The sequence below is a fragment of the Paraburkholderia largidicola genome (assembly GCF_013426895.1).
Taxonomy (GTDB): Bacteria; Pseudomonadota; Gammaproteobacteria; order Burkholderiales; family Burkholderiaceae; genus Paraburkholderia; species Paraburkholderia largidicola.
Genome location: NZ_AP023174.1, coordinates 2758460 through 2815666 on the forward strand (window position 1 = coordinate 2758460; position 57207 = coordinate 2815666).

Genomic DNA, 57207 nt, shown 5'->3' on the forward strand with positions numbered 1-57207 from the left:
ATCTGCTCGAGTTGCGCGTTGCCCTGGCTCACCGAATCGACGCGCACGCCGTCGATCAGCACGAGCGATTGCGTCGCCGACGCGCCGCGCAAAAACAGACTCGAGGTCGCGCCCGGCCCGCCGTTGCGCACGACCTGCGCGCCGGGCGCGAACTGCAGCAGCCCCGGCAAGTCGCGCGCGCTGTTGTCCGCGATGTCCTGCGCGTCGAACAGCGTGGTCTGCGGAATCGCGTCGGCGAGTCGCTGCGCGCGGCGGTCCGCCGTGACGACGATGGGCGACAAAGTCGTGGGGATTGTCTTTGACGAAGTATCGGTCGGGCCATTGTCCGATCGATCCGTGGATGTGGCGGATGGGTTCGCCTCGTCGGCTGGCTGCGCACTTGCAGCGAACGGGACTGCAGCGAAGGCGATGACGGCAAGCGCGGCAAGCGGCGCGCGCCTGACATGCGGACACAGCAAACGCGGAAACACCGGACGCGAAAACGCCGGGTGGACAAACACGGAGGTGAGCATCGAAAGAGTCCTGTGGGCCTGTGCGCGGCCCGCTCCTCGTGGGCCGATGCCTGTACAAGGAGCGATACGCTCCTTGCCTCCGGCCGGTATCCGGGCTGACGACTGGCCGACCCGCCTTCCCACGCATCATGCGCAGTGGCGCTTCGCACGGCATCGGCTCTCATGGATGGCTCGACGCGTGCATGGGTCGACCTGCAGGAACTGCGGTCGTTGTACCGTTGCGAGGACAGCGCAGGTTGGCTCGTCCGGGCGGACTTCGCTCCCTGCTTCCCGTTTAACTGCGCGCGGCGCGATACCGCGCGCGGGCACCAGAGTGCCGCAAGTGTAGAAGTGGCGCACACACGCGTCAAGAACGCGAGGCATCGCATCGACTTCGATGACGGACTGTTAAAAAAGTCCCTGTTTTAAGGGTGAAAATGTGTGAATCGCGACGAGACACCTGGATAATGCGGCGTTAAAGCGCTACTGTTACGTCTCGAAACGAGACAAATGCCCGAGCGTGCGACATTCCGCGCTAGAATGCCATGTCTTTAGAGGACGCAGCACATGCTCACCGAACTCGAAACACTGTCACAGAACATCGGCCGGCTGATCGAGATCAGCCAGCGCTATAACGAAGCGCGCCTCGCACTCGAAGAACAGCTCGCACAAGCGCGCGCCGAATGCGAAGCCACCCGCGTAGAACTCGAACAGACTCGCGAAGAACGCGCCGCGTTGCAAGCGGAGCGCGATGCGCTGTCCGCGAAGATCGACGATGCCCAGGTACGTCTGAACGCCATCCTCGAGAAGTTGCCGCGCGCTCGCGGTCATGAGCCCGACAATCAACTCGATCTCCTCGCGCCCGAGCAGCAGGCGCAGGCCAATCACGACGCGAACAACGACGCGACCCGCCACGGAGAAAACGCATGACCACGAAGCAGATCGAAGTGTCGATCCTCGGCCAGCCCTATCGTCTCGCCTGCTCGCCGGAAACGGAAGCGGCGCTGCTCGAAGCGGTGGCGCGTGTCGACGCCGAGATGTCGAAGATCCGCGCCAACAGCAACGTGCGCGGTCAGGATCGTATCGCCGTGATGGCGGCATTGTCGCTGGCATCGGAACTGCTTAGGCTGCAAGCCAGCGTGCGACACGGAGAATCATTTCCCGCCGAAGAAATCCGGCGTACAATGCACCAGATGAATGAGCAGCTGGGCACTGTGATCCAACAGTACGGCAGCGTGCAGTAAAGAAAATTCTGGTGGGCTTGATTGGTTTGCGGTCGGGCCCATGTTGTAGAGCAAACGTTTTAAAGCTTCCCTGCCTGGTTCGCCAAGGTCATATATTCCTTGAACCAATGCTATGTGCACGGTTGCGGAAATTTGTAGCACGGGTGTGCGCGTCACTCTGTCTGATGTACCCGAAGTGCTGCTAACTGCGACCAATTCTGAACCTCAGGTTCAGGATGCCGGCCTAGCGGCTAAGGCGGGGACCTATACGAACGGCATCGGACTTTGTCCGATGCCGTTTTTCTTTGTGCGTGCGCTTTGCGGCCTGATGGCACGCGGCATGTTGCAAGACGTTTGAACCCGACTGTTCGACGAAGACTTCCTTCTATCTCACGTTCAATCCGACTCATGCGCTACTGGCTGATGAAGTCCGAACCGGACGAAGCGAGCATCGACGATCTCGCGAATGCCCCGCAACGCACGCTGCCCTGGACGGGCGTGCGCAATTACCAGGCGCGCAACTTCATGCGCGACATCATGAAGATCGGCGACGGCGTGTTGTTCTATCACTCCAGTTGCCCTGAGCCGGGCATTGCGGGCATCGCCGAAGTGTCGTCGACGCCCTACCCAGACCCGACCCAGTTCGATGCGAAGAGCCCGTACTACGACGAGAAGTCGTCGCAGGAAACGCCGCGCTGGACGCTCATCGATGTCGTGTTCAAGAAGAAGATCAAACTGATCCCGCTCGCCGCGTTGCGCGAGCATCCCGAGCTTGCCGACATGCGCGTGCTCGCGAAGGGCAACCGCCTGTCGATCACGCCCGTGACGGAGGCTGAATGGGCGTTCATCACGAAGCAGCTTGCGAAGCGTGCTGCGTGAGTACGCGAGTGCGTGCGTGATGAATACGCGAGTCCGCGTGACATTCGAGTATTCACTCGGGAACCAGACGACCCTTTCAGAAGCCTAACCGCCTCGCAAGCGTCATGCCACGCGCGCCGCGCCATTGCGCCTGGCGCCGTGGACCTCGACGCATGCACGCATAACCTGCTCAACGAAGGAGTCGAACAATGACCAAGAAATCTGCGCTCGTGTGGGCGCTCGCGGCCGGCGCATGCGCGGCGCCAGTTGCCCTCGCGCTCACGTCCGCCGCGGCCAATGCGCAAACCGTTGTGCAGCAGTATCAGCCGGCTGGTGTGCTGTCGCTGAACGCGCAGGCGAGTGCCGACGTGCCGCAAGACGTCGTCGATATCACGCTGTTCTATGAGCAGGAAGCGAGCGATCCGTCGTCGTTGACGGGCACGCTGAACCAGCATGCCGACCAGGCGCTGCAGAAGGCGAAGGGCGTGAGCGGTGTGACGGCGCGCACCGGTTCGTTCTCGATCTATCCGTCGACGGATCGCGACGGGCGTATTTCTGCATGGCGCGGCCGCACGGAGATCGTGCTGGAGTCGCACGACTTCGCGGCAGCATCGAAGCTCGCGGGACAGCTGTCTTCGATCATGCAGGTTGGGAATGTGCAGTTTTCACTGTCGCCGGAGGCTGAGCGCGCTGCCGGGCAGAAGCTGACGGGGCAGGCGATTGCATCGTTCAAGCAACAGGCTAGTTCGGCTGCGCAGGCTTTCGGGTATAGCGGCTATACCATTCGCGAAGTTAATGTCGGGCATAGTGGTGGCGTGCCGCCACGGCCTGTCATGATGATGAGCATGCGGTCGGATGTTAGTGCCAAGGCGGCGGCGCCTGTGCCGGTTGAAGGTGGCACGTCTACCGTGACGGTTAATGTTTCAGGGTCTGTGCAGATGAAGTGATTTTTTTGTCTGCGAGGCAGCGGGGGTTTTTTCGCCTTGGCGGCGTGGGCGTTTTTTGTGTTTTCGCCTTTGCGCTGGCGTCCACGTTTTGTTATTGGTTCGCATGCGTCGCCCCTGTGCGGGGCGGCACCTACTTTTCTTTGCCGCCGCAAAGAAAAGTAGGCAAAAGAAAGCGGCTCACACCGCCAATCCCTGTTCCTGCCTGAGGGCCCCCAAAGGTTCTTACACTTCACACGGCAGCCACGTGACTCATGCTCGTTGCCAGCGCTCTTGCGATGCGCCTCACCCGCTTCACCCTCCCGGGTTACAGCATGCCGCGCCACACAGTCCACCGCCGCCCAGGTGGCAAACTGTGTGTCGGCCCAAGTACTCCCCACGCCTCACTTCGGACCGATAGCACGCGCCCCACCCTGTAAGAGCCCCAGGCTATACGCCGCGACAACCTACACACAGTTTGCCACCTGGGCGGCAGCAACCATTCGCTGCCGCTGGTTCGTGTACGGGTGTGTGAAGTGGGTGAGGCGCACGTTCAGAGCGTTGGCAAAGCACGCAAACAAGGACGTTGCCGTGTGAAGTGTGGGGACGTTGGGGGCCCGTGGATAAACACACGTGCTGGCGGTGTGAGCCGCTTTCTTTTGCCTACTTTTCTTTGCGGCGGCAAAGAAAAGTAGGTGCCGCCCCGCACAGGGGCAACGCTTGCGAACCAGAAACAAAACGCGGATGCCAGCGACAACATAAGCAGACCACTCAAAGCGTCGCAGACAGAAAAAAACACCTCACCCTACATTAACAGCCCGCGCAGCCTCCCGCCCATTCCGCCGATACGCCCACACCAACATCAACACCCCGGCAATCACCATCGGCAACGACAGCCACTGTCCCATGGACAGCCCCAACGCGAGCAACCCAAGGAAATCATCCGGCTCACGCGCAAACTCGACAGTAAACCGAGCAAGCCCGTACCCAATGAGAAACACCGCAGAAGCAGCCCCAACAGGCCGCGGCTTACGCGTAAAAAACCACAACACAAGAAACAGCACCACACCCTCGAGTGCGATCTCATACAACTGCGAAGGATGCCGCGGCAGCATGTGATATTGCGCAAACACCTCACCGAGATGCCATTGCGCGGCCTGCGCCGGATGCGCCGCCAGCCAGCCGGCGTCCTCATTCGCGGCACCGGGAAACAGCATCGCCCAGGGCGCATCGGGCGACGTCACCCGCCCCCACAACTCGCCGTTGATAAAGTTACCAAGACGCCCAGCCGCCAACCCGGTCGGCACCATCGGCGCGACGAAATCGGTCACCTGCAGCCACGTGCGCTTGCGCTGCCACGCGAACAACACCATCGCGAGCGTCACGCCGAGAAAACCGCCATGGAACGACATGCCCCCTTCCCAGACCTTGAAGATGTCCAGAGGATGCGCGAAGTACCAGCTCGCCTTGTAAAACAGCACATAACCAAGACGCCCGCCGAGGATCGTGCCGAGCACGCCATAAAACAGCATGTCGTCGATGTCCTTCGGGGTCCAGCCTTGCGCGGCGACATGGGGCAAACGCAGCCGCAGCCGGCCCACGACGATCGCCATGACAAAGGCGACCAGGTACATCAGGCCGTACCAGCGGACGGCCAGCGGTCCCAGATGAATGGCGATGGGATCGAAATTCGGGTGAATGTGCATCGTATCGTTATAGGGGTTCGGTAATCTGGAAACTCAAGCGCATTGGACGCGCCGCGCCGCAAAGGGTTCGCAGCCGCTCAACCGGCAAGCACATCGGCATGCGCACGCACGATGTCGATGAAACCGGCCAGCACAGGGCTCACTTCCGCCGTGCGCCACACCAGCCCGGTGACGACGGCCGGCACGGCCTCACGCAACGGACGATACACGACGCCCGTGCGCCGCAGGTTACGCAATGATTGCGGCACCAGCGCGACACCCATGCCCGCGGACACCAGGCTCACGATCGTCTGCATCTGGATCGCTTCCTGGCCGATATGCGGCGTGAGACCGGCCGCGCCGTAGCAATCCATAATGATGTCATAAAAGCCTGGTGCCAGACGCCTTGGGAAAACGACCAGCGGCGCGTCGCCTGCTTGCGCGAGGCTCAACGGCTCGTCGCGCCATTCGGCCACGCCCGCCCCGCCCGGATCATCACCTTCCGCATTGCCTTCAACACGCGCCGCCATCTCCGTCGACATCGCGATCACCAGCGGCTCGCGCGCCAGCGGCAACCACGACAGCTGCGACGCATAACGCGGCGGCAGCGGCCCGATCACGAGCCCGGCATCGACACGCCCCGCGACCAGCTCGTCGATCTGCACGTCGCTGGTTGCTTCGAGCAGTTCGAGCCGCACACGCGGATGGCGCGCGCCGAACTCGCGCAGTAGCGGCGGCAACAGCCCGTAATCCGCCGTCGAGACGAACGCCAGCGAGAGCACCCCTGCCTCGCCGCGCGCAAGGCTCTGCGCCAGTGGCCGCAGCCCTTCGGCGGCCGCCAGCAGGCGCCGCACCTCGGGCAGCAGATCCGCGCCGACGGACGTCAGCTCGACGGAGCGCTTGGTGCGCGCGAACAGTTCGACGCCCAGCGTCTCTTCGAGCGCGCGGATCGCCTGCGACAGCGGCGGCTGCGTCATCGACAGCCGTGCCGCCGCGCGCCCGAAGTGCTTCTCTTCGGCGACGGTCACGAAATAGCGCAACTGGCGCAGATCAGGGACGGCAGGCAGGCTCATTGATACATTTTACGACCTAATCGGCGCTGAATAATATATTGGACATTCTTTTGCAGAAACTCCATTCTTGCCCAACGCGCCCGAACTAGACTAAAGAACCCGCGCTGGAACCGCCCAGGCCGTTGCGCCGCAAGCGGGAAGCGAGCCGATCGGCGCGCACATCAAAACAACTGGATGGAGCTCCCCATGCCGTACAACCGTCGTTCGAAGAACATCACGCAAGGCGTCGCGCGTTCGCCGAACCGCTCGATGTATTACGCGCTCGGCTACCAGAAGGAAGACTTCGACAAGCCGATGATCGGCGTCGCCAACGGCCACTCGACCATCACGCCGTGCAACGCCGGCCTGCAACGCCTCACCGATGCCGCCGTCGAAACCGTGAAGCGCTCCGACGCGAACCCGCAGACCTTCGGCACGCCGACCATCTCCGACGGCATGTCGATGGGCACGGAGGGCATGAAGTACTCGCTGGTGTCGCGCGAAGTGATCGCCGACTGCATCGAGACCTGTGTGCAAGGCCAGTGGATGGACGGCGTGGTCGTGATCGGCGGCTGCGACAAGAACATGCCGGGCGGCATGATCGGCCTCGCGCGAATGAACGTGCCGGGCATTTACGTGTACGGCGGCACCATCAAGCCGGGCAAATGGAAAGGCACCGACCTGACCATCGTGTCGTCGTTCGAAGCCGTCGGTGAGTTCACGGCGGGCCGCATGTCGCAGGAAGACTTCGAAGGGGTCGAACAGAATGCCTGCCCGACCACGGGCTCGTGCGGCGGCATGTACACCGCCAACACGATGAGTTCATCGTTCGAGGCACTTGGCATGTCGCTGATGTATTCGTCGACGATGGCGAACCCGGATCAGGAGAAAGTGGATTCGGCGGCCGAGTCGGCGCGCGTGCTGGTCGAGGCCGTCAAGCAGGATCTCAAGCCGCGCGACATCATCACGAAGAAATCGATCGAAAACGCCGTCGCGCTCATCATGGCAACGGGCGGCTCGACCAATGCCGTGCTGCACTATCTGGCCATCGCGCACGCGGCGGAAGTCGAGTGGACCATCGACGACTTCGAGCGGATGCGCAAGAAAGTGCCCGTGATCTGCGACCTGAAGCCGTCGGGCAAGTACGTCGCGACCGACCTCCACCAGGCGGGCGGCATCCCGCAGGTACTGAAGCTGCTGCTCGACGCGGGCCTGTTGCACGGCGACTGCGTGACCATTACGGGCAAGACGATCGCTGAAGAACTGAAGGACGTGCCGGCCAAGCCGCGCGCGGACCAGAAAGTGATTTATCCGATCGACAAGGCGCTCTACAGCGAAGGCCATCTGGCGATCCTCAAGGGCAACCTCGCGGAAGACGGCGCCGTCGCGAAGATCACCGGTCTGAAGAACCCGGTCATCACAGGCCCGGCGCGGGTGTTCGACGACGAGCAAAGCGCGATGGATGCAATCCTCGCCGACAAGATCAAAGCCGGCGATGTCGTCGTGCTGCGCTATCTCGGCCCGCAAGGCGGCCCGGGCATGCCGGAGATGCTCGCGCCGACGTCGGCCATCATCGGCAAGGGGCTTGGCGAATCGGTCGGCCTCATCACCGACGGGCGCTTCTCAGGCGGCACGTGGGGCATGGTCGTGGGTCACGTCGCGCCGGAAGCGTTCGTCGGCGGCACGATCGCGCTCGTGCAGGAAGGCGACTCGATCACCATCGACGCGCACAAGCTGCTGTTGCAGCTGAACGTCGACGACGCCGAGCTGCAACGCCGGCGCGGCGCATGGAAGCAGCCCGCGCCGCGCTACACGCGTGGTGTGCTGGCCAAGTTCGCGGCGCTCGTAAAGCCGGCGAACAAGGGCGCTGTCACGGACTGACGCGTCAGCCGTTCTGTGCCGCTTGACTGACGCGGCGCAGCATCGCACGTCGACGCCAGCAACGCTTCGATACGCAAAGGGGCACACGGATCGCCGTGTGCCCCTTTGCTCTTATAATGCGTCCACCACGAGCCGGGCTGAGTCACCGGCGGAGACCATAATGAAATCGAAGTCGTATGCGGCACTCGTGCTGGCAGGCACTTTGGCACTCACCAGCACGGCGCGCGCGCAGGCTCCAGGCCTTGCGCTGGCGCAGAAGCAGAATTGCATGAGCTGCCATTCTGTGACGCGGCAATTCATGGGACCTTCGCTGCACGATGTCGCGGCGAAATACGCGCCGCGCAGCGACGCCGTGGCCTACCTCACGCGCAAGATCATGGAAGGTAGCGCGGGCGTATGGGGACCCGTGCCGATGCCCGCCAACACACAGGTCACGCAGGACGAGGCGATGTCGCTGGCAAGCTGGATCCTGACGCTCAAGTAGCGTCCGCCGCGTGCGGTCTACTTGCTGGTCGTCGAGTTGCCGAGTTCCTCGCGGATCGCCTCGCGTACCCAGATGAGCATTTCCGTTTCCAGCGCGAGTGCCACCTCGCGCGTGATCTGATTGACGAGCCAGGTCGTGTGATCCTGGAACGCGTCGCGGCAACGCGCCTCGATCAGATTGCGGCCATCCCCTTTCAGATACGTCGAGAACCGCCCACGCAAGCGCTCAGCCAGCACGTCGGCGTCGTAGTCGGACCTCGTCGCGGGCGCAAGCACCGGCACGTGTTCCACCGGCGCCGTCAGCGAATCCGGCACGGGCGGCGCGACATACTGCTCGGCCGTCGACCCCGATGTGAACTCCGCTTCGCCCGGCACGAACTGCGCGGGCTCGCGGATCGGCGCACGCGGAGATTCGTAGATGGAATCGAGAACGGGCACGTCGTCGTCGGCATGGACGGACGGCGTTTGCGGCTCCGCATGTGTGTCCTGCGGAGCGTCGTGCACGTCATGCGTCGCCGCATGCTTGCCACGCGCGTGCGTACCTGCGTGCGTACCCTCATGACCATGCGAGCCGGAGCGCTTCGGCCGCTTGGCCTTCGCATGCGGCTCGTGGCCCGTCACCATCACGTCGGTCAGAAGGGGGATGTCTTGATCGGAAGAGTCGGAGGATTGGGACACGAAAACACTCCCTTTAAAGATCGGACGGACCGGTTCTGCGCGAATCGGACAAGACCACGCATCGAGCGGACAGAACGGTCAGGCGCCCTGCTTGTAGTTATTCAGAGCATAGCCGCGATCGCGGTAGAAGCGATAGCGCTCGCGACCCGCGGCCAGTTCGTCGGGCGCGTTGCCGACGATTTCCAGCAGGCGCTCGAAGCGCGCGAACTGCGACGGCACGGTCGCGCCCAGATTCAACAGTATCTGATGATGCGGCACGTCGTCGAGCGACGACGTGAGTACGACGGGCGTCTGCGCCGCGAGCGGACTACCCGCGAGGCAGTGTGGGATGAAGTCGAGCGGCGAGAAGGTCCACAACTGCTCGTCGAACGCGCGCAGGCGCGGCGGCTCGGCCAGCACGACGAGCGGCTGGCCGGCCTGATACGCCTTGCGCACGAGACGGCACGCATACTGCAGCGAATCGCCGACGTTCGAATGAAAGTCGATGCGGGTCATCGGCGATCCTGCTTCTCTGCGCTACATGCAATCGGACTACAACGCGTCATTGTGCAGCGCGGTCGATCAGGAACTGCGACAGGAGTGGCACAGGACGGCCCGTTGCGCCTTTCGCCGCGCCGCTCTTCCATGCGGTGCCCGCGATGTCGAGGTGCGCCCACGGATACGCTTCCGTGAAGCGCGACAGGAAGCACGCCGCCGTCACGCTGCCCGCCGGACGTCCACCGATGTTCGCGAGGTCGGCGAAGTTCGACTTCAGCTGATCCTGATACTCGTCGTCGAGCGGCAGACGCCATGCCGGGTCGGAGGCTTCCTTCGATGCGTCGAGCAGTTCGCCCGCGAGCGCGTCGTCCTTCGAGAACAGGCCGCTGTTGTGATGACCGAGCGCAATGATGCAGGCGCCCGTCAGCGTCGCGATGTCGATCACGGCAGCCGGTTTGAAGCGCTCGGCATACGTGAGCGCGTCGCACAGGATCAGGCGGCCTTCCGCGTCCGTGTTCAGCACTTCGATCGTCAGGCCCTTCATGCTGGTGACGATGTCGCCCGGCTTGGTCGCGTTGCCCGCGGGCATGTTCTCGCAGGTCGGAATGATGCCGACCACGTTCAGCTTCAGGCCCATTTCCGCGACGGCACGCAGCGTGCCGAGCACGGAGCCCGCGCCGCACATGTCGTACTTCATCTCGTCCATGCTGTCGCCCGGCTTGAGCGAAATGCCGCCCGTGTCGAACGTGATGCCCTTGCCGACCAGCACGACGGGCGCGGCCTTCGCGCTCCCACCCTGGTACTGGAGGACGATGAACTGCGGCGGCTCGACGGAACCTCTGGTGACCGACAGGAACGAGCCCATCTTGAGCGCTTCGAGCTGCTTCTGGCCGAGCACTTCGACCTTCAGCTTCCAGTCTTTCGCGAGCTTCTTCGCGGTCGTGGCCAGATAGGTCGGCGTGCAGACGTTGCCCGGCAGGTTGCCGAGGTCCTTGGTCAGATCCATGCCGTTCGACAGCGCGACGCCTTGCTTCAGCGCAACCTTCGCGAGCTTTTCGTCCGCCGCGTCGACGCTGAACACGATGCGCTTGAGCGCGCGCGTGCTGTTGTCCGGCTTGCTCTTCATCTGCGTGAACCGGTAGGTCAGCTCGCGCAGCGCGAGGATCGCGGCGCGCACGGCCCAATCCGACGAGCGCTCCTTGATGGGCGCCTGAGCCAGCGTGAAGGTGACCTGCGTGACCTTGGTGCCGAGGATCGCGCGCCACGCGGCGCGCACGGCATCGCCGTAGGCCTTCTGCGTGAAGGCGTCCTGCTTGCCGAGGCCGACCAGCAGCACGCGCGACGCGCCGATGCCCTGCACTTCATGCAGGAACACCGTGCTGCCCGTCTTGCCGTCCATGTCGCCGGCCTTGATGATGCGCGTGAGCAGACCCTTGGTGGCCGCGTCGATTTCCAGCGCCGCGCCCGACAGCGTCTGCGATTCGAACACGCCGATCACGATGCAATCCGATTTTCCGGTAAGGAACCCGTTGGTCGAGCCTTTGCTCCAATCACAGGCTTTTATGCTAAAGTCCATCGCGCTTGTCCTCGGATAAAATCTGGGCTTAGGATGAAAGCCGCAATTATCCGCTATTTTTCCCGCGGCGGCTGCACGAAGGCGTGACGGGGCTCAACCCCGCTGCCTGTCGGAGCGCGCCCTCTCCTCATCAACCATGATTTTTGAACGCTCTCTCCAGCGCGAACTGGCGTATACGGCTGGCGCCGTGTTCATGGTTCTGCTCACGCTGGTCCTGACGACGATGATGATCCGCATCGTCGGCTTCGCGGCGTCCGGTGAAATCGACCCGCGCGACGTGCTCGTGCTGATCGGCCTGACGGTCATCGGCTACCTCGCGATCATGCTGGTCGCGACGCTGTTCGTGTCGATCCTGTTCGTGCTCACGCGCTGGTACAAGGATTCCGAAATGGTCGTGTGGCTCGCCTCCGGTGTGAGCCTCACGCGTTTCATCAAGCCGATCGGCCTGTTCGCGACGCCCATCATCATTCTGATCGCCTTCTTCGTGTTCGTCGGCTGGCCGTGGTCGAACCAGCAGAGCAAGCTGATCCGCGCGCGCTTCCAGCAGCGCGACGAAGTCTCGCTGCTCGCGCCGGGCCAGTTCCGCGAATCGGCGACGAGCCATCGCGTGTTCTTCATCGAGAAGATGTCGCCCGATCAGGGCCACGTCGAGAACGTGTTCGTCACCAGCACCGAAGGCGGCAAGGTGAACGTGGTCGTGTCGAAGAACGGCCACACGGAAACGCAAAAGAACGGCGACCGCTTCGTCGTGCTCGAAAACGGCCGCCGCTACGACGGCGAGCCGGGCCATCCCGACTTCCGCATCATGGAGTTCGAACGCTATGGCGTGAAGATCCAGAGCCAGCCGGTCGTCAATACGCCCACCACGACGGGCACGCCGACGCTCGACCTGTTCCGCGACCCGACCCGCCAGAATCTGGCTGAATTCGCATGGCGCGCGGGCCTGCCCTTGATCGCGATCAACCTGATGCTGCTCGCCATCCCGCTCGCGCACCAGAATCCGCGCCGCAGCCGCACGATCAATCTCGTGATGGCCGTGTTGATCTATCTGACGTATTCGAACCTGCTGAACGTCGTGCAGTCATGGATCGAGCAAGGCAAGATGTCGTTCGGCGTGGGCCTCGTGGGGCTGCATATCGTCGTGGCGCTGGTCGTGGCGTTCATTTTCTGGCTGCGGGTGCGCAACCGGCCGCTCTTCACGCGTGCGACGTTCAGCCGGTCGAGCCGTCCGGCGCAGGGAGCGTGACCCATGCGCATCTATGAAAAGTATTTCGCGCGTCAGGTTTACCTCACGTTCATCTTCATTCTGTTCGCGTTTTCGGGTCTGTTCTTCTTCTTCGACCTGATCAACGAACTGAACTCAGTCGGTCACGGCAACTACAAGTTCCAGTACGCGGTGCTGCGCGTTGCGCTGCAGACGCCGTCGCGCTTCTACGAAATCATTCCTGTCGCCGCGTTGATCAGCGCGATCTACGTGTTCGCTCAGATGGCGGCGAATTCCGAGTACACGATTTTCCGCGTGTCCGGTCTCGCCACCAATCAGGCGCTGCGCTCGCTCCTGAAGATCGGCATTCCGCTCGTGTTCCTCACGTACCTCATCGGCGAAGTGGTCGGGCCGTACACGGACCAGTTGTCGGAGCGCGTGCGTCTGGAGGCGCTCGGCTCATCGGTCTCGAGCAATTTCGAGTCGGGTGTCTGGGTGAAGGACACGCTGACGGCGCGCGCCGACGGCGAGCAGGTGACGCGTTTCGTGAACGTCGGGCAGTTGCAGCCGGACGCGACCATCTCGAACGTGCGCATCTACGAGTTCGATTCGAAGTTCCGCCTGTCGAACGTGCGCATCGCGAAGTCGGGCAAGTATCAACCGCCTGGCCACTGGCTGTTGACGGACGTCACGGACACGCAACTGATCGATGTCGCGCAGGACGCCAGCAAGCCCGCCGATGCGTTGAACCCGGTGTATCGCGCGAAGCAGGTGACGTTGCCTGAGTACTCGCTGCGTTCGGAGTTGACGCCGCAGATTCTGTCGGTGCTGCTGGTCGCGCCGGAGAGGATGTCGATGTTCAATCTGTTCCGCTATATCCAGCACTTGACCGAGAACCATCAGGACACGCAACGGTATGAGATCGCGCTGTGGCGCAAGGTGCTGTATCCGTTTGCGGTGTTCGTGATGCTGGTGCTGTCGCTGCCGTTTGCTTATCTGCATACGCGGGCGGGCGTGGTTGGGGTGAAGGTGTTCGGCGGGATCATGCTGGGGATGAGCTTTCAGCTGTTCAATACGCTGTTCTCGCATATCGGTAATCTGAACACATGGCCAGCGCCGTTGACGGCGGCGACGCCGGGGTTGATCTATCTTGTGCTTGGGCTCGTCGGGCTCAAGTGGGTCGACAGGCATTAGGCACTTTTTCTCTGCGAGGCGGTATGGGATCTCATGGCGTGGTGCTGTTTGCGCATGGCGCGAGAGATCCTCGCTGGGCCGAGCCTTTTGAGCGGCTGCGCGCCCGGTTGCTCGAGTTGCGCGGGGCGGCCGCTGGACCGGTTTCGTTGGCTTTTCTTGAGCTTATGACGCCTGGTTTGCCTGAGGCTGTGGCTGCTCAGGTCGCAGCAGGAGCGTCTGTTGTCACCGTTGTGCCGGTTTTTTTCGGGCAAGGTGGGCATGTTCGGCGAGATCTGCCGGTGATTCTTGATCAGTGCCGCAGCGCGAATCCTTCTGCTGAGATTCGTTGTGCGACTGCTGTTGGCGAGGATGCCGAAGTTATTGAGGCGATGGCTGGGTATTGCCTGCGGCAGGCTTTGGTTTGAGGGTTTAGGGTTGTTTGTCTGCGACGCTTTGAGTGGTCTGCTTGTGTTGTCGCTGGCATCCGCGGTTTGTTAGCGTGCTTCACGCGTTGCCCCTGTGCGGGGCGGCACCTACTTTTCTTTGCCGCCGCAAAGAAAAGTAGGCAAAAGAAAGCGGCTCACACCGCCAGCCCGTGTATTTGCCTGAGGGCCCTCAACTGGTCTTATGCTCCACACGGCAACGTCTCTGTTGGCGCTCGTTGCCAACGCTTCGAATGAGCGCCTCCCCCACTTCAAATACCCGCACCAAGGCAAGCGTCAGCGGATGGTATGCGCCGCCCAGGTGGCAAACTGTGTGTAGGTTGTCGCGGCGTATAGCCTGGTGCTCCTACAGTGTGGGGCGCGTGCGCTATCGGTCCGATGTCAGGCATGGGGAGTACCTGGGCCTACACACAGTTTGCCACCTGGGCGGCCGTGGACTGTCTGGCACGGCATGCTGCAATTCGGGAGCATGAAGTGGGTGAGGCGCATTGCAAGAGCGCTGGCAACGAGCATGCGTCACGTGGCTGCCGTGTGAAGCGTAAGAACCTGTGGGGGCCCTCAGGCAAACACTAGAACTGGCGGTGTGAGCCGCTTTCTTTTGCCTACTTTTCTTTGCGGCGGCAAAGAAAAGTAGGTGCCGCCCCGCACAGGGGCAACGCCTGAAGCACGCTAACAAATCGCGGATGCCAGCAAAAACACAAGCAGACCACCCACAGCGTCGCAGACAAAAAAAATCACCTCATAGCATCAAACACGATCCTCGCAGCCTCAACCACGACCTCATCCTGCGGCAGCGTCTGCTTCGGCATCACGCCAGTGAAATAGACAGCGACAACAAAAGGCGCCGCCGAAGGCGGATACACAACCGCAACATCGTTAGCCGTCCCGTAATCCCCGCTCCCAGTCTTGTCGGCGACCAGCCAGCCAGAACCCGGCACGGCAGCCCGAATCCGAGCGGCACCCGTCGCGTTCCCCAGCATCCATGCCTTCAACTGCTCCCGCTGCTGCGGACCCAGCACATCATCGGCCAGCAGTAGCTTCTGCACATCGAGCATCATCGCCCGCGGCGTCGTCGTATCCCTCATATCGCCCGGCACGGACGCATTCACCTCGGGCTCCCCGCGCAGCAAATCAAACCACTCATCCCCAATCGAAACCGCGAACTGGTTCAACACCTCCGGCCCGCCGACAGCCGTCAGCAGCAGATTCGCCGCCGTGTTGTCGCTGTGCTGAAGCGCCGCAGCACTCAGTTCGCCGATCGTCATACCCTCCCCCACGTGCCGCTTCGTAACAGGCGAGTTCGCAACGAGATCAGCGTCACCGTATCGAACACGCTCATCGAGCAGACCACGTTCGGCCATGCTGCGCTTCAAAACCAGCGCAACGACAAGCAGCTTGAACGTGCTGCACATCGGAAACCGCTCCGACTCGCGATAGCCGACATACGACCCATCCGCCGTATTGAGCGCAGCCACACCAAGGCGCCCACCGCTCGACGCTTCAAGTTTTTCCAACCGCTCACGCGCGGCAAGATTGATCGAGACCGACGAAGCCGGCTGTGCGCGCACGCCGATCACAGGACCGGCCGCAAGCGCAATCAGTAAGGAACGACGCAAAGAAGAAAAAGGCATGAGTCCAGTTTGAATGCAAAGCGAAAGGAAATCTTAACGCAACGCACGTGCCTGGCTCGATGGCGCGCCGAAAAGACAATCGGCCGCATTCACTCTCGCGAATGCGGCCGATCAATACAAACAACAGCAATAGAAGTTTAAGCGACTCGCAACTCAGGCTGACCCTGCTCCGCAGCCGACTCCGGCTCGCTGCGCGTGACCCGTTCGGCGAACGCGTCGCCGATCATCAGCAGCGAAGGCTGCGACGCGTCGAGCCACAGTTGCGCATCGCCGGCAGCAAGTCCATCGAGTGTCAGCGTCAGCATGCGCTCGCGCGGCGTCGAGCATGCTTCGACGATCGCAACAGGCGTCGAGCCCGGGCGACCCGCGTCGATGAGTTGCTGCGCGATCTCGGGCGCGCTGTCGCGGCCCATGTAGAACACCAGCGAATCCGCGTTGACCTGCTCGCGAATCTCGGCAGAATCCGGCGCGCGGCTGTGCGTCGCGAGCGCCACACTGCGCGACACGCCACGCAGCGTCAGCGAACGACGCAGCGACGCTGCACTCGCCAATGCCGCCGTGATGCCCGGCACGACTTCATAGTCGATGCCCGCCGCTTCGAGCGCGCGCATTTCTTCATCGGCACGGCCGAACAGCATCGGATCGCCGCCCTTCAATCGCACCACAACGCCATGCTCGAGCGCGGCATCGACGATCTGCTTGTTGATGAAGTGCTGCGCCGTCGAGCGCTGCCCGCAACGCTTGCCCACCGCGATCTTGCGCGCGTGCGGCGCGTAGTCGAGCATCGCCGGCTCGACCAGCGCATCGTGCAGCACGACATCGGCGAGACCCAGCAGCCGTGCGCCGCGAACCGTGATCAGGTCCGCAGCGCCTGGCCCGGCGCCGATCAGATACACCTTACCCATTTGCTCCCGCTCCGTCCGCTCTCGACTTCAAGCGGAGAAAGAACGAATCATGCCGGCCGCGACCGTGTGATGCGTTGCTTCGTCGATCAGCACGAAAGCGCCCGTGCCCGGATGCGTGTCGTACTCGTCGGCGACGATCGGCTTTTGCAGCGTCAGCGACACGCGGCCAATATCGTTCATCGCCAGTTCGTGACGGTCCGTCGCGTGCGACAGCGTGTGCACGTCGAGCACCTGCTGGATGCCGCCGATGCGCGCGAACACCGTGCTCGTGGTTTGCTTCAACAGATACTTGCGGGCCGTCGACAGCGGCGCGTCGTCGAACCAGCACAGATCCGCTTCGAGCTTCTTCGCCGGTTGCACGACACCCGTTGCGAGCACGAACGTATCGCCGCGCGACACGTCGACGTCTTCCGCGAGGCGGATCGTCACCGTCTGGCCCGCGAACGCGCGATCCACTTGCGCCGTGCCGCCCGGCACGGGCGCGATGATCTCAGCAACGGTCGCCTGACGGTTCGCCGGCAACACGACGATCGAATCGCCGAGCTTCACTTCGCCCGATTCGACACGGCCCATGTAGCCGCGGAAATCGTCGGCCTGGCTGCCGTCCTGACGCGCGACCCATTGCACCGGGAAACGCAGTCCCTGATCCGTCGGCAGTTCGACGGGCAGCGCTTCGAGCACGTCGAGCAGCGGCTCACCTGCGTACCACGGCATGCGCTCGCTGGCCGTCACGATGTTGTCGCCCTTCAGTGCCGATACGGGCACGAAGCGCACATCGGCGAGACCGAGTTGACGCGCCAGCGTGACGTACGCGTCGCGAATTTCGTTGAAGCGCGCTTCGCTGTAGTCGACGAGGTCCATCTTGTTGATTGCGACGATCGCGTGCTGCAAGCCAAGCAGCTTGACGATCGCGCTGTGGCGCTTGGTCTGCGGCAACAGTTGCGCGACGCCGTCCTCGAACGTGACGCGCGTGGCGTCGACGAGAATGATCGCGGCGTGCGCGGTCGATGCGCCCGTCACCATGTTGCGCGTGTACTGCTCGTGGCCCGGCGTGTCGGCGATGATGAACTTGCGCTTCGCGGTTGCGAAGTAGCGGTACGCGACGTCGATCGTGATGCCCTGCTCGCGTTCGGCTTCGAGGCCGTCCGTCAGCAGCGACAGATCGATTTCGTCGCCGACCGTGCGCTTGTTCTTCGCGCGGGACAACGCCGACAACTGATCCGACAGCACAGCCTTGCTGTCGTACAACAGGCGGCCGATCAGCGTGCTCTTGCCGTCGTCGACGCTGCCTGCCGTGATGAAACGAAGCACGCCGAGGTCTTCAGGTTGATGAATGCTCATAATCTTCTTTGCCTCTGTCGACGGGAGTTCTCGCTTTAGCGCGTTACTCCCATCCCACTTAGAAATAACCTTGCTTCTTACGCGTTTCCATCGCCGCTTCCGACGTCTGGTCGTCCATGCGCGTCGCGCCACGTTCCGTGATTTCCGTCACGGCCGTTTCGGCGATGATCTTTTCCAGATCGTCCGCATCGCTTTCAACGGGGCATGTGCAGCTGATGTCGCCCACGGTACGGAAACGCACGACAGCTTCTTCGCTCGACTCGCCTTCGCGGATCGGCGTGAGCGGTGTCACGGGCACGAGCAGGCCGTTGCGGCGCACGATCTCGCGCTTGTGCGCGTAATAGATGGACGGCAGTTCAAGATTTTCGCGAGCGATGTATTGCCACACGTCGAGTTCCGTCCAGTTCGAAATCGGGAACACGCGCAGATGCTCGCCTTGATGCAGACGCGCGTTGAACAGGCTCCACAGTTCCGGGCGCTGTGCCTTCGGGTCCCACTGGCCGAACTCGTCGCGGAACGAGAAGATACGTTCTTTCGCGCGCGCCTTTTCTTCATCGCGACGCGCGCCGCCGATCATCGCCGTGTAACCGTATTGCTCGATCGTTTCCAGCAGCGTGACGGCTTGCGCGGCATTGCGCGAATCCGTTTCGCGGCGCAGACGCACCGTGCCTTTCTTGATCGAATCTTCGACATGACCGACCACCAGTTCCGCGCCGATTTCCTTCGCGCGGCGGTCGCGGAAATCGATCACTTCGTCGTAGTTGTGACCCGTGTCGATGTGCACCAGCGGGAACGGCAACTGCGTCTTGCGGTTCGCGCCGAGGCCGAACGCCTTCAACGCGAGCGCCAGCACGACGACGGAATCCTTGCCGCCCGAGAACAGCAGCGCGGGCTTGCTGCATTCGGCAACGAGTTCGCGCAGGATGTGGATCGACTCGGCCTCGAGCCAGTCGAGGTGGTCCATCCGGTTCGCCGTGACGTTCAGCGGGTTGACAGTGGAATCGAGCGTCGTGCTCATGTTCAGGTCCTTCGTTGGTTCGTGTCGCATGATCGGGTTCTCACCAGATGTGTACGACACGAGGAGATTCAATCGAAATCTGCTTCAGCGTTCGCGTGCGGCTCAGTGGAGCGGCGACGCGTTTTCCGTGATCACCGTGACGGGAATCGTCGTGATGTGCAGCCCGCATTCCTTCGTATCGCGCGACTCCCACCACCAGCGCCCTGCCCGGCTGTCTTCGCCGGGGCGCACGGCGCGCGTACACGGCTCACAGCCGATGCTCGGATAGCCGCGCGCATGCAGCGGATTTACGGGCACGTCGAACGCTTTCAGGTAGGCCCAGACATCGGCTTCCGTCCAGTCGGCGAGCGGGTTGTACTTGCCGATATTGCGGGCGTGATCCTGCTCTTCCTCGTGCAGTTCTGCGCGCGTCACCGACTGCTCGCGGCGCTGGCCCGTCACCCACGCGCCCACGTCCGACAGCGCGCGGTTCAGCGGCTCGACCTTGCGGATCTCGCAGCAGCGCTTGCGCAGATCGATGCTTTCGTAGAACGCGTTCAGACCATGCTGCGCGACGTATTCATCGACGGAATCCGCCAGCGGATGAAACTGCTCGATCTCGTAGCCATAGCGCTCGCGCACACGGTCGATCATGCCGAGCGTTTCTGCATGCAGACGGCCCGTGTTCAGCGAAAAAATACCGATCTTCACGTTGCGCGACAGAATGGCATGCGTGAGCAGCATGTCTTCGGCCGCGAGGCTGCTGGCGAACTTGACCTTGTCGTGACGCTGCGCGATCGAATCGAGCAGCGCGTCCAGACGTCCGATCTTCGCTTGCAGTTCAGCCGTGATGCCCGTTTCGCTCGTCATACCGACGCCTTCTGTGCGGCAGCGGCCGCTTCGCGATGGCGAAAGAGTGGCGAAGGATCGTCGAATGCACCTTGATACTGGACAGTGAATTCGGTGAACGCCTTCAGCGCGTCGTGGATGTCCTTGTCTTCGCGCAGCGCATACGCATTGAAGCCGCAACGCTCGTAAAAGCGCAACTGGTCGCGCAACACGTCGCCGATCGCGCGAATCTCGCCCTTGTAACCATAGCGCTCGCGCAACAGACGCGCGGTGCTGTAGCCACGGCCATCGCGGAACACCGGGAAGTCCACGGCGATCAGCGCGAGCTTGTCGAAGTCCGCGACGATGTCGGCGGGTTCGCTGTCCGGCGCGAGCCACACGCCGAGTTCCTGCGCGCTGCGCGACGCCGTCAATTCGTCACGCGACGCCTGCCACAACGCGAACGGAACAATGATCTTGCCTGCGGGCAATGCGTCGACCGCGGGCAACGTGCCGTCTTCGGCTGCGCGGATTACCGTGAAGTCGTCGTTGACGATTGCGCGGTCCTTGATAATCGATGCCATCTGCTAATCCTTGTTCCCGTTACGCGTGAGCCGGCTGACGCGATGCGTACACGCGTTCCTTGAACGGCGCGAGTCCGATGCGGTTGTACGTGTCGATGAAGCGTTCGCCGTCGATGCGATGCTCGACGAACGTATCGATCACCTTCGACACCACGTCCGGCATTTCTTCCGCCGAGAACGACGGACCGATTACGCGGCCGAGCTTCGCGCCGTCATGACCCGTGCCCTGCTCGCCGCCGAGCGACACCTGGTACCACTCGGAGCCGTCCTTGTCGACGCCCAGCACGCCGATGTTGCCGACGTGATGGTGACCGCACGAGTTCATGCAGCCCGAAATGTTCAGCGACAGGTCGCCCAGGTCGTATACGAAGTCAGCGTTGTCGAAGCGTTCCTGGATTGCCTGTGCAATCGGAATCGACTTCGCGTTGGCCAGTGAGCAGAAATCGCCGCCCGGGCACGCGATGATGTCGGTCAAGAGACCGATGTTCGGCGTCGCGAAACCTTGCGCCTTGGCCTTTTCCCACAGCGCGTACAGATCGCGCTTCTTGACGTTCGCGAGAATCAGGTTCTGTTCGTGCGACACGCGGATTTCGCCGAGCGAGTATTCCTCGGCCCAATCAGCGACGGCGTCCATCTGCTTGTCGGTTGCGTCGCCAGGCGCGATGTCGCGCGGCTTCAGCGAGATCGTCACCGACGAATAGCCCGACACGCGGTGCGGGCGCACATTGCGCTCCACCCAGCGTGCGAACGGCTTGCTTTCGAGCAGATGCTTTTCGAACGAAGCGTCGGTGTCCGGCAGCTTTTCATAGACAGGCGGCTGGAAGTACTGCGACACGCGCGCGACTTCCGTTTCCGTCAGCGTCGACGGGCCGTCCTTCAGGTGTTGCCACTCTTCCTCTACCTGCTGCGCGAACTTCGCGGGCGACAGCGCCTTCACGAGAATCTTGATGCGCGCCTTATACAGGTTGTCGCGGCGGCCGTAGCGGTTGTACACGCGCAGCACGGCTTCGCAGTACGTCAGCAGATGCTGCCAGGGCAGGTCTTCCTTGATGATCGCGCCGATGATCGGGGTGCGACCCAGACCGCCGCCCGCGAGGATGCTGGCGACCACTTCACCCGCGTCGTTCTTCTTCAGATAGACGCCGAGATCGTGGATCTGCACGGCTGCGCGGTCTTCCTTCGTACCCGACACGGCGATCTTGAACTTGCGGGGCAGCCACGCGAATTCGGGGTGGAACGTCGACCATTGGCGCATGATTTCCGCCCACGGACGCGGATCGACGATTTCGTCGGGCGCGACGCCCGCGAACTGATCGGCCGTGATGTTGCGGATACAGTTGCCCGACGTCTGGATGCCGTGCATCTGGACGGACGCGAGCTTGCGCAGGATTTCAGGCGTTTCTTCGAGCTGGATCCAGTTGTACTGGATGTTCGAGCGCGTCGAGAAATGGCCGTAGCCGCGGTCGTGCTCGCGCGCGATCGTCGCCAGCATGCGCAACTGGTCGCTGCGCAGGTTGCCGTAAGGAATCGCGATGCGGTGCATGTATGCGTGGCGCTGCATGTACAGGCCGTTCTGCAGGCGCAGCGGGCGGAATTCTTCTTCGCTCAATTCGCCCGACAGGCGGCGGCGAACCTGGTCGGCATACTGCGCGACGCGTTCGTCGACGATGGTCTGGTCGTACTGATCGTATTGGTACATTCGGGGACCCCAGGGTTTGTTCGTCTCACACGACGCGGCGTTCCGGTTACGCCGCGCTTCGGATTCGTCTTCATCAGTCTGCTTTGAGCGAGACGGCGACCAGCCGTTTAGACGCATCGCTCATTTGCTAATGACAAAAACAGATATCCATATTGGAAAAACTGGACAAATCGTAATAAACTCGCCTTATATTTCAAACGACTAAAAAATTCTTTTGATATGCGGCGAGGTTATATATGAACCTGCATCAGTTCCGCTTCGTGCGCGAGGCCGTCCGCCAGAACTTCAACCTGACGGAAGCCGCCAAGGCGCTGTATACAAGCCAGCCGGGCGTCTCGAAGGCGATCATCGAGCTGGAAGATGAGCTGGGCGTCGAAATCTTCACGCGGCACGGCAAACGCGTGCGCTCGCTGACGGAACCGGGCCGGATCATTCTGGCGTCCGTGGAGCGGATTCTTCAGGAGGTTGAGAGCCTGAAGCGCGTCGGTAAAGATTACGCGGCGCAGGATCAGGGCAATCTCGTGATCGCCGCGACGCACACCCAGGCGCGCTACTCGCTGCCCGCCGCCATCGCCGAATTCAAGAAGCGGTTTCCGAAGGTCCACCTTTCGATTCTGCAAGGCAGCCCGACCCAGGTCGCCGAGCTGGTTCTGCACGACCAGGCGGACGTCGCCATCGCGACGGAGGCGATCTCGACCTATAAGGAACTGGTGTCGCTGCCGTGCTTCACCTGGCACCATCTCGCCGTGATGCCCGCCGACCATCCGCTGCTGGAGCGCAAGCAGCTGTCGCTGGACGACCTCACGCAGTATCCGCTGATTACGTACGACAACGCGTTCGCCGGCCGCACCAAGATCAACGAAGCGTTCCGCCTGCGCGGCCTGCATCCCGACATCGTCCTCGAAGCGATCGACGCGGACGTGATCAAGACCTACGTCGAACTGGGACTGGGCGTCGGCATCATGGCCGACATCGCGTTCAATGCGGAGCGCGACCGCCATCTGCGCGCGATGCCCGTCGGGCATCTGTTCGGCAGCAACGTGACGCGCGTCGCGCTCAAGCAGGGCGCGTATCTGCGCAGCTATGTGTATACGCTCGTCGAACTGCTGTCGCCGAACATGAACCGCAAGCTGATCGAGCAGGCGCTCAAGGGCGATCACGAAACGTACGAGCTTTGAGGTTTTTGATCCGCTATAAAAGCAGTCACGCTATCTGCCAGGAGATCTTTCGCATGTCGTCGCACAAGAACAAAATCAAACGCACCCTGATGCGTGCCGCCGCGATCGGCGCGCTGTTTGTCGCCGCTGCCGCGCACGCGGACATCAAGGTCGGCATCGACCTGTCGAGCACGGGCCCTGCCGCCACGATCGGCATCACCAGCAAGAATGCGATGCTGATGTGGCCGAAGACGATTGCGGGCCAGAACGCGCAATACATCATCCTCGACGACGGCTCTGATCCGGGCAACGCCGTGCGCAACATCCGCAAGCTGATCAATGAAGATCACGTCGATGTGATCGTCGGGCCCAACATCACGCCCGCCGCGATGGCCGCGCTCGATCCCGTCGCCGAGAGCCAGACGCCGATGATCACGTTGATCGGCTCGGCGAGCGTCGTCGAACCGCAGGAAGGCAAGAAAGTCTGGGCATTCAAGATGGCGCAGACGGACAGCGCGATGGCCGACGTGATGACGCGCTACATGGCGAATCACAACATCAAGACGGTCGGCTTCATCGGCTTCGCGGACAGTTATGGCGATAGCTGGCTCAACGAGTTCACGAAGTTCGCCGCCCTGCGCCACATTCAGGTGGTCGCGACCGAGCGCTTCAATCGCACCGACGCGAGCGTCACCGGCCAGGTCCTGAAGCTGATCGCAGCGAAGCCCGATGCCGTGCTGATCGCCGGCGCTGGCACGCCGACCGTGTTGCCGCAGCGCACGCTCGTCGAGCGCGGCTACAAGGGCGCGATCTATCAGACGCACGGCATTGCGACGCCGGAGTTCATCAAGCTGGGCGGCAAGGACGTCGAAGGCACGCTGTTCCCGACACAGCCCGTGGTGGTGGCGCGCACGCTGCCTGCCGATCATCCTGCGAAGAAGGCGGCGCTTGCCTTCGTCAACGCGTATGAGGCGCAGTATGGGCCGAACACGGTGACGCAGTTCGCAGGCGATGCGGCAGGTGTGTATCCGCGTTTGCAGGACGCCGTCGCCCGCGCGTTGAAGACGGCGCAGCCGGGCACGCCCGAGTTTCGCGCGGCACTGCGCACGGAACTCGAACACGCGCATGAACTGGTGGTGCCGAACGGCGTCGTGAATACGAGCGCGAAGGATCACGTCGGGCTCGATCAGCGGGCCAGCGTGATGGGGATCATCAAGGGTGGGAAGTTTACTTACTTGAGCCAGTGAACGGTTCATGATCCCGGCTCGATGAAGCGGCATAGGGCGCGCCGCCCCGCCGCTGCACGCTCGGGCTATGATAAAAACCCAATCGCCTCATCGATCACGCTGCGCCAGTCGCCCATCAGCGTCTGACGCAGCGGCTTCAGATTCGCCATCCACGGCGAGGCATCGCCCTCCACGCCCCAGCGCCATTCGCTTGCCATATTGAGCGGCACGACGGTCAGCTTGCCGAGCATCGCGCTCAGATTCGCGACGCCTGAATCGACGGCGACAACGGCGTCCAGTTGCTCGATGCATGCCGCCGTTTCCGCAAACGTCCTGATCCCCGGCCCATAGACACTGATATTGCCCGACGGCATGCCGGCGAACTGCTGCACGGCGGGATGATGCAAGCTCACGAAATGCCGCTTCGCCGCCACGGACGGATGCGTCACCAGGTGATCGACCTCCGTCAACGGCAAGCTGCGCCGGATCGCGGAGCAGCGCATCACCGCGCCGACTTCATGCGCGTGCCGCTGGTTGCAGTCCCAGAAAATGCCGATCAGCGATTTACCCGGCTGCCCCGTGCGCAAATCGCGCGCCCATGCGGCGGCCGCCTCGCGCTCCGCATCGGGCGCGCGCAGATAAGCAGGAAAAAAAGGCGACGGCAACGGCGCTTGCTGCGCGGCGAGCAGCGGCAAATGCAGCAGCGTCGCGTGCAGATCGGGCGCGAATTCGCGAACCTGGCTGGCTAACGCTTCCGGCAACGCCTCGCGCTGATGCAACGGACGCGCCGCGCTCACCACGTGGCAATCCGGCAACGACGCCTGCAGCAGCGGATGCAACTGCGCATCGCAGGTGATCATCATCTGCGCGCCTGCGGCGCGCCATTGCGACACATTGGCGAAGAACAGGAACTGATCGCCAAAACCCATCTGATGCGTAATCAGCACGCGCTTGCCGCGCAGGTCCTGTTCACCCGACCATGGCGCAATATCTGTTGGCCGGTAGTTGCCGCTGTCGCTGTCGTTGCGCGCGAGCCACGGCTCGAAGCCCGCGGGGCGCGCGGTGCGCAATAAAGCTTCGCCATACAGATGCTCGGCCTTGCGCGCAAACCAGTCGCCGCCCGCGGCAGCCGCGCGCCATGCGTCGTGCAGCATCGGAATGCCGCGCTCGACGTCGCCCGACATCACGAGACTCTGGCCGAGGCTCATCTTGTAGTACGCAGGCTGCCACGGCAGCGCGGCATAGTTGCGCCAAGTCGCAACGGTATCGAAATGCCGGCCGAGCAGTGTCAACGCATGCGCATGCCAGTTGACGAAATGGAGATCGCGCGGCTCGATCGCGAGCGCGCGACTGGTGTACGGGAGCAGTTCGTCGTCGCGCTTGTCTTCGAGCAGTGCGGTGCAGACGGCACGCAGTGCGTTGATGTCGTCGGGTGCATGCGCAAGCGCATCGAGTGTTTCCTGGACTGAAGGCATGGCGGTTATTGTTTCGACGTTCTACGCAACTGGCGGCGGATCCGCCGGATCGCGGCGCCGCCGCAGACCGGCGCGCGAGTATACGTCGTAGAATCATGCAGCAATCTCAAAAACTCAAGCACTGCACGGCACCATCGAATCATGCGCACGACCCGAGCCATCCATGCCGTCGAACGGCTGAAGACCCGCAGCGGCAATCCGCGTTTCGCGGCGGTCAGCCTGTCGGGCGGACTGTTCTATCTCGTCGACAAATCGAGCGGCGCGGACCAGAAAGTGTCCGATCCGCTGCCGCTCGATGATTTCGTCAAATTCGTCGACGGGTACGGCCCGCAAAAGCCACGCAAAGTCAGCAAGCTCGATCTTGCGTTCGAAGAGCAGATCAAGCGCAGCAAAGGCTGACTCGGGCAGTGGACGTCAGCCGTTCTTCACGCGCGTGTAAGCAAGCTGTGCGTTGCTGTTGAAAACCGCATCGATGAAACGCAGCCCCGCGACGCCGTCTTCGACGGTCGTCAGCAAACGGCTCTCGGGCGGCAGAGGCAAGCCCGCGTCGATTGCCTCGATCTGCAGCGCCGCATCCTTGTAGAGCTGCGCGAACGCTTCGAGATAACCCTCGGGATGTCCAGGCGGCACGCGCGTCGCGTGCCGCGCCACGTCGCTATCGACACGCCCGCGCGTCAGCCGTTGCGTCGCGCCGCCTAAGGGCGTGAACAGCAGTTCGTTCGGGTTCTCCTGATCGAACGCAAGGCCGGCCCTGGTCCCATAGACGCGCAGACGCAGCGCGTTCTCCGCCCCGCTCGCCACCTGGCTCGCCCACAGCATGCCGCGCGCGCCATTGCCATAGCGCAGCATCGCCTGAATATGATCGTCGACCTGACGCCCTTCGACGAACGTATGTAATTCAGCGGCGATCTCGACAGGCAGCATGCCCGTCGCAAACGCCGCAAGGTGATACGCGTGCGTGCCGATATCGCCAAGACATCCGGCGCGCCCGGCCTGCTTCGGGTCGGTGCGCCACACCGCCTGGCGGTTCTCGCCTGTCAGTTCGATCGGCTTCGCGAGCCAGTCCTGCGCGTACTCGACCTGCACGACGCGCACCTCGCCCAGTTCACCCGCTTCGACCAGCTCACGCGCATGGCGCATCATCGGATAACCCGAATAGGTGTGCGTCAGCGCAAAAAGCCGGTTCTTGTCGCGCGCGAGAGTCGCGAGCGCTTCGCCTTCGTCGAGCGTCATCGCGAGCGGCTTGTCACAGATCACGTGGATGCCGGCATCGAGGAACGCCGTCGCGACGGGCGCATGCAGATGGTTCGGCGTGACGATCGACACGGCGTCGATGCCGTCGTCGCGCACGGCTTCGGCGCGCGCCATCTCGTCCCAGCTCGCGTAACTGCGCGCGACGCCGATTTCGTCAGCGCTTGCCTGCGCGCGCTGCGGGTCGGATGACAGCGCCGCCGCCACCAGTTCGAAGCGATCGTCGAGACGCGCCGCGATCCGATGCACCGCGCCGATAAACGCGCCCTGCCCGCCGCCGACCATACCCAGCCTGAGTCTTCGTGTCATCGCGATCTGCTCCTGTTCGACTGTCCGCGTCAGAGGCCGAGCACGCGTTTCAGTTGCGCGTCGTCCGCGCCGCTGCCCGCGAAGTCGTCGAATGCATGGTCGGCCACGCGAATGATGTGCCGCTTGATGAACTCGGCGCCTTCGCGCGCGCCGTCTTCGGGATGCTTCAACGCGCACTCCCATTCGAGCACGGCCCAGCCCGGAAAATCGTATTGCGCCATCTTCGAGAAGATCGCGCCGAAGTCGATCTGCCCGTCGCCCAATGAGCGAAACCGCCCCGCGCGCTCGACCCAGCCGCTATAGCCGCCGTACACGCCCTGCCGCCCATTCGGACGAAACTCGGCATCCTTCACGTGAAAGGCCTTGATGCGCTCGTGATAGATATCGATGAACGCCAGATAGTCCAGTTGCTGCAAGACGTAGTGACTCGGATCGAACAGGATATTCGCGCGCTTGTGATCCTTCACGGCGGCAAGAAAGCGTTCGAACGTCACGCCGTCGTGCAGGTCTTCGCCCGGATGCAGTTCGTAGCAGACATCGACGCCTGCTTCGTCGAACGCATCGAGAATTGGCGTCCAGCGGCGCGCGAGTTCGTCGAAGGCCGCTTCGACGAGACCGGCGGGACGCTGCGGCCATGGATAGAGATACGGCCACGCGAGCGCGCCTGAAAACGACACGTGCGTGTTCAGACCGAGACGTTGCGATGCCTTGGCGGCCCACTTCATCTGCTGCACGGCCCACTCGGTGCGCGCGGCGGGATTGCCGCGCACGTGCGGCGCGGCGAAGCCGTCGAACAGCACGTCATACGCGGGGTGCACGGCGACGAGTTGTCCTTGCAGATGCGTCGACAGTTCGGTGATCGTGACGCCCGCATCGGCGACGACACCGAGCAGATCGTCGCAATAGGCCTGGCTCGACGCCGCCTGTTCGAGATCGACGAGGCGGGGATCGGCGGGCACCTGAATGCCTTTGAAGCCGAGACTCGCGGCCCATCCCGCGAGATGCGCGAGGTTGTCGAACGGCACCTTGTCGCCCATGAACTGCGCGAGAAAGATCGCCGGACCTTTGATCGTTTTCATCGTGCTGCTCCCGATAGATATATCCGTCGAACCGGCGCCGCCATGCGTGTGTCTTTGCGAAGATCACGCGAAAGGCAGCGCCGCGCTAAAGCATGTAGACGATCAGAACGGCGAATCCGGGAAGTAGAATTCCTTCGCGTTCTCCTTCGTGATCAGCACGGAAGGAATGATCGTCGTGGCGGGCAGCTTGTCGCCCTTGAGGCGCGCTTCCGCCGTCAGCTTGATTGCGTCGTAGATGAACTTCGGCGAGTACGACACATCGGCCTTGATGAGCGGCGCGCCGTCCATCACGTTCTTCACCATGCCTTTCGAGCCTGCGCCGCCGAACACGATCTTGATGTCGGTGCGCTTGGCCTGATCGATCGCCTTGATCACGCCGACGGCCATGTCGTCGTCGGCGGCCCAGACGGCGTCGATGTGCTTGAAGCGCGTGAGGTAATCCTGCATCACCTTGAATGCGTCGTCGCGGTTCCAGTTTGCGTACTTGGCATCGAGGATCTTGATGTTCGGATAGGCCTTCAGGACGCCTGTGAAGGCTGTCCAGCGTTCGTTGTCGAGCGTCGTGGGAATGCCGCGCAGCGCGACGATGTCGCCTTTGCCGTCGAGTGCTTTCGCCAGGTATTCGGCGGGGATCTTGCCGAAGGCGGTGTTGTCGCCGGCGACGTAGGCGTCTTGCGCGCTCGTGTCGGTGAGGCCGCGGTCCACTACCGTTACGTAGACGCCTTTTTTCTTCACCTGCGCGACGGGTTGGGTGAGCGATGCGGATTCGTACGGGAAGATCACCAGCGCGTTGATCTTGTTGACCGTGACGAGGTCTTGCAGCTGGTTCGCCTGTTCCGGCGCGTTGGCGGCGGTTTTGACGATCACTTTCAGGTCTGGATGCGCTTTTTCCAGATCGGTTTTGGCCTTGTTCGCCCACCAGACGATGCCGCCTGTGAAGCCGTGATCGGCTGTGGGGATGGCTACGCCGAGTATGACTTTTTCATCGGCTTGCGCGGTGCCTGTGCCCAGGCCCAATATGCCCAGCGCCAGCATCCCGGCGCTAACCGCTCGAATGATCTGCTTCATGGCTATGTCTCCTTGATTTGCTTTCTTCGTTGAGGGAACGCTGTTGCACTGCTGGGTGTTGATTGCTGGTTTGCTTTGCTTTTCGCTGGCATCCGCGTATTGCCTTCGTACTTCATGCGTCGCCCCTGTGCGGGGCGGCACCTACTTTTCTTTGCCGCCGCAAAGAAAAGTAGGCAAAAGAAAGCGGCTCACACCGCCAATCCTTATCCTTGCCTGAGGGCCCCCAAAGGTTCTTACGCTTCACACGGCAACCACGTGACCGACGTTCGTTGCCAACGTTCTCTCCGTACGCCTCACCTGCTTCACGTACCCACGTCACAGCACGCCGTGCCAGATAGTCCACCGCCGCCCAGGTGGCAAACTGTGTGTAGGCTACTGCGCCATGCACGCATCACTCTGGACTGAACAGCAAGGTCGGTGTCTCTTGTAGGAGCGCTGACCTTTTCTGCACTACAACCTACACACCGTTTGCCACCTGGGCGGCACTAACCATTCGCTGACGCTTGCCCGCCTACGGGCGTTTGAAGCGGGTGCTGCATTTAGTCAAAGCGTTGGCAACGAGCGCGAACAGAATCGCTGCCGTGTGAAGCATAGGACCGGTTGGGGGCCCTCAGGCAAGTACACGTGCTGGCGGTGTTAGCCGCTTTCTTTTGCCTACTTTTCTTTGCGGCGGCAAAGAAAAGTAGGTGCCGCCCCGCACAGGGGCGACGCTTGCGAACCAATAACATCACGCGGATGCCAGCAAAAGCAATATCAAACCACCCTGCCGCCGCACAGGCAAAACCACCAATTCACTCACCTCCGCCCGCGCTGCAAAAACGCAACCACAATAATCACAATCCCCTGCACAGCAGCATTCAAGTACACGCTAATAATGCTAGTGAGATTAAGGATATTGGCAATCACAGAAAGCAGAATCGCTCCGATCACGGTGCCCACTACTCGCCCTTCACCGCCTTTGAGCGCGGTCCCGCCGACCACAACAGCGGCAATCGCCTCCAGTTCCCATAAGAGCCCGGTAGTGGGCGTCGCCGACCCAAGCCTCGGCACATACAAAACCGTCGCCACACCGACACAAACTCCAAGCAACACATAAGTAACAACCTTCACCGTATCAACGCGAATCGCGGCATACCGCGCAACCTGTTCATTCGAACCAATCGCCTGCACATGACGCCCAAACGCCGTGCGATTAAGAATCAGCGCGCCGCCCGCCGCGACGACGAGAAACACCCAGATCGGCACAGGCACCCCGAACAGACTCGCGTAATAAACAGGCCCGTAGAGATCGGAAAGATTGTTATCGAGCGTCAAGGCACCACCATCGGCAAGCCACGTCAAAACGGCGCGAAAAATACCCAGCGACCCCAGCGTCACGATAAAAGGCTCGATCCGCCCTTTCGTGATCAACAACCCATGCGCGCATCCAAACGCACCGCCCAGCACGAACGCACTCGCAATCCCGATCAGCACGATCGTCAGCGGCGCAAACGCATGACCGCCCGGCGCAGCGGCAAGCGCATTCATCAACCAGATCATGCTGCCCGCGATCAACGCGGCCATCGACCCAACAGAAAGATCGATCCCACCCGAAATGATCACAAACGTCATGCCGACGGCGATGATCCCGATGAACGACGTGCGCGTCAGCACGTTCATCATGTTGTCGACAGTCGCGAAATCGCGATTGAGCAGCGTCCCCGCAATGCACAGCACGATCAGGCCCAGCACGGGCCCAAGCCCGTGCAAACGATGCGCGATCCGCATCGCGCGCCCTGCCGGCGCGGTGTCAGTGTGTGCCGGTCGCATGAGCGATCAACTCCTCTTCGGTCAGATGGTCGAGACCGAGCGTCGCCTGCAGGCGACCCGCGCGCATCACGGCAACGCGATGGCACAGCCCGATCAGCTCGATCAGTTCGGATGAAATGACGACCACCGCGCGCCCTTCGGCCGCAAGCCGGTGGATCAGAAAATAAATGTCGCGCTTCGCGCCAATATCGACGCCGCGCGTCGGCTCGTCGAGCACGATCACATCGGGATTCGGCTGCAGGAATTTGGCGAGCGCGAGCTTCTGCTGGTTGCCGCCCGACAACATGCGCGCACGGCTGCCCAGATCGCCCGTGCGGATGCCGAACTCGCGCACGGCTTTCGTCAGCGCGTCGCGTCCCGCCTTCAGATCGAGCAGCGGCTTCGCATAGCGTTCGAGCGTCATCAGCGTCAGGTTGTCCTGCAGGCTCAGGTTCACGTGCAGTCCCTTGCCCTTGCGGTCTTCGCTCAGATACGTGAGGCCGCGGCGCATCGCGTCGCGCGGACTGTGCAGGTCGGCTTTGCGTCCGGCGATTTCGATCGTGCCCGAGGCGCGCTGGCGCAAGCCGATGATCGCCTCGAAGGCTTCCGTGCGTCCCGCGCCGACCAGTCCCGCAAAGCCGAACACTTCGCCCGCGCGCACCTCGAAGCTCAGATCCTCGACCCAGTCGGGCACGCTGAGGTGCTGTACGTTCAGCGCGATGGGTGCGTTCTCCGCAGGCAACGTCTTGTCGGGGAACATGTCGGACAGGTCGCGCCCGACCATCAGGTTCGCCATCTGCTGACGCGCGAGCAGCGCCGTTTCGCTGCGCGCGACGAAGCGGCCGTCACGCATCACGATCACTTCGTCGGTGATGTGCTCGACTTCGTCGAGCTTGTGCGAGATGTAGACGATGGTCACGCCGTCGGCCTTGAGCTTCGTCATCAGCGCGAACAGGCGCTCGGTCTCGGACGGCGTGAGCGTCGCCGTCGGTTCGTCCATGATCAGCAGCCGCGCGCGCCGCGACAGCGCCTTCGCAATCTCCACCATCTGCTTTTCCGCGACGATCAGGTCGCGCACCTTCGTATCGGGATGCTTGTGCAGGCCGACCTGGTCCAGATAGCGCTTCGCTTCGTTGCGCATCGCCGTGTCGTCGACGAACATTCCCTTGCGCTTCTCGTGGCCGAGATACATGTTCTGCGCGATCGTCAGATGCTCAGCGAGATTGAACTCCTGGTGAATCAGCACGATGCCCGCCGCTTCCGCGTCGCGTGAGCCGTCGAAACGCTGTGCGTGGCCGTCGATCAGCACCGTGCCTTCAGTGGCCGTTTCGTAGCCCGCGAGGATTTTCATCAGCGTCGACTTGCCCGCGCCGTTCTCGCCGAGCAGGCCGTAGATGCGCCCAGGCGCCAGGTCGAAGCTCACGCCGTGCAGCACGCGCACGGGTCCGAAGTCTTTGCGGATATCGTCGAAGCGGACGGCGAGGCTCATCGCGGCTTCCCTCTCAGGCGCTCTTTCTGACTACGAGCCGATGCGGCAGCAGCACGCCCGGCACGTTCTCGCGCGGATTCGCGAGCCGTTGCAGCAACAGGCGCGCGGCGGTCTCGCCCAGTTCGCGCATCGGCTGCGCGATCGTCGTCAACGGCGGATCGATCTGCGCGGCAAGCGAAATATCGTCGAAGCCCGCGACGGCGACATCGTCGGGCACGCGCTTGCCGACGCTGCGCAAGCCCGCGATTACGCCGATCGCCAACGTGTCCGACACGGCGAAGATGGCCGTTGGCGCGTCGGCGTGCGTCATCAGCAGCGCGGCCGCCGAGGCGCCCGCTTCGTAGTCGAGGCTGTTCACGTTCTGGCGCCAGCGTTCGTCGGCCGCGATGCCCGCGTCGCGCAATGCGTCCAGATAACCTTGCTGGCGTTGCTGCGCGTACAGGTAGTGATCGTCGGAATTGATCAGCGCGATCCGGCGGTGGCCGCGCGCGAGCAGGTGGCGCACGGCGTCGCCCGCTGCACGGTAGTTGTCGATGCCGACGTACGGCACACCCACGGACGAATCGAACTCGCAGCACGCCACCCACGGCAGTGCGTTCGATTCCTCGGCAAGCGCCTGCTGCACGGTGGCCGGGTCGAGGCAGATCGCGCCGTCCGCGCGACGGCGGCGCAGCAGGTCGAAATAGCTGCGCTCGCGGCCCGCATCGGCGCCCGTGTCGCACAACAGCATGAAATAGCCGTGCTGGCGCGCAACGGAATCGATGCCGCGAATGACCTCGGCATAGAACGGGTTGCCGACGTCGGGGACCATCGTCAGCAACAGGCGGCTTTCGGCCGTACGGAGATTGCGCGCCAGTTCGTTCACGCGGTAGCCGCTCGTCGCGACGGCGGCGAGCACCTTGTCGCGCGTCGCGGGCCGCACGTTCAAATGCCCGTTCAGCACGCGCGATACCGTTGCCACGGACACGCCCGCCTGCTCGGCAACTCCCGCAATCGACAGCCCTTCCGATGCGGCACGCGCCGAGCCATGCATATCGGGCTCGGCCGCGCCGGAGGGCTGCGCTTGCGGGTCACGTGGCGACGGTTTGTCCACCGGCTCTCGCTCCGAAAATGTAATCGATTACATTTTTGGTCGACATCGGCATAAATCGCAAGTCCGATCTCGTAGGGACTTTCACCGAGGCACGCCGTCCGCCGGAATCCGTCCGACCGTGGCGGACTTGCCCGCGACAGGGCGGCATCGGCGCGTGGTTTGGTACAATTTCGCAGTTAACGAGTGACACCCGACTGACAACCCGGGGTACACCCGGCAGTAAAAGCCCAGGCAACATCCAATGGGAGCAGTGGTCCCCCAATACACCCACTGCCCGCGTCTCAACCACACCGCCGAATTGATCATGAACATCGAACAAGCGCGTTTCAACATGATTGAACAGCAAATCCGTCCGTGGGAAGTGCTCGACCAGGACGTGCTGAATCTGCTGTCGATCGTCAAGCGTGAGAACTTCGTGCCCGCCGCATATCGCGAGCTGGCGTTCGTCGATTTCGAAATTCCCCTGCCTGCCGGCCAGCATATGTTGGCGCCGCGCGTCGAAGCGCGCGTGCTGCAGGAACTGGCGGTGAAGAAGCACGAGACCGTGCTGGAAATCGGCGCGGGTTCGGGCTACATGGCCGCGCTGCTCGCACATCGCGCGCAGCACGTGCTGACGGTCGACATCGAGCCGGAACTGGCCGAGCTGGCGAAGGCGAACCTCGCGGCGAACGGCGTGCTGAACGCCGAAGTCGCGACGGGCGACGGCGCACGTGGCTGGGCCGCGGCCGCGCCGTACGACGTGATCTGCGTGTCGGGCGGCCTGCCCGTGCTGCCGCAGGAAATCCTCGAGCATCTGAAGGTGGGTGGCCGTCTTGCCGCGTTCGTCGGCACCGCGCCCGTCATGAAGGCGCAGATCATCACGCGCGTCGACGAGAAGCAGTTCCGTATCGCCGACGTGTTCGAAACCTACGTCGAGCCGCTGCAGAACGCCGTGCACGCGCCGCGTTTCAAGTTCTAGGCACCACGCGAGACACACGATGCAAAACCTGACCGCTTCCGCCCTCGCCGAATGGCTTGCTGATCAATCCCGCCCGGCGCCCGTGCTGCTCGACGTGCGCGAGCCGTGGGAAATCGAAACGGCGAAGATCGCCGGCAGCGTGTCAATTCCAATGCGCGAGATTCCCGCGCGCAGCGAAGAACTCGACGACGACGTGCAGATCGTCTGCATCTGCCATCACGGCGCGCGCAGCGCGCAGGTCGCGATGTTCCTCGAATCGCGTGGACACAAGGACGTGTTCAACCTGTACGGCGGCATCGACGCGTGGTCGCGCCAGGTCGATCCTTCCGTGCCGACTTATTGAGCGTTTTTAGCTTCACGTTGCTGTATTCGACGCGCCGGTTTTCAACCGGCGCGTTTTTGTTTGTGCGCTTGGTTTGGCAGTAGCGCATACCGCGTCAGACGTTTCCTCCGAAATTTCAGAAATCTCGGATGTAGATCAGGAACATTGTTACGCCATCCTGATTATCCATCGAACAACATAGCGTGCTTCCTTTCAAGGGCATACTATGAAATCGATCAGGATCGCGGCGGCGTTAGCACTGCTATCGCCCGTCGTCTGTCACGCAACGCTCGGCGCAGCGCCGTCTGCGGGTACGCACACGCCGCAGCCCGCGCTGCGCGCTGCGGCATCCGTCGCAACGTCTTCGCCGTCTTATACCGTCCATGAATCCACGACTACCGATGGCGTGACGATCCGCGAATATGCGACGCCGTCAAATGTCGTGTTCGCCGTCACATGGCAAGGGCCGACGCGGCCGGATATGCGGGCGCTGCTCGGCAGATACTTTCCGAACTTCGTCGCGGCCGGACAGCGCGTTGCGCGCGGCACAGGGCCGATGATCGCGCGCGATGGCGAGTTGCAGATCGAATCGTTTGGACATCCGGGCGTGTTCTCGGGCCGGGCGTACGTGCCGCGACTCGTCCCTGTCGACGTGAAAGTGGAGGCGCTGCAATGAAGCGCCTCTTATCGGATCGTTCGCTGTTCGCCGTGCTGATTGCTGCAAGTGTCGCGCTCACCGCGTGCGGCGGCGGTGGCGGTGGCGGTGGTGAGACTAGCGATAGCCCTCCCGTCAACCATGTCGCGCCCGCCAGGCCCGCCAGCGCGCCATCGGCAGCAAGCCCGGATACGGCCGCCGACCCGCCCAGGACACCCAGTGTGCCCTCAGGGAATGAACCCGGCAGCGGAACAGGCATATCCGGCAACGATCAGAACCCGACGGGCAAGAACGACGGCGACAAGCACGATGGCAACAAAACCGACGACAAGCCGCCGCCCACGCCCGTCGCCGTCAACAGCGTGCCCATCGTGATCGACAACGGCGTCGGCCGGGTCGTGAACATGCCGTATGTCAGTGTGACGTTCTGCGTGCCGGGCACGCAAGCCGAGTCGCAGTGCGCGACCGTCGATCATATGCTGCTCGACACGGGCTCGGTCGGCGTGCGCGTGATGTCCACCGCGCTCGGCGCCGCGCTGGCCAGTAACCTGCCCGCCCAGACCGGCGCCGCCAACGACAAAGCGGGCAACGCCCCGCTCGCCGAGTGCGCGACGTTCGCATCGGGCTATACATGGGGCGCGATACGTCGCGCCGACATCAGCATGGGCGGCGAGACGGCAAACGCTATCCCCATCCAGTTGCTCGGCGACAACGCGAATCCCACCACGCCGTCCGAGTGCGTCGCGCGCGGCAGCGCAGCCATGAACACGGTCGAGGCATTGGGCGCAAACGGGATCGTCGGCATCGGACACCTCGCCAGCGATTACCCCGACGCCGCCGACCGGGTGCTCTCGCCGCTTTACTACTATTGCCCGACATCATCGTCTTGCACGCCCGCCCGCGTGCCGCACGACAAGCAGACGGCCAACCCCATCGCCGCCTTCGCGACCGACAACAACGGCACGATCGTCCGCCTGCCGACACTGCCGCCCCTCGGCCGTGCGAGCGTCACAGGCGAGCTGATATTCGGCATCGGCACACGCGCGAACAATGCGTTGCCATCGTGGCCCACGTTTCTCGCCGTCTCGGATCGCGGCGCATTCACGTCCAGCTACAAGGACCGGTCGATGACGAGCATCATCGACAGCGGCTCGAACGCGTTGTTCTTCCCAGACGCGACGCTGCCCGTGCTAGCAGGCTGGTATGCACCCGCCGCCGTCCAGAATCTCGGCGCGACGATGATGTCGAACACGGGCAACGTGCAATCGACAATCGCATTCTCGATTGCGAACGCCCAGAATCTGTTCGGTCTGGGCTACGCCGCGCATGACAATCTCGGCGCGCCCGCCTCCGGCATGTTCATCTGGGGCCTGCCATTCTTTTACGGACGCAATGTCTACACTGCGCTGAGCGGCGTGCAAGCCGGCACGCAGATGGGACCTTACGTGGCATTCTGACGTCGCTGCACTCTGCGCAATCCCACGCAAAACGGCGGACAGGTCGCGCGGCCCGTCCGCCGTTTTCTCATGCGTGGACGACTCTCCTTCAGCGCGTGAATCGCTGCTTCGAACACCACCGCCATTTTCGCGGCGCGCGTGCGGTGACCCTCGAGGCCGGACGCACAGCCCGTTCGTTCATGTTCCGTCTCCCCTCTGATCCAGCTCAGCTGGTCGATCAATGTCGGCAGCCGCACGTCCGTGCACAACGGCGCAGCGGCGATGCACCGGCGTCGCGCCCAGAAATCTGAGGAATCGCGGCGCACGCTCCGTTGCAGCGCGGCGCGCACCTGAACGAGGCGTACGCCGTTGTGGTGCACCGCTTTCGCGCTCAAAGCGCATAACGCCACACGATGCCGCACCGCCAGCGACCCGCATTGCAGCAAGCGAAGCGTGTATTGAAGCGGCTGCCGCAAAGTTGGCATATGCCTTGCAGTATCCGGCCGGCAAGCGCCTGCACACATAACGCAAAGAAGGATGGGACGCACGCCGTCTGTCCGCCACTCACCACCAATCTATGGCAAGGGGAAGCACATGAAACGTCGCAGTCTGCTGAAGCTCGGCTCCATGTCGGGCGCGCTCGCGCTCGCTGGCAAGGTTCCGTTCGCGCATGCCCAGTCGGGCAATGGCCCGATCAAGGTCGGCATCCTGCACTCCCTGTCGGGCACGATGGCAATCTCGGAGACGTCGCTGAAAGACACGGCGCTCATGACGATCGCCGAGATCAACGCCAGCGGCGGCGTAATGGGCCGCAAGCTGGAGCCCGTGGTCGTCGATCCCGCCTCCAACTGGCCGCTATTCGCCGAGAAGGCGCGCGGGCTGCTGACGCAGGACAAGGTTGCCTGCGTGTTCGGCTGCTGGACGTCGGTGTCGCGCAAGTCGGTGCTGCCCGTGTTCGAAGAACTGAACGGCCTGCTCTTCTACCCGGTGCAGTACGAAGGCGAAGAGATGTCGCGCAACGTGTTCTACACGGGTGCCGCGCCCAATCAGCAGGCGATCCCCGCCACCGAATATCTGATGAGCGCGGAAGGCGGCGGCGCCAAGCGCTTCTTCCTGCTTGGGACCGACTATGTGTATCCGCGTACGACGAACAAGATCCTGCGGGCGTTCCTCAAATCCAAGGGCGTCCAGGAGACCGACATCCAGGAGGTCTACACGCCGTTCGGCCATAGCGACTATCAGACTATCGTCGCCAGCATCAAGACCTTCTCGCAGGGCGGCAAGACGTGTGTGATCTCCACCGTCAACGGCGACTCGAACGTGCCGTTCTACAAGGAACTCGGTAACCAGGGGCTGAAGGCGACCGACGTGCCCGTCGTCGCGTTCTCGGTCGGTGAAGAAGAACTGCGCGGCATCGACACGAAGCCGCTGGTCGGCAACCTCGCGGCATGGAACTACTTCATGTCGGTGAAGGGTCCGGGCAACACGAAGTTCAAGGAACAATGGGCCGAGTGGGTCAAGTCGCAGAACCTGCCGGGCGGCACGAAGCGCGTAACCAACGACCCGATGGAAGCGACCTATGTCGGCATCCACATGTGGAAGCAGGCCGTCGAAAAAGCGAAGAGCACGGATGTCGACAAGGTGCGCGTCGCGATGATCGGCCAGAAATTTGCCGCGCCGTCGGGCTTCACGCTCGAGATGGACGGCAACCACCACCTGCACAAGCCGGTGATGATCGGCGAAGTGCGCGCGGACGGCCAGTTCAACGTGGTGTGGAAGACCAAGACGGCGATTCGCGCGCAGCCGTGGAGCCCGTATATCGCGGGCAACCAGGGCAAGCCGGATGTCGTCAGCTCGATTCCCGAGTTCCTGCGCCGCCGCTCGCGCGTCGCATAACGTGGCATGAGCAACGTGCCGGTGTGTCGCCTCAGAAGGACGCACCGGCTTGCACAGCGCACCGATGTTTCGCTCCGCGTGAAGCACCCGGTGCGCCCACGCAAGCGCGCGATGCCCTTGCCGCTTCTCGTGCGAGGGCATCGCGCGCCTGCCTGCAGGCTTCTCACTCAAGGCCACCATGGCGTATTCACTTTCCACGCTCGCTTCGCTCACGGCCCGCTGCGCTGACACGCTGCGCGGCATGCGCGCACGCGTGCGCGTCGGCGCCGCATCGTGCGCGCTGGGTGCGGCGCTCGCCGTGCTCGCGCCCATCAGCGCCCATGCATTGACGGCCGAAGAAGTCGCACCGCTCGCCGGCGACGACTTCGATGCGAAGTCAGCAGCAATCGACAAGCTGATCGCGAATCACGATGCGCCGTCGCTCGCGCTGCTGAAAGCGCTGTCCGAAGACAGCGCGCTCGCCACCGATAACGGCAACGTGCTGATTCAGGACAACGACACCGCGCACGACGCGGTCACAGGCAAGACCGTCGCCGCGGGCGACGCGCAGCCGGTCACGCTGAACAACCTGTTGCGCTCGAAAGTCGCGGGCGCGTTGTCGGGCCTGCAACTCGATTCGACCGACCCGGCGAAGCGCGCGGCCGCGATCACCGCGCTGCTGCAAAGCCCCGATCCGTCGATGAAGCCGCAGATCGACGCAGCGCGCGCAAAGGAAACCGACCCGACGCTCAAGAAGCGCCTCGACACGCTCTGGGCGATGACGGCGCTGCACGACACCGATGCGGCGAAGCGTCTCGAAGCGGTGAAGCTGGTCGCCGCGCGGCACGATCTGGACATGTACGAACTGCTGCGCCCGCTCGTCGCGAAGAAGGCAGACGGCACGTTCGCCGAAAGCGACGCCCAGGTCCGCGCGGCAGCGCAGACGGGCATCGACGCGCTCGATTCGATCCAGCGCCGCAGCGAGATCGCAGGGACGCTGTTCGCGGGGCTGTCGCTCGGCAGCGTGCTGCTGCTCGCCGCCCTCGGCCTTGCCATCACGTATGGCCTGATCGGCGTCATCAACATGGCGCACGGCGAGTTTCTGATGATCGGCGCGTATGCGACTTATGTCGTGCAGAACCTGGTGCAGCGCTACATGCCCGGCGCGTTCGACTGGTATCCGCTGATCGCCGTGCCCGCTTCGTTTGCGGTGGCGGCGCTGGTCGGCATCGTGCTCGAGCGGCTCGTGCTGAAGCATCTGTATGGACGCCCGCTCGAAACGCTGCTGACCACCTTCGGCGTGAGCCTGATCCTGATCCAGGCGACGCGCATGCTGTTCGGCGCGCAGAACGTGCAGGTGGTGAACCCGTCGTGGATGAGCGGCGGCGTCACGGTGCTGCCGAACCTGATCCTGCCGTACAACCGTCTCGCGATTCTTGCGTTCTCGCTGATCGTCGTCGGGATTGCATGGGCCGTGCTGACGAAGACGCGTCTCGGCCTGTTCGTGCGCGCCGTCACGCAGAACCGCCGGATGGCCGCGTGCGTCGGCGTGAAGACCGCGTATGTCGATTCGTATGCGTTCGCGTTCGGCGCGGGCATCGCGGGGCTGGGCGGCTGCGCACTGTCGCAGATCGGCAATGTCGGCCCCGACCTCGGGCAGAGCTACATCATCGATTCGTTCATGGCCGTCGTGCTGGGCGGGGTCGGGCAACTGGCGGGCACCGTGATCGGCGGCTTTGGGCTCGGGCTGGTCAGCAAGGCCATCGAGCCGTTCTGGGGCGCCGTGCTCGCGAAGATCGCGGTGCTGGTGCTGATCGTTCTGTTTATCCAGAAGCGGCCGCAGGGCATGTTCGCCCTGAAGGGCCGCAGCGCGGAGGCATGACATGACATCCGCGACTTCTTCCGCTTCCACGTCCGTCGATGCACGCGCCGACGCTCAGGCGAGCGAACGCGAACGCCTCGAAGGCTTCGCGCTCGGCTTGCCGCCCCGCCCTGCCCTGCTGTCGCGGCGCGCGTGGCAGTTCCTGATCGCATTGATCATCGCGATCGGACTCGGCGTGCCGTTCACGGCGCTGGTGTTACCCGAAACGAGCACGTTCCATCTGTCCGCGTACGCGATGACGATCACCGGCAAATTCATGTGCTATGCGATTGCCGCGCTGGCGCTCGATCTCGTCTGGGGTTACTGCGGCATCCTGAGTCTTGGTCATGGGTTGTTCTTCGCGCTCGGCGGCTACGCGATCGGCATGTACCTGATGCGCGCGATCGGCCATGACGGCAAGTACGGCAGCGACCTGCCCGACTTCATGGTGTTTCTCGACTGGCATCAGTTGCCGTGGTACTGGGAAGGCACGCAGCATCTCGCGTATGCGCTGCTGCTGGTCGTGCTGGTGCCTGCCGTGCTCGCCTGGGTGTTCGGCTTCTTCACGTTCCGCTCGCGCGTGAAGGGCGTGTATCTGTCGATCATCACGCAGGCGATGACCTTTGCCGCGATGCTGCTGTTCTATCGCAACGAGACGGGCTTTGGCGGCAACAACGGCTTCACCGATTTCAAGCGGATTGCGGGCTATCCGATCACGCATGCCGGCACGCGGACCGCGCTTTTTCTTTTGACGTTTGCGATGCTCGTGCTTGCGTTCATCGGCGCGCGCGCAATCGTGACTTCGAAGCTCGGACGCGTGGTCACGGCTGTGCGCGACGGCGAGACGCGTCTGATGTTCCTCGGCTATAGCCCGCTTGCGTACAAGCTGTTCATCTGGACGGTGTCGGCCGTGCTGTGCGGCATTGCGGGCGCGCTGTATGTGCCGCAGGTCGGCATCATCAATCCGGGCGAGATGTCGCCGGGCAACTCGATCGAAATGGCGATCTGGGTGGCGGTGGGCGGACGCGGCACGTTGATCGGGCCGATTATCGGCGCGTTTGCGGTGAATGGCGCGAAGAGCTTTTTCACGGCTTATTTTGCGGAGTACTGGCTGTTCTTTTTGGGTTTGATCTTCGTGCTCGTGCCGTTGCTGTTGCCGAACGGGATCATGGGGCTGTTCGAGCTCGCAACACGCAAGAGGAACCGCTGATGAACGAAAACCCGATGGTTCCTGATCTTTCGCTGGCTGAAGAACATGATGGCCGCGCGCTTTCCGGCGTGGCGTCGATGGGACGCGTGGTCACGCCTGGCGAGATCGACGTATCGCATGGGGCGATTCTCTATCTGGAAGACGTGACGGTTTCGTTCGATGGCTTTCGCGCGTTGAATGCGTTGTCGCTGTCGATCGATGTCGGCGAGTTGCGCTGCATTATTGGGCCGAATGGCGCCGGCAAGACGACGATGATGGACGTCATTACGGGGAAGACTTCGCCTGATTCGGGCAAGGTGTTTCTTGGGCAGACGATCGATCTCACGCGGATGAACGAGCCTTCGATTGCACGCGCCGGGATTGGGCGCAAGTTTCAGAAGCCGACTGTGTTCGAGCAGCATCCCGTCTGGGAGAACCTCGAACTGGCGATGAAAACCGACAAGGGTTGGTTGGCGTCGTTACGCGCGCGGCTGGATCGTGCGGCGCAGGCGCGGATCGAAGAGACTTTGTCGTTGATTCGTCTCGAAGGCGAGGCGCTGCGGCCTGCTGGTGAGCTTTCTCATGGGCAGAAGCAGCGGCTCGAGATCGGGATGTTGTTGATGCAGCAGCCTGCTTTGTTGTTGCTCGATGAGCCTGCGGCTGGCATGACTGATGATGAGACTATGGAACTCGCTGCTCTTCTTAACCACTTGCGTGGGACCTGTTCCATGATGGTTGTTGAGCATGATATGGAGTTTGTGGCTGCTTTGGCCGGTGACACCGGTAAGGTTACTGTGATGGCCGAAGGCCGGGTTCTTGCGCAAGGGACGCTTGATGAGGTCAAGCGTGATGCTGCTGTGGTTGAGAGTTATTTGGGGCGTTGAACAGGTTTTTGGTTTTTTGGGTTTTTGTTTTTGTTTGCAACTGCTTCTTTTGTCGGTTTCTCTGAGGGTTCGTTGGCATCCGCCGTTTGCGCTTGTGCTGGCATCCGCGTATTGCCTTCGTGCTTCAGGCGTTGCCCCTGTGCGGGGCGGCACCTACTTTTCTTTGCCGCCGCAAAGAAAAGTAGGCAAAAGAAAGCGGCTCACACCGCCAGCACGTGTACTTGCCTGAGGGCCCTCACAGGGTCTTACGCTTCACACGGCAGCGATTTTGTCCGCGTGCGTTGCCAACGCTTCGAACAGATGCATCACCCGCTTCAAGCGCCTCCGCAAAGGCAAGCGTCAGCGAAAGGTTCGCGCCGCCCAGGTGGCAAACGGTGTGTAGGTTGTCGCGTCGTACAGGATAGCGCTCTTACAAGGTGGGGCGCGTGCGCTATCGGTCCGAAGTGAGGCGTGTGGAGTACTTGAGCCTACACACACTTTGCCACCTGGGCGGCAGCGGACTATCTGGCACGGCACGCTGTAGTACGGGCGTGTGAAGCGGGTGAGGCGCACAGAGAGAACGTCGGCAACGAACATGAGCAAGCGTGTTGCCGTTTGAAGCGTAAGAGCCTTTGGGGGCCCTCAGGCAGACACTAGAACTGGCGGTGTTAGCCGCTTTCTTTTGCCTACTTTTCTTTGCGGCGGCAAAGAAAAGTAGGTGCCGCCCCGCACAGGGGCAACGCTTGCGAACCAGAAGCAAATCGCGGATGCGAGCGAAAAAGCAAGCCGAAAAAGCCACAGCCTGGAACCTGCCGCTCGCCAAAGAGCAAAAAAAGGACACACGAAAATGCTTGAAGTAGAAAACCTGAACCAGTACTACGGCGGCAGCCACATCCTCCGAAATGTAAAGCTGACGGTGCCAGACGGAAAACTAACCGTCCTGCTAGGGCGCAATGGCGTAGGCAAGACTACGCTCCTAAGAACCCTGATGGGCGTCGTCCCCATCAAGACCGGCGAAATCAGGTGGCGCGAAACGCCGATAACAAAACTCGCCCCTCACGCGCGAGTAGCGCAAGGATTAGCCTACGTGCCGCAAGGCAGAGACATCTTCCCAAGACTAACGGTAGAAGAAAACCTGCTCGTCGGCGCAGCCAGCAAAAAAGCCCCCAAAAAAATCCCGGACAAGATCTACGACCTGTTCCCCGTCCTGAAGGACATGAAGGCAAGAAGAGGCGGCGACCTCTCCGGCGGCCAGCAGCAACAGCTGGCAATCGGACGAGCACTCATGAGCGAACCGCAACTGCTGATCCTCGATGAACCCACGGAAGGCATCCAGCCGTCCATCATCCAGGACATCGGCAGAACCCTCCGGCAACTCGTCGAGGAAATGGGCCTGACCGTCCTGCTCGTCGAGCAATACTACGACTTCGCCAAAGCCATCGCCGACCGCTACTGGGTCATGAGCCGCGGCGAAATCGTCGCGGGCGGCGAAGGCGCCAACATGGACGACGACGGCGTGCGCACGCTGATCGCGGTATAACGGCGAGGCCCAGTTAGCTGCTATCCTCGCCGCATGTCGCTTCACGAACACCACGCCACGCTCGCCACCATCGACGATCCGTCGCACGCCCAATGGCGTGCCCGGCTCGAACTCGGCTTCGCCCGACACGGCGAGCGAACCACCCTCGCCCATCGTCTGCACGAAGGCCCGTTGCGCCTGCAACGCCCGCTCTATCCCGAAGGGACGTCCATCTGTCACGCCGTCATCGTGCATCCGCCCGGCGGCGTCGCGGGCGGCGACCGGCTCGATATCGACATCCGCCTCGATGCGAATACTCACGCCGTGCTCACGACGCCCGGCGCGACCAAGTGGTACAAGTCGAACGGCCGCTCGGCGTATCAGCGCATCGCAATCCGCGTCGGCGCAAATGCAAAGCTCGACTGGCTGCCGCAAAACAACATCGTCTTCGATCACGCGAACGCTTCGCTCGACTTCTCGCTCACACTCGACGAAGGCGCCACCGCGCTCGGCTGGGACGCGACGCAACTCGGCAGGCAGGCCGCGGGCGAAACCTGGTCGGCGGGTCATCTGCGCGCTGTTTCGCGCATCGTCGGCGCGGATGGTCAGCCGTTGTGGTTCGAACGCGCGAAGCTCGCTGCCAGCGACCCGCTGCGCGACGCGCCGCAAGGTCTTGCGAACTTCCCCGCGTTCGGCACGCTGTGGGCCGTCAGCCCGCAATGCAACGACGCGCTCGCCGAGGCACTCACCGCCCAGTTGCCCTTCGACGATTCGATTCGCGCGGCCGCATCGTGCGTGTGCGATGGCGTGATGATCGTGCGGGCCGTCGCGCGATCGATGGAAACGCTTCAGCAAGCGTTGACCCAGTGCTGGCTGCACTTGCGGCCAGTCGTGCATCAGGTCGACGCGAAGCCGCTGCGGATCTGGACTACCTGAGCAGATAACCGGGCGAATCGGCTCTACGCACCATCTTCGGGCATCGCGCCGCGCCAGTGTGGTGCAACGGCACATGCAAGCAACGGGAAAGCCTCGCCTCGCCTGCATGGCATAGCCCTTGCTGCTTATGGCGCCTCGCGAGCGCCGCATCGACGGCGCGTTGCGAAGCCCGCTAAAAATCACACGCCGAAGCTGATCGCCAACATGACCCAAACGACCGTACATCGCCCGCGCCGCGCGTGGCTCGCCATCCTGCTGCTCGCGCCGTTCCTGACGCTCGCCGCGCCCGTCGCCCGCGCGGACACGCTCGACAACATCACCAAGGCTGGCGTCCTCAAGGTCGCCGTGCCGGAAGACTATCCGCCGTTCGGCTCGGTCGGTCCGGACCTGAAGCCGCAAGGCTACGACATCGACACGGCCGCGCTGCTCGCGAAGTCGATGAACGTGAAGCTCGAACTCGTGCCCGTCAACAGCGCGAACCGCATCCCGTATCTGCAAACCAACAAGGTCGATCTCGTGATCTCGTCGCTCGGCAAGACGCCGGAACGCGAGAAGGTCATCGATTTTTCGACGCCGTACGCGCCGTACTATCAAGGCGTGTTCGGTCCCGCCGACATCAAGGTCAGCGGTCCCGCCGATCTCACCGGCAAGACGGTCGGCGCGACGCGCGGCGCGCTCGAAGAAATCGCACTCACGCAGATGGCGCCGAACGCGACCATCAAGCGCTTCGAAGACAACAACGCGACCATCTCCGCGTTCCTGTCGGGCCAGGTGCAGTTGATCGCAGCGGGCAACATCGTCGCCGCCGCCATCCTTGCAAAGAACCCGCCGCGCCGCCCGGAACCGAAGTTCGTCATCAAGAACTCGCCGTGCTTCGTCGGCATGAACAAGAACGAGCCGCGCCTGCAACAGAAGGTCGATGCCGCCATCGCGCAGGCGAAGCAGGACGGCACGCTCAACGCGATGTCGAAGAAGTGGTTCAGCGCGCCTTTGCCCGCCGATCTGTAAGCACTGCGTCGGTCGAAGCTGGTATCGTGATGCGGCCGTGCGCCGCGCGCGATACGGGCAGCGGCAACAGGGCAGCAACACTGCGCGCAGCGCCGGAATGACCCACGCGGCGCTCGCTCACGCGGGCGCCATAGGACGAATGCGATAAGCGAATGCGATGAAGCTCACTCCACGCGAAAAAGACAAACTCCTGATCTTCACGGCCGCGCTGCTCGCGGAACGTCGCCGCGCACGCGGCCTCAAGCTCAACTATCCGGAAGCCGTCGCGTTCATCACGGCCGCGCTGATGGAAGCCGCGCGCGACGGCAAGACGGTTGCCGAAGTGATGCACTACGGCACCACGCTACTCACACGCGACGACGTGATGGAAGGCGTGCCCGAGATGATTCCCGATATCCAGGTCGAAGCCACCTTCCCCGACGGCACGAAGCTCGTGACCGTCCATCACCCTATTCCGTGACGAGGCGCGCATGATCCCTGGTGAACTGATTACCGACGACGGCGAACACGAACTCAACGCAGGCCGCGCGACTGTCACCGTCACCGTGTCGAACACGGGCGACCGGCCTGTGCAGGTCGGCTCGCACTACCACTTCTACGAAGTCAACACGGCGCTCGCGTTCGATCGCGAAGCCGCGCGCGGCTTCCGCCTGAACATCGCAGCGGGCACCGCCGTGCGCTTCGAGCCGGGCCAGGAACGCACGGTCGAACTCGTCGCGCTGGCGGGCGACCGCGTCGTCTACGGCTTCAATGGCAAGGTAATGGGCAAGCTCTGATCGCTGTGCTTACGCGCGAACATTCGGGAACCTCTCAAACATGACATTACGCATTGGCCGCCGCGCATACGCGGAAATGTTCGGCCCGACGACGGGCGACCGTGTACGCCTCGCGGACACCGATCTGCTGATCGAAGTCGAACGCGATTACACGATCTACGGCGAAGAAGTGAAGTTCGGCGGCGGCAAGGTGATTCGCGACGGCATGGGCCAGTCGCAGCGCGTCGCAGCCGACGTGGTCGATACCGTCGTGACGAACGCACTGATCCTCGATCACTGGGGCATCGTCAAGGCCGATATCGGCATCAAGAACGGCCGCATCGCGGCGATCGGCAAGGCGGGCAATCCCGACATCCAGCCAGGCGTGACGATTGCGATCGGCGCGGCGACGGAAGTGATCGCGGGCGAAGGCATGATCGTGACGGCGGGCGGCATCGATACGCACATTCACTTCATCAGCCCGCAGCAGATCGAAGAAGCGCTCGCGAGCGGCGTGACGACGATGCTCGGCGGCGGCACGGGCCCCGCGACGGGCACGAATGCGACGACCTGCACGCCGGGCCCGTGGCACATGGAGCGCATGCTGCAAGCCGCCGATGGCTATCCGATGAATCTCGGCTTTCTCGGCAAGGGTAACGTGAGCCTGCCGCAGCCCGCGCTCGAGCAGATCGCAGCGGGCGCGATCGGGCTGAAGCTGCATGAGGATTGGGGCACGACGCCCGCTGCGATCGACAACTGTCTTTCGGTTGCCGACGACACCGACACGCAGGTCGCGATCCACACGGACACGCTGAACGAAGCGGGCTTCGTCGAAGCGACGGTGGCCGCGTTCAAGGGCCGCACGATTCACACGTATCACACGGAAGGCGCGGGCGGTGGCCACGCGCCCGACATCATCAAGGTGTGCGGCGAAGCGAACGTGCTGCCGTCGTCGACGAATCCGACGCGCCCTTATACCGTCAACACGCTCGACGAACATCTCGACATGCTGATGGTCTGCCATCACCTCGATCCGTCGATTGCGGAAGACATCGCGTTCGCTGAATCGCGCATCCGTCGCGAGACGATTGCGGCGGAAGACATCCTTCACGATCTTGGCGCGCTGTCGATGCTCTCATCGGATTCGCAAGCGATGGGCCGCGTCGGCGAAGTCATCATCCGCACGTGGCAGACCGCGCACAAGATGAAAGCACAGCGCGGCGCGCTGCCCGAAGACAACGCGCGCAACGACAATTTCCGCGCGAAGCGTTACGTGGCGAAGTACACGATCAACCCGGCGCTCACGCATGGCATCGCGCATGAAGTCGGTTCGATCGAGCCGGGCAAATGGGCCGATATCGTGTTCTGGGAACCGGCGTTCTTCGGCATCAAGCCTGCGCTGATCCTCAAGGGCGGCATGATCGCGATGGCGCAGATGGGCGATCCGAATGCATCGATTCCGACGCCGCAGCCCGTGCACTATCGCGAGATGTTCGCGACGCGCGGCGGCGCATTGGGACGCACGTCGCTGACCTTCGTGTCGCAGATGGCGCTCGATGCGAACATCGCCGAGCGCTACGGCCTGAGCAAGCGTATCGTTGCAGTGAAGAACTGCCGCAGCGTCACGAAGGCGCACATGATCCACAACGCGTGGCAGCCGTCGATCAGCGTCGATCCCGAGACATATCAGGTGATCGCTGATGGGCAATTGCTGACCTGCGAGCCGGCAAAAGTTCTGCCGATGGCGCAACGCTATTTCCTGTTCTGAAATGCGAACGATCGACAAATTGCTGGGCGCGCATATCAAGCTCGCGCCCGTTCTCGTCAAACGCGCGCCGACGCTGACACTCGCGTTCGACGCGCGCTGCAAGAGCCGTCTTGCCGCCACGCTCGATAGCGGCGAAGAAGTCGCGCTGCTGCTGCCGCGCGGCACCGTGCTGCGGGACGGCGATGTGCTCGTCGCCGACGATGGCGGTCTCGTGCGCGTGGTCGCGGCGCCTGAGTCGGTGTTGTATGTGCGCGCACCCGACGTGCTGACGTTGACGCGCGCCGCGTATCACCTCGGCAACCGGCACACGCCCGTCGAAGTCGGCGCCGATTATCTGAAGCTCGAATACGACCCGGTTCTCGCCGATATGCTCAAGCGCTTGGGCGCACTCGTCGATCAGGTCGAGATGCCGTTCCAGCCGGAGACGGGCGCGTACGGCGGCGGTCATCGGCATGGTCACGACGAGACCTTCGCCGAGGACTATGCGCTCGCGCAGCAGGTGTATGGCGAGCATCATGGGCATGCGCATTCGCACGATCCTGGGCATGAGCATCACGACCATACACACGGTCATGCGCATTCGCATGACCATGCTCACGATCACGATCATGACCACAGCGAGTGCGGTCACGATCATGGCCACGGTCATCACCATGCGCATCGCTGAGCTGACCGCGCTGTTGCATCTCGCGTCGCCGGCTTTGCCGATCGGCGCGTTCAGTTATTCGCAGGGACTCGAAGCCGCGATCGAAGCGAAGCTCGTCACCGATGCCGATACGGCGTGCGCGTGGATCAAAAGCGGGCTTTCGAACGTGCTCGCACATGGCGAACTGCCGTTTCTCGCGCATCTGATCGAACGCTGGCGCGCGCATGATCCCGCGGCGTTGGCGGAATGCAACCGCGAGTTTCTCGCGAGCCGCGAGTCGATGGAGTTGCGTCGCGAGACGGAGCAGATGGGCTGGTCGTTGCGGCAGCTGTGTGCATCGCTCGAATGGGGCGATGCGGAACGCCGCGCGACGCTTGCGTCGATGACGCCGATTGCGCAGCCGACGGCCTTCGCGTTCGCCGCGTTCGCGCACGACGCCGCCACGGATGCCGCGCTCGCCGCCTATGCGTTCAGCTGGGCCGAGAACCAGGCGGCCGCCGCGTTGAAGGCCGTGCCGCTCGGTCAGCTTGCCGGGCAGCGGATCATCGTCGCGTTGCGCGAGCCGATCGACGCCGCCGTCAGACAGGCACTCGCCACTTCACCCGATGACATCAACACATTCGCGCCGCAACTCGGCATTTTGTCGGCGCGGCACGAGTCGCAGTATTCGCGACTCTTTCGCTCGTAGCCTTTTGCTTTTCACGATTTGCTTTTGACGATCACCAACATGAACGCACCTCATCCGTTGCATCGCACGAAGAAATTGCCGCCGCTGCGCGTGGGCGTCGGCGGCCCTGTGGGCTCCGGCAAGACGACGCTGCTTGAAATGCTGTGCAAGGCGATGCGCGACAAGTACGACCTCGTCGCAATCACCAACGATATCTACACGAAGGAAGACCAGCGACTGCTGACGGTGGCGGGCGCGCTGCCTGCCGAGCGCATCATGGGCGTGGAGACGGGCGGCTGCCCGCATACGGCGATTCGCGAGGATGCATCGATCAATCTCGAAGCGGTTGACCGGATGCTTGGGCGGTTTCCTGACGCGGATATCGTTTTTATCGAGTCGGGTGGCGATAACCTCGCGGCGACTTTTAGTCCGGAGTTGTCGGACTTGACCATCTATGTGATTGATGTCGCGGGGGGTGAGAAGATTCCTCGCAAGGGCGGGCCTGGGATTACGAAGTCGGATCTGCTCGTGATCAATAAGATTGATCTTGCGCCGATGGTCGGGGCGAATCTTGAGGTGATGGCTTCGGATGCCGCGAAGATGCGCGGCGAGCGGCCTTTTGTTATGTGTAATTTGAAGGCCCTCGACGGGTTGGATCGGGTGGTATCGTTTATTGAGGAGAAGGGGTTGTTGAGGGTTTGAGGTTTTTTGTCTGCGACGCTGGTGGGGGTTTTGCCTTTGCGTCGTGGGCGTGCTTTGGTCGGTGTTTTTGTGTTTTCGCTGGCATCCGCGGTTTGTTTGCGTGCTTCACGCGTCGCCCCTGTGCGGGGTGGCACCTACTTTTCTTTGCCGCCGCAAAGAAAAGTAGGCAAAAGAAAGCGGCTCACACCGCCAGCCCATGTTCTTATCCACGGGCCCCCAACGTCCCCATGCTTCATTCGGCAGAGCCCTGGCTGGTACCCGTTGCCAACGCTTCGAATGAACGCCTCACCCGCTTCGAATACCCATACTCGGACGAGCGACAGCGAGTGGTATGTGCCGCCCAGGTGGCAAACTGTGTGTAGGCCCAAATACTCCATACGCCTCACTTCGGACCGATAGCACACGCGTCCAGCCTGCAAGAGCGCTACCCCATACGACGCGACAACCTACACACAGTTTGCCACCTGGGCGGCAGTGGACTGTCTGGCACGGCGTGCTGTACCGCGGGAGCGTGAAGCGGGTGAGGCGCATCGCAAGGACGCCGGCAACGGACGTGGGTCACGTGGTTGCCGTGTGAAGCGTAAGAACCTGTGGGGGCCCTCAGGCAGGAACTAGAACTGGCGGTGTGAGCCGCTTTCTTTTGCCTACTTTTCTTTGCGGCGGCAAAGAAAAGTAGGTGCCGCCCCGCACAGGGGCGACGCGTGAAGCACGTAGGCAAAACGCGGATGCCACCGCAAACACGAGCAAACGAAAACTAACGTCTGCGCCGCATAGGCCTAAAAACCCCCAAACACCGGCCAGCCGCCTCAGGCTGACAATAACGTCGTCAACACACTGACCGTCCGTGCAGTCGCCCCCCGATGCCTCGCGGCGAACGCAGAAGCCGCCCCACTCATGGCCACCCGCCGCGCCTTGTCCTCAAAAAGCTCGCGCAGCACGCGGCCCAGGTCAGCTGGATCTTTCACCTGCACGCACGCGCCAGCAGCAACAGCATCCGCCGTCGCCTGCGTGAAATTGAACACATGCGGCCCGATCAAAACAGGGACGCCAACACCACATGCCTCGATGAGATTCTGCCCGCCCAACGGCAGCAGACTGCCGCCAATAAACGCCACATCCGACGCTGCATAGTAAGCACCTAACTCGCCCATCGAATCGCCCAGCAGCACCTTCACATCACGCGGCAAATCAGGCACAACGATTTCGCCAGCAGCAGCCGCGCCCGTGGACGCCCACGCGGAACGACGAACGCATCGCAAACCCTCCTTCTCGACCAGTGCCGCAACTTCATTGAACCGCTGCGGATGACGCGGCACGAGAACCAGCAATGCATCGTCGATGCCAAGCGCCGCAAACGCCTGCAACACCAGTTCCTCTTCGCCCTCGCGCGTGCTCGCCGCCACCCACACCGGGCGCGTACCGATGGCGGCACGCCACGCCTGCCCGCGCGCCGCGAGTTCCGGAGGCGTGCTCATGTCGAACTTCAGATTGCCAAGCACGGCGACATTGCGCGCGCCAAGCGCAGAGAGCCGCGTCGCATCGGACGGACTCTGCGCCAGCACACGTGCAAACCCGCCGAACACGCCGCGCGTCGCACTGCCGAACTTCGCCGCGCGCCGGTACGAACGCTCCGACATTCGTGCATTCGTCAGCACGAGCGGCACGTCGGCGCGGCGGCATTCGTCGATCAACGTCGGCCACACTTCCGTTTCCATCACGAGACCGACGGACGGTCGCCACGCCTTCAGGAAGCGCCGCACCGCGCGCGGCATGTCGTACGGCAGATAGCAACGCAAGACACGATCGCCGAAGATCTGCTCGCCCGTTGCGCGGCCGCTCGGTGTCATGTGCGTCAGCAGGATGCGCGCGTCGGGCCGCGCCTTGAGCAGCGCCTCGATGAGCGGTTGCGCAGCGCGTGTCTCGCCGACAGACACAGCGTGCACCCAGATCAGCGGCGTATCGTCCTCGGGCACGCGGCCGCGCGTGAAACCGAAACGCTCGCCGATATGCTCGCGATAACCCCGCTCCTTGCGCGAACGGATCAGAAGACGCAGCACCGCCAGCGGCGCGATCAGCCACCAAAGCGCGTTGTAGATGACCCTCAGCATCGGGCCTCCGCGCGCGGCATCGAGAGAGGCATGGAGACGGCTGCACGTGCAGCGCCTCGCACTACATTCGCGGGAAAAAGCAGGGCGCCGCTCAAACTAGCGCCCTGCCCTTCAGGCGTTCGAGAATGCCAAGCGGCGCGCACTCCGGCTGCGCCATCGACTTGACGGGCAGGAAGAACGTCTGCTCCATCATGAACTGGCCGGACATCACCGCATGCGACGTCTGATCCGAGAAGCACACCCACACGCATCCAGGCGGGAACGGCATCGTCACTTGCGGCGACGACTTCTGGTACTCGAGATCGGCCTTCATGCCGTCGTGCAGATTCAGCATCAGATGGTCGTACTCGCTGCGCGGCGACTTGGTCACATGCAACAGATTCAGCAGCCACGCCGAGCCGGGCATCTGCGGCTTGATGCGCGGCAGGAACCGCTTCGCCATATCCTCGAACGGCTCGCCGACGCGCCACACGCGCGGCGCCCCCGTCGGATTGATGTTCGTGAACACGCGCAGGATGCGCTCGCCGTAGTTGGGACGTGACGGAAACGCGTCGACGTGCAGGCGGCTATCGTCCTTGCGCCACGACGTCTCGCGCGTTTCCACCTGATGCAGCCGCAAGCTGGTCGGCGCGACGCGTAGCTTGCCCTTGTACTCGGGAAACAGCCCGTCGACGAGCGATCGCGCATTCGATTGATAACGCGCAATCAGCGCGCGCACGGCCGACTGCGTGACGGCATCGCCCAGCACGCCATGCAGCGCGCCGCCATTCGGCTCGAGACTGATGTTCTTGCGATTCGGATCGGCCAGCGCGGGATCGAGCAGCGCGCGTTCGCCGCCTTCGATCGCAAACGCGAGATTCGGAAAATACAGCACCTTGCCGCGCTCGACGCCCGCGAGCAGCGTCTCGCGCGGCATCGACAAGCCCTGGCCGTGCCAGTCGGCGCTCGGTACTTCGATGATCTGGGATTCGTTCATGATCGCCTTTCGAAAGCGGATAAAGCTGGGCGCACTTGCGGCCGACGGCGGCGGCGCCGGATCAAGACAGCCGACGCGCATCCGGCATAGACCTGATTATGGGCTTCGGGAGCCGTGGACCGGCCGCTGGCGTCGCTGGCTAGCGGCATCGCACGATGTCCGCGCCGCCATTGCCGCACTGCGTCACAGCAGGCCGAATTCCGCCAGCGCGTACTTGACCTGCTGCAGCGTCGGCGGCTGGCCAGCCGTGCCGAGATTCACGACGTTCGGCGACCAGTAGCCGCCCGTACGCCATGAAGTGGCGAAATTGTACAACTCGACTGTCGGGCGCTTCAGCGCGGCTGCGATGTGAACCAGACCTGTATCAACTCCGACCGTCGCCGCCGCACCTTCGATCAGCCCCACCACGGCGGGCAGCGACAGCTTCGGCGGCACGATGGCGGCCGCGCCGAACTCTTTGGCGAGACGCTCGCTCGTCGCGCGCTCGGCGTCGCTGCCCCACGGCAGCACGATCGACGCGCCGCGCCGCACCAGCGCCTGACCCAGTTCGATCCACGCGGCATCGGGCCATTGCTTGTCCGCGCGAGACGTGGCGTGAACGAAAACCACGTAAGGCACGGGAAGATTCAGTTGCGCTTCGGACAGCGCGAGCGCCGCGCGTTGCGTGTCGAGGCCGAAGTCGATCTCGTCGGTGGGCTGCGGCGTCGGGTCGCCGAGTGCTGCCGCGACCAGTTGCCGCGTGCGCTCGACGACATGGGTGCGCGGCGGGATGGGCACGGACCGGTCGTAGAAGAAGCGCACGGGCCATTCGTAGCCCGCGCCGTCCGTGCGATTGCCGAGGCCCACGAGCGGCCCACGCGCCATCTTCGCGACCCACGCGGTCTTGATGAGCCCCTGGCAGTCGATGACGAGATCGTAGTTTTCGGCGGCGAGCGCGCGGCGGAAAGCGCCGATTTCGCGCCAGTTGTCGACGGAGAGGATGCGCTTGCGCCAGCGCCGCAGCGACACGGGGATAGCGCGGCGGACGCCTTCGACCAGTTCAACGAGTTTGACGAAGCTCTCTTCGACGAGCCAGTCGATCTGCGCATCGGGATGGCGGCGGCGGATGTCGGCGATGACGGGCATGTTGTGGACGACGTCGCCTAGCGACGACACTCTCACGATCAGGATCTTTTGCGCGCTCAAGAATGGGGTTGCCGGGTTCCCGGCGTGAGGATGCTTTGAAGGAACGCAATTTTAGCGCGGACTTGGTTTTGGTTTTGGTTTTGCTTTTGGTTTATGTCTGCGACGCTGGGGCGTTGGGGTTGGGTTTTTGATTTTGATTTTGATTTTTGGTTTTACGCCCGCGCTCGGTTTGGTTTTTTTGTTCTTGCGCTGGCATCCGCGATTTGCTTCTGGTTCGCAAGCGTCGCCCCTGTGCGGGGCGGCACCTACTTTTCTTTGCCGCCGCAAAGAAAAGTAGGCAAAAGAAAGCGGCTCACACCGCCAGCACGTGTTCCCATCCACGGGCCCCCTACGGCCCCACCCTTCACACGGCAACATCTTTGTTTGCATGCGTTGCCAACGCTCCAAATAAGCGCCTCACCAGCTTCGAATACCCGTACAAAGGCATGTGGCAGCGAATGGTATCTGCCGCCCAGGTGGCAAACTGTGTGTAGGTTGTCGCGGCGTATAGCTTGGCGCTCTTACAGATGGAGCGCATGCGCTATCGGTCCGAAGTAAGGCGTGTGGACCACTTGGGAGGACACACAGTTTGCCACCTGGGCGGCGGTGGACGGTCTGGCACGGCGTGCTGTAGTGCGGGAGCGTGAGGCGGGTGAGGCGCACTGCAAGCGCGCTGGCAACGAACGTGGGGCCCGTGGTTGCCGTGTGAAGCGTAAGACCCTTTGGGGGCCCTCAGGCAGGAACTAGCACTGGCGGTGTGAGCCGCTTTCTTTTGCCTACTTTTCTTTGCGGCGGCAAAGAAAAGTAGGTGCCGCCCCGCACAGGGGCGACGCTAGCAGACCAATAACATCACGCGGACGCCAGCGAAAACCCCAAAAACACCGACCAAAGCAACCCCACGACGCAGAGGCAAAAAACCACCCCAGCGTCGCAGACAAAAAAAACCCTCAGAACGGCAACTCAGCGTCAGCCTTCTCCGCCAGAATCACCCGCCGAAAATCCTCCTGAATCCGCTTGAGAGCAACATCATTGTCAGCCTCAAACCGCATAACAACGACGGGAGTCGTATTAGAAGACCGGGCAAGCCCAAACCCATCCGGATACTCGACACGCAAGCCGTCAATCGTCACAACCTGATCGGCGTCAGGAAACGTCGCACTCTTCTGCAACCGGGCGATCAGTTCAAAATTCTCACCTTCCTGAAGCTTCAACTGCAATTCAGGCGTCGAATGCGAATTCGGCAAGTCATTGAGCAGCTTGCTCGGATCCGCCACCTTCGCAAGAATTTCCAGCAACCGCGCGCCGGTATAAAGGCCATCATCAAACCCATACCAGCGGTCCTTGAAGAACACGTGGCCGCTCATCTCACCCGCCAGCGGTGCACCCGTCTCCCGCAGCTTTGCCTTCACGAGCGAGTGCCCCGTCTTCCACATCAACGGTTCGCCGCCCTTCGCCTTCACCCACGTCGCCAGATTGCGCGTGCACTTGACGTCATAGATGATCTGGGCGCCCTTGTTGCGCGACAGCACTTCTTCGGCAAACAGCATCAGCTGGCGATCCGGATAGATGATCTGGCCATCTTTCGTGACCACGCCCAGACGGTCGCCGTCGCCGTCGAATGCGAAGCCGATCTCGGCGTCCGTTTCCTTCAGCGCGCGGATCACGTCCTGCAGGTTTTCAGGGTGCGCCGGGTCCGGGTGGTGATTCGGGAAGTTACCGTCGATCTCCGTGA

53 protein-coding genes, 1 other RNA gene and 1 riboswitch (2 of these 55 only partly in view) are annotated in these 57207 nt (G+C 62.8%); of the genes, 30 read left to right on the forward strand and 24 right to left on the reverse strand.

What is annotated here, in order from left to right; genetic code table 11:
* A protein-coding gene (locus PPGU16_RS12265) for a TonB-dependent receptor domain-containing protein (RefSeq protein WP_243460541.1) crosses the window boundary here: on the reverse strand, positions 1-512 show its beginning. The gene continues 1471 nt to the left of window position 1, outside the view; only the first 512 of its 1983 coding nucleotides appear in the window; it begins with the start codon at positions 510-512; the stop codon falls past the left edge of the window.
* 64 nt (positions 513-576) lie between these two features.
* Positions 577-840, reverse strand: a riboswitch (cobalamin riboswitch).
* Between the two features lie 218 nt (positions 841-1058).
* On the opposite strand from PPGU16_RS12265, the gene PPGU16_RS12270 reads away from it, so the two are divergent.
* The 5 genes from PPGU16_RS12270 to PPGU16_RS12290 all read left to right on the forward strand — a co-directional run bounded on the left by PPGU16_RS12270 (position 1059) and on the right by PPGU16_RS12290 (position 3519).
* Positions 1059-1421, forward strand: a complete 363-nt coding sequence (locus PPGU16_RS12270) for a hypothetical protein (protein ID WP_036003395.1) — start codon at positions 1059-1061, stop codon at positions 1419-1421.
* Positions 1418-1735, forward strand: a complete 318-nt coding sequence (locus tag PPGU16_RS12275) for a cell division protein ZapA (RefSeq protein ID WP_180720222.1) — start codon at positions 1418-1420, stop codon at positions 1733-1735. Before PPGU16_RS12270 ends, PPGU16_RS12275 begins: the two co-directional genes overlap by 4 nt.
* 64 nt (positions 1736-1799) lie before the next feature.
* A non-coding RNA gene (gene ssrS, locus PPGU16_RS12280) (6S RNA) lies at positions 1800-1981 on the forward strand.
* A 141-nt stretch (positions 1982-2122) separates the two neighbouring features.
* Complete coding sequence (locus PPGU16_RS12285) at positions 2123-2593, forward strand: EVE domain-containing protein (protein ID WP_180720223.1); 471 nt, start codon at positions 2123-2125, stop codon at positions 2591-2593.
* Positions 2594-2781: 188 nt separating this feature from the next.
* On the forward strand, positions 2782-3519 hold the full coding sequence (locus tag PPGU16_RS12290) for an SIMPL domain-containing protein (RefSeq protein WP_180720224.1): 738 nt from the start codon (positions 2782-2784) through the stop codon (positions 3517-3519).
* 776 nt (positions 3520-4295) lie between these two features.
* Here PPGU16_RS12290 and lgt read toward each other — a convergent pair.
* Together lgt and PPGU16_RS12300 are read right to left on the reverse strand one after the other, a co-directional pair.
* On the reverse strand, positions 4296-5201 hold the full coding sequence (gene lgt, locus PPGU16_RS12295; RefSeq protein ID WP_180720225.1) for a prolipoprotein diacylglyceryl transferase: 906 nt from the start codon (positions 5199-5201) through the stop codon (positions 4296-4298).
* 77 nt (positions 5202-5278) lie between these two features.
* Complete coding sequence (locus PPGU16_RS12300) at positions 5279-6253, reverse strand: LysR family transcriptional regulator (RefSeq protein WP_180720226.1); 975 nt, start codon at positions 6251-6253, stop codon at positions 5279-5281.
* Between the two features lie 186 nt (positions 6254-6439).
* Between PPGU16_RS12300 and ilvD the strand changes: the two genes are divergently transcribed.
* Together ilvD and PPGU16_RS12310 are read left to right on the forward strand one after the other, a co-directional pair.
* Positions 6440-8113, forward strand: coding sequence for a dihydroxy-acid dehydratase (gene ilvD, locus PPGU16_RS12305; protein ID WP_180720227.1), 1674 nt, complete (start codon positions 6440-6442; stop codon positions 8111-8113).
* Positions 8114-8273: 160 nt separating this feature from the next.
* The gene (locus PPGU16_RS12310) at positions 8274-8597 is read left to right on the forward strand and encodes a c-type cytochrome (protein WP_180720228.1); all 324 of its coding nucleotides are present in this window, start codon (positions 8274-8276) and stop codon (positions 8595-8597) included.
* A 17-nt stretch (positions 8598-8614) separates the two neighbouring features.
* Here the strand turns inward: PPGU16_RS12310 and PPGU16_RS12315 are convergent, their stop codons facing one another.
* The 3 genes from PPGU16_RS12315 to PPGU16_RS12325 form a co-directional block, all read right to left on the reverse strand.
* Complete coding sequence (locus tag PPGU16_RS12315) at positions 8615-9274, reverse strand: DUF2486 family protein (protein WP_180720229.1); 660 nt, start codon at positions 9272-9274, stop codon at positions 8615-8617.
* Between the two features lie 78 nt (positions 9275-9352).
* Positions 9353-9769, reverse strand: coding sequence for a DNA polymerase III subunit chi (locus PPGU16_RS12320; protein WP_007582468.1), 417 nt, complete (start codon positions 9767-9769; stop codon positions 9353-9355).
* Positions 9770-9815: 46 nt separating this feature from the next.
* The gene (locus PPGU16_RS12325) at positions 9816-11327 is read right to left on the reverse strand and encodes a leucyl aminopeptidase (protein WP_180720230.1); all 1512 of its coding nucleotides are present in this window, start codon (positions 11325-11327) and stop codon (positions 9816-9818) included.
* Between the two features lie 136 nt (positions 11328-11463).
* On the opposite strand from PPGU16_RS12325, the gene lptF reads away from it, so the two are divergent.
* From lptF to PPGU16_RS12340, 3 genes are read left to right on the forward strand one after another with little or no spacing between them, the layout of a single operon-like run.
* The gene (lptF, locus tag PPGU16_RS12330) at positions 11464-12573 is read left to right on the forward strand and encodes an LPS export ABC transporter permease LptF (RefSeq protein ID WP_180720231.1); all 1110 of its coding nucleotides are present in this window, start codon (positions 11464-11466) and stop codon (positions 12571-12573) included.
* 3 nt (positions 12574-12576) lie between these two features.
* Complete coding sequence (gene lptG / locus PPGU16_RS12335; protein WP_180720232.1) at positions 12577-13725, forward strand: LPS export ABC transporter permease LptG; 1149 nt, start codon at positions 12577-12579, stop codon at positions 13723-13725.
* Positions 13726-13748: 23 nt separating this feature from the next.
* Positions 13749-14129 (forward strand): sirohydrochlorin chelatase, encoded by a 381-nt coding sequence (locus PPGU16_RS12340; protein WP_180720233.1) that lies wholly within the window; start codon positions 13749-13751, stop codon positions 14127-14129.
* Between the two features lie 752 nt (positions 14130-14881).
* On the opposite strand, the gene bla is transcribed toward PPGU16_RS12340, so the two are convergent.
* The 7 genes from bla to PPGU16_RS12375 form a co-directional block, all read right to left on the reverse strand.
* Positions 14882-15778, reverse strand: a complete 897-nt coding sequence (gene bla, locus PPGU16_RS12345) for a class A beta-lactamase (RefSeq protein WP_180720234.1) — start codon at positions 15776-15778, stop codon at positions 14882-14884.
* A gap of 137 nt (positions 15779-15915) precedes the next feature.
* On the reverse strand, positions 15916-16683 hold the full coding sequence (gene cobA / locus PPGU16_RS12350; protein WP_180720235.1) for a uroporphyrinogen-III C-methyltransferase: 768 nt from the start codon (positions 16681-16683) through the stop codon (positions 15916-15918).
* A 27-nt stretch (positions 16684-16710) separates the two neighbouring features.
* Positions 16711-18027 carry a sulfate adenylyltransferase subunit 1 gene (locus tag PPGU16_RS12355; protein ID WP_180722621.1) on the reverse strand — a complete coding sequence of 439 codons (1317 nt, stop codon included), beginning with the start codon at positions 18025-18027 and terminating at the stop codon, positions 16711-16713.
* Positions 18028-18082: 55 nt separating this feature from the next.
* Positions 18083-19042 carry a sulfate adenylyltransferase subunit CysD gene (gene cysD / locus PPGU16_RS12360; protein ID WP_091780683.1) on the reverse strand — a complete coding sequence of 320 codons (960 nt, stop codon included), beginning with the start codon at positions 19040-19042 and terminating at the stop codon, positions 18083-18085.
* A 102-nt stretch (positions 19043-19144) separates the two neighbouring features.
* The gene (locus tag PPGU16_RS12365; RefSeq protein ID WP_180720236.1) at positions 19145-19891 is read right to left on the reverse strand and encodes a phosphoadenylyl-sulfate reductase; all 747 of its coding nucleotides are present in this window, start codon (positions 19889-19891) and stop codon (positions 19145-19147) included.
* Positions 19888-20433: a DUF934 domain-containing protein gene (locus PPGU16_RS12370; protein WP_180720237.1), complete on the reverse strand. Its 546-nt coding sequence runs from the start codon at positions 20431-20433 to the stop codon at positions 19888-19890. The genes PPGU16_RS12365 and PPGU16_RS12370 overlap by 4 nt, the downstream gene beginning before the upstream one ends.
* Before the next feature lie 19 nt (positions 20434-20452).
* Entirely contained in the window at positions 20453-22132 is a 1680-nt protein-coding gene (locus tag PPGU16_RS12375; protein WP_180720238.1) for a nitrite/sulfite reductase, read from the reverse strand.
* Between the two features lie 236 nt (positions 22133-22368).
* On the opposite strand from PPGU16_RS12375, the gene PPGU16_RS12380 reads away from it, so the two are divergent.
* Together PPGU16_RS12380 and PPGU16_RS12385 are read left to right on the forward strand one after the other, a co-directional pair.
* Complete coding sequence (locus PPGU16_RS12380; RefSeq protein WP_036003337.1) at positions 22369-23310, forward strand: CysB family HTH-type transcriptional regulator; 942 nt, start codon at positions 22369-22371, stop codon at positions 23308-23310.
* Between the two features lie 53 nt (positions 23311-23363).
* Positions 23364-24536, forward strand: a complete 1173-nt coding sequence (locus PPGU16_RS12385) for an ABC transporter substrate-binding protein (RefSeq protein WP_180720239.1) — start codon at positions 23364-23366, stop codon at positions 24534-24536.
* A gap of 65 nt (positions 24537-24601) precedes the next feature.
* On the opposite strand, the gene PPGU16_RS12390 is transcribed toward PPGU16_RS12385, so the two are convergent.
* Positions 24602-25990 (reverse strand): tetratricopeptide repeat-containing glycosyltransferase family protein, encoded by a 1389-nt coding sequence (locus tag PPGU16_RS12390; protein ID WP_180720240.1) that lies wholly within the window; start codon positions 25988-25990, stop codon positions 24602-24604.
* A 141-nt stretch (positions 25991-26131) separates the two neighbouring features.
* Between PPGU16_RS12390 and PPGU16_RS12395 the strand changes: the two genes are divergently transcribed.
* Positions 26132-26389 carry a hypothetical protein gene (locus tag PPGU16_RS12395; RefSeq protein ID WP_180720241.1) on the forward strand — a complete coding sequence of 86 codons (258 nt, stop codon included), beginning with the start codon at positions 26132-26134 and terminating at the stop codon, positions 26387-26389.
* Positions 26390-26404: 15 nt separating this feature from the next.
* On the opposite strand, the gene PPGU16_RS12400 is transcribed toward PPGU16_RS12395, so the two are convergent.
* The 6 genes from PPGU16_RS12400 to PPGU16_RS12425 form a co-directional block, all read right to left on the reverse strand.
* A complete protein-coding gene (locus PPGU16_RS12400; protein WP_180720242.1) occupies positions 26405-27550 on the reverse strand; it encodes a Gfo/Idh/MocA family protein in 1146 nt (381 codons plus the stop codon).
* A 29-nt stretch (positions 27551-27579) separates the two neighbouring features.
* Positions 27580-28629, reverse strand: a complete 1050-nt coding sequence (locus PPGU16_RS12405; protein WP_180720243.1) for a sugar phosphate isomerase/epimerase family protein — start codon at positions 28627-28629, stop codon at positions 27580-27582.
* Between the two features lie 102 nt (positions 28630-28731).
* Positions 28732-29697, reverse strand: coding sequence for a substrate-binding domain-containing protein (locus PPGU16_RS12410; RefSeq protein WP_180720244.1), 966 nt, complete (start codon positions 29695-29697; stop codon positions 28732-28734).
* A gap of 795 nt (positions 29698-30492) precedes the next feature.
* Positions 30493-31506: an ABC transporter permease gene (locus PPGU16_RS12415; protein ID WP_180720245.1), complete on the reverse strand. Its 1014-nt coding sequence runs from the start codon at positions 31504-31506 to the stop codon at positions 30493-30495.
* A complete protein-coding gene (locus tag PPGU16_RS12420) occupies positions 31487-32974 on the reverse strand; it encodes a sugar ABC transporter ATP-binding protein (protein ID WP_180720246.1) in 1488 nt (495 codons plus the stop codon). Before PPGU16_RS12420 ends, PPGU16_RS12415 begins: the two co-directional genes overlap by 20 nt.
* 13 nt (positions 32975-32987) lie before the next feature.
* Positions 32988-34007, reverse strand: a complete 1020-nt coding sequence (locus PPGU16_RS12425) for a LacI family DNA-binding transcriptional regulator (RefSeq protein ID WP_180722622.1) — start codon at positions 34005-34007, stop codon at positions 32988-32990.
* Between the two features lie 364 nt (positions 34008-34371).
* Here PPGU16_RS12425 and PPGU16_RS12430 point away from each other — a divergent pair, with 364 nt between their 5' ends.
* From PPGU16_RS12430 to ureG, 17 genes are all read left to right on the forward strand, one after another.
* The gene (locus PPGU16_RS12430; protein ID WP_180720247.1) at positions 34372-35025 is read left to right on the forward strand and encodes a protein-L-isoaspartate O-methyltransferase family protein; all 654 of its coding nucleotides are present in this window, start codon (positions 34372-34374) and stop codon (positions 35023-35025) included.
* A gap of 19 nt (positions 35026-35044) precedes the next feature.
* Positions 35045-35368 (forward strand): rhodanese-like domain-containing protein, encoded by a 324-nt coding sequence (locus PPGU16_RS12435; protein ID WP_036003302.1) that lies wholly within the window; start codon positions 35045-35047, stop codon positions 35366-35368.
* Between the two features lie 205 nt (positions 35369-35573).
* Positions 35574-36023 carry a DUF2844 domain-containing protein gene (locus PPGU16_RS12440; protein ID WP_180720248.1) on the forward strand — a complete coding sequence of 150 codons (450 nt, stop codon included), beginning with the start codon at positions 35574-35576 and terminating at the stop codon, positions 36021-36023.
* Entirely contained in the window at positions 36020-37459 is a 1440-nt protein-coding gene (locus PPGU16_RS12445) for a DUF3443 domain-containing protein (RefSeq protein ID WP_180720249.1), read from the forward strand. Before PPGU16_RS12440 ends, PPGU16_RS12445 begins: the two co-directional genes overlap by 4 nt.
* A gap of 573 nt (positions 37460-38032) precedes the next feature.
* A complete protein-coding gene (gene urtA, locus PPGU16_RS12450) occupies positions 38033-39334 on the forward strand; it encodes an urea ABC transporter substrate-binding protein (RefSeq protein WP_180720250.1) in 1302 nt (433 codons plus the stop codon).
* 178 nt (positions 39335-39512) lie between these two features.
* Positions 39513-41195, forward strand: a complete 1683-nt coding sequence (urtB, locus tag PPGU16_RS12455; protein ID WP_180720251.1) for an urea ABC transporter permease subunit UrtB — start codon at positions 39513-39515, stop codon at positions 41193-41195.
* A gap of 1 nt (position 41196) precedes the next feature.
* Positions 41197-42384, forward strand: coding sequence for an urea ABC transporter permease subunit UrtC (gene urtC, locus PPGU16_RS12460; protein ID WP_180720252.1), 1188 nt, complete (start codon positions 41197-41199; stop codon positions 42382-42384).
* Complete coding sequence (urtD, locus tag PPGU16_RS12465) at positions 42384-43247, forward strand: urea ABC transporter ATP-binding protein UrtD (RefSeq protein ID WP_180720253.1); 864 nt, start codon at positions 42384-42386, stop codon at positions 43245-43247. The genes urtC and urtD overlap by 1 nt, the downstream gene beginning before the upstream one ends.
* A gap of 826 nt (positions 43248-44073) precedes the next feature.
* Positions 44074-44766, forward strand: coding sequence for an urea ABC transporter ATP-binding subunit UrtE (urtE, locus tag PPGU16_RS12470; RefSeq protein WP_180720254.1), 693 nt, complete (start codon positions 44074-44076; stop codon positions 44764-44766).
* Positions 44767-44799: 33 nt separating this feature from the next.
* Positions 44800-45681 (forward strand): urease accessory protein UreD, encoded by an 882-nt coding sequence (locus PPGU16_RS12475; RefSeq protein ID WP_180720255.1) that lies wholly within the window; start codon positions 44800-44802, stop codon positions 45679-45681.
* Positions 45682-45885: 204 nt separating this feature from the next.
* Positions 45886-46689, forward strand: coding sequence for a transporter substrate-binding domain-containing protein (locus PPGU16_RS12480; RefSeq protein WP_180720256.1), 804 nt, complete (start codon positions 45886-45888; stop codon positions 46687-46689).
* Positions 46690-46846: 157 nt separating this feature from the next.
* On the forward strand, positions 46847-47149 hold the full coding sequence (gene ureA / locus PPGU16_RS12485; RefSeq protein ID WP_006048588.1) for an urease subunit gamma: 303 nt from the start codon (positions 46847-46849) through the stop codon (positions 47147-47149).
* A gap of 10 nt (positions 47150-47159) precedes the next feature.
* Entirely contained in the window at positions 47160-47465 is a 306-nt protein-coding gene (locus PPGU16_RS12490) for an urease subunit beta (protein ID WP_180720257.1), read from the forward strand.
* A 40-nt stretch (positions 47466-47505) separates the two neighbouring features.
* On the forward strand, positions 47506-49212 hold the full coding sequence (ureC, locus tag PPGU16_RS12495; protein ID WP_180720258.1) for an urease subunit alpha: 1707 nt from the start codon (positions 47506-47508) through the stop codon (positions 49210-49212).
* Between the two features lies 1 nt (position 49213).
* Positions 49214-49879: an urease accessory protein UreE gene (gene ureE / locus PPGU16_RS12500; RefSeq protein ID WP_180720259.1), complete on the forward strand. Its 666-nt coding sequence runs from the start codon at positions 49214-49216 to the stop codon at positions 49877-49879.
* A complete protein-coding gene (locus tag PPGU16_RS12505; RefSeq protein WP_180722623.1) occupies positions 49866-50546 on the forward strand; it encodes an urease accessory protein UreF in 681 nt (226 codons plus the stop codon). Before ureE ends, PPGU16_RS12505 begins: the two co-directional genes overlap by 14 nt.
* A gap of 39 nt (positions 50547-50585) precedes the next feature.
* Positions 50586-51227: an urease accessory protein UreG gene (gene ureG, locus PPGU16_RS12510; protein WP_180722624.1), complete on the forward strand. Its 642-nt coding sequence runs from the start codon at positions 50586-50588 to the stop codon at positions 51225-51227.
* Between the two features lie 806 nt (positions 51228-52033).
* Here the strand turns inward: ureG and waaA are convergent.
* From waaA to PPGU16_RS12530, 4 genes are all read right to left on the reverse strand, one after another.
* Positions 52034-53335: a lipid IV(A) 3-deoxy-D-manno-octulosonic acid transferase gene (gene waaA, locus PPGU16_RS12515; protein WP_180720260.1), complete on the reverse strand. Its 1302-nt coding sequence runs from the start codon at positions 53333-53335 to the stop codon at positions 52034-52036.
* A gap of 91 nt (positions 53336-53426) precedes the next feature.
* Complete coding sequence (gene kdoO / locus PPGU16_RS12520; RefSeq protein ID WP_180720261.1) at positions 53427-54311, reverse strand: Kdo hydroxylase KdoO; 885 nt, start codon at positions 54309-54311, stop codon at positions 53427-53429.
* A 183-nt stretch (positions 54312-54494) separates the two neighbouring features.
* Complete coding sequence (gene waaC, locus PPGU16_RS12525; RefSeq protein WP_243460594.1) at positions 54495-55436, reverse strand: lipopolysaccharide heptosyltransferase I; 942 nt, start codon at positions 55434-55436, stop codon at positions 54495-54497.
* A 986-nt stretch (positions 55437-56422) separates the two neighbouring features.
* Positions 56423-57207, reverse strand: partial view of a phosphomannomutase/phosphoglucomutase gene (locus PPGU16_RS12530; protein WP_180720263.1) — the 3' portion only. 610 nt of this gene lie beyond the right edge of the window; the window shows 785 of its 1395 coding nt (coding positions 611-1395); its start codon lies beyond the right edge, outside the window — the gene reads right to left on this strand; the stop codon is at positions 56423-56425.

Coding starts and splice junctions, on each gene's coding strand:
- PPGU16_RS12270 (WP_036003395.1), top strand. CDS start 1,059: ATGCTCACCGAACTCGAAACACTGTCACAGAACATCGGCCGGCTGATC.
- PPGU16_RS12275 (WP_180720222.1), top strand. CDS start 1,418: ATGACCACGAAGCAGATCGAAGTGTCGATCCTCGGCCAGCCCTATCGT.
- PPGU16_RS12285 (WP_180720223.1), top strand. CDS start 2,123: ATGCGCTACTGGCTGATGAAGTCCGAACCGGACGAAGCGAGCATCGAC.
- PPGU16_RS12290 (WP_180720224.1), top strand. CDS start 2,782: ATGACCAAGAAATCTGCGCTCGTGTGGGCGCTCGCGGCCGGCGCATGC.
- lgt (WP_180720225.1), bottom strand. CDS start 5,201: ATGCACATTCACCCGAATTTCGATCCCATCGCCATTCATCTGGGACCG.
- PPGU16_RS12300 (WP_180720226.1), bottom strand. CDS start 6,253: ATGAGCCTGCCTGCCGTCCCTGATCTGCGCCAGTTGCGCTATTTCGTG.
- ilvD (WP_180720227.1), top strand. CDS start 6,440: ATGCCGTACAACCGTCGTTCGAAGAACATCACGCAAGGCGTCGCGCGT.
- PPGU16_RS12310 (WP_180720228.1), top strand. CDS start 8,274: ATGAAATCGAAGTCGTATGCGGCACTCGTGCTGGCAGGCACTTTGGCA.
- PPGU16_RS12320 (WP_007582468.1), bottom strand. CDS start 9,769: ATGACCCGCATCGACTTTCATTCGAACGTCGGCGATTCGCTGCAGTAT.
- PPGU16_RS12325 (WP_180720230.1), bottom strand. CDS start 11,327: ATGGACTTTAGCATAAAAGCCTGTGATTGGAGCAAAGGCTCGACCAAC.
- lptF (WP_180720231.1), top strand. CDS start 11,464: ATGATTTTTGAACGCTCTCTCCAGCGCGAACTGGCGTATACGGCTGGC.
- lptG (WP_180720232.1), top strand. CDS start 12,577: ATGCGCATCTATGAAAAGTATTTCGCGCGTCAGGTTTACCTCACGTTC.
- PPGU16_RS12340 (WP_180720233.1), top strand. CDS start 13,749: ATGGGATCTCATGGCGTGGTGCTGTTTGCGCATGGCGCGAGAGATCCT.
- bla (WP_180720234.1), bottom strand. CDS start 15,778: ATGCCTTTTTCTTCTTTGCGTCGTTCCTTACTGATTGCGCTTGCGGCC.
- cobA (WP_180720235.1), bottom strand. CDS start 16,683: ATGGGTAAGGTGTATCTGATCGGCGCCGGGCCAGGCGCTGCGGACCTG.
- cysD (WP_091780683.1), bottom strand. CDS start 19,042: ATGAGCACGACGCTCGATTCCACTGTCAACCCGCTGAACGTCACGGCG.
- PPGU16_RS12365 (WP_180720236.1), bottom strand. CDS start 19,891: ATGACGAGCGAAACGGGCATCACGGCTGAACTGCAAGCGAAGATCGGA.
- PPGU16_RS12370 (WP_180720237.1), bottom strand. CDS start 20,433: ATGGCATCGATTATCAAGGACCGCGCAATCGTCAACGACGACTTCACG.
- PPGU16_RS12375 (WP_180720238.1), bottom strand. CDS start 22,132: ATGTACCAATACGATCAGTACGACCAGACCATCGTCGACGAACGCGTC.
- PPGU16_RS12380 (WP_036003337.1), top strand. CDS start 22,369: ATGAACCTGCATCAGTTCCGCTTCGTGCGCGAGGCCGTCCGCCAGAAC.
- PPGU16_RS12385 (WP_180720239.1), top strand. CDS start 23,364: ATGTCGTCGCACAAGAACAAAATCAAACGCACCCTGATGCGTGCCGCC.
- PPGU16_RS12390 (WP_180720240.1), bottom strand. CDS start 25,990: ATGCCTTCAGTCCAGGAAACACTCGATGCGCTTGCGCATGCACCCGAC.
- PPGU16_RS12395 (WP_180720241.1), top strand. CDS start 26,132: ATGCGCACGACCCGAGCCATCCATGCCGTCGAACGGCTGAAGACCCGC.
- PPGU16_RS12400 (WP_180720242.1), bottom strand. CDS start 27,550: ATGACACGAAGACTCAGGCTGGGTATGGTCGGCGGCGGGCAGGGCGCG.
- PPGU16_RS12405 (WP_180720243.1), bottom strand. CDS start 28,629: ATGAAAACGATCAAAGGTCCGGCGATCTTTCTCGCGCAGTTCATGGGC.
- PPGU16_RS12410 (WP_180720244.1), bottom strand. CDS start 29,697: ATGAAGCAGATCATTCGAGCGGTTAGCGCCGGGATGCTGGCGCTGGGC.
- PPGU16_RS12415 (WP_180720245.1), bottom strand. CDS start 31,506: ATGCGACCGGCACACACTGACACCGCGCCGGCAGGGCGCGCGATGCGG.
- PPGU16_RS12420 (WP_180720246.1), bottom strand. CDS start 32,974: ATGAGCCTCGCCGTCCGCTTCGACGATATCCGCAAAGACTTCGGACCC.
- PPGU16_RS12425 (WP_180722622.1), bottom strand. CDS start 34,007: ATGCATGGCTCGGCGCGTGCCGCATCGGAAGGGCTGTCGATTGCGGGA.
- PPGU16_RS12430 (WP_180720247.1), top strand. CDS start 34,372: ATGAACATCGAACAAGCGCGTTTCAACATGATTGAACAGCAAATCCGT.
- PPGU16_RS12435 (WP_036003302.1), top strand. CDS start 35,045: ATGCAAAACCTGACCGCTTCCGCCCTCGCCGAATGGCTTGCTGATCAA.
- PPGU16_RS12440 (WP_180720248.1), top strand. CDS start 35,574: ATGAAATCGATCAGGATCGCGGCGGCGTTAGCACTGCTATCGCCCGTC.
- PPGU16_RS12445 (WP_180720249.1), top strand. CDS start 36,020: ATGAAGCGCCTCTTATCGGATCGTTCGCTGTTCGCCGTGCTGATTGCT.
- urtA (WP_180720250.1), top strand. CDS start 38,033: ATGAAACGTCGCAGTCTGCTGAAGCTCGGCTCCATGTCGGGCGCGCTC.
- urtB (WP_180720251.1), top strand. CDS start 39,513: ATGGCGTATTCACTTTCCACGCTCGCTTCGCTCACGGCCCGCTGCGCT.
- urtC (WP_180720252.1), top strand. CDS start 41,197: ATGACATCCGCGACTTCTTCCGCTTCCACGTCCGTCGATGCACGCGCC.
- urtD (WP_180720253.1), top strand. CDS start 42,384: ATGAACGAAAACCCGATGGTTCCTGATCTTTCGCTGGCTGAAGAACAT.
- urtE (WP_180720254.1), top strand. CDS start 44,074: ATGCTTGAAGTAGAAAACCTGAACCAGTACTACGGCGGCAGCCACATC.
- PPGU16_RS12475 (WP_180720255.1), top strand. CDS start 44,800: ATGTCGCTTCACGAACACCACGCCACGCTCGCCACCATCGACGATCCG.
- PPGU16_RS12480 (WP_180720256.1), top strand. CDS start 45,886: ATGACCCAAACGACCGTACATCGCCCGCGCCGCGCGTGGCTCGCCATC.
- ureA (WP_006048588.1), top strand. CDS start 46,847: ATGAAGCTCACTCCACGCGAAAAAGACAAACTCCTGATCTTCACGGCC.
- PPGU16_RS12490 (WP_180720257.1), top strand. CDS start 47,160: ATGATCCCTGGTGAACTGATTACCGACGACGGCGAACACGAACTCAAC.
- ureC (WP_180720258.1), top strand. CDS start 47,506: ATGACATTACGCATTGGCCGCCGCGCATACGCGGAAATGTTCGGCCCG.
- ureE (WP_180720259.1), top strand. CDS start 49,214: ATGCGAACGATCGACAAATTGCTGGGCGCGCATATCAAGCTCGCGCCC.
- PPGU16_RS12505 (WP_180722623.1), top strand. CDS start 49,866: ATGCGCATCGCTGAGCTGACCGCGCTGTTGCATCTCGCGTCGCCGGCT.
- ureG (WP_180722624.1), top strand. CDS start 50,586: ATGAACGCACCTCATCCGTTGCATCGCACGAAGAAATTGCCGCCGCTG.
- waaA (WP_180720260.1), bottom strand. CDS start 53,335: ATGCTGAGGGTCATCTACAACGCGCTTTGGTGGCTGATCGCGCCGCTG.
- kdoO (WP_180720261.1), bottom strand. CDS start 54,311: ATGAACGAATCCCAGATCATCGAAGTACCGAGCGCCGACTGGCACGGC.
- waaC (WP_243460594.1), bottom strand. CDS start 55,436: ATGCCCGTCATCGCCGACATCCGCCGCCGCCATCCCGATGCGCAGATC.